The sequence below is a fragment of the Paenibacillus sp. S33 genome (genome assembly GCF_053615415.1).
Genome location: NZ_JBSIEZ010000001.1, coordinates 3,836,613 through 3,894,283, shown reverse-complemented (window position 1 = coordinate 3,894,283; position 57,671 = coordinate 3,836,613). Strand labels below are relative to the sequence as shown.

Annotated in this window: 51 protein-coding genes and 3 pseudogenes (2 of these 54 cut by a window edge); 48 read left to right on the top strand and 6 right to left on the bottom strand. The window is 44.5% G+C overall.

Annotated elements, in window-relative coordinates:
• The 24 genes from modA to ACWGXJ_RS17605 form a co-directional block, all read left to right on the top strand.
• On the top strand, positions 1-724 hold the 3' portion of the coding sequence (modA, locus tag ACWGXJ_RS17720) for a molybdate ABC transporter substrate-binding protein (RefSeq protein WP_452567282.1). It extends 128 nt beyond the left edge of the window; 724 of the gene's 852 nt are visible here — the last part of the coding sequence; its start codon lies beyond the left edge, outside the window; its stop codon occupies positions 722-724.
• On the top strand, positions 721-1,398 hold the full coding sequence (modB, locus tag ACWGXJ_RS17715; protein WP_028542273.1) for a molybdate ABC transporter permease subunit: 678 nt from the start codon (positions 721-723) through the stop codon (positions 1,396-1,398). The genes modA and modB overlap by 4 nt, the downstream gene beginning before the upstream one ends.
• Positions 1,399-1,596: 198 nt before the next feature.
• Complete coding sequence (locus ACWGXJ_RS17710; protein WP_452567281.1) at positions 1,597-5,271, top strand: nitrate reductase subunit alpha; 3,675 nt, start codon at positions 1,597-1,599, stop codon at positions 5,269-5,271.
• Positions 5,261-6,838 carry a nitrate reductase subunit beta gene (gene narH / locus ACWGXJ_RS17705; RefSeq protein ID WP_028542275.1) on the top strand — a complete coding sequence of 526 codons (1,578 nt, stop codon included), beginning with the start codon at positions 5,261-5,263 and terminating at the stop codon, positions 6,836-6,838. Before ACWGXJ_RS17710 ends, narH begins: the two co-directional genes overlap by 11 nt.
• Positions 6,831-7,397 carry a nitrate reductase molybdenum cofactor assembly chaperone gene (gene narJ, locus ACWGXJ_RS17700; RefSeq protein WP_039274409.1) on the top strand — a complete coding sequence of 189 codons (567 nt, stop codon included), beginning with the start codon at positions 6,831-6,833 and terminating at the stop codon, positions 7,395-7,397. Before narH ends, narJ begins: the two co-directional genes overlap by 8 nt.
• Entirely contained in the window at positions 7,397-8,080 is a 684-nt protein-coding gene (gene narI, locus ACWGXJ_RS17695; protein WP_081330765.1) for a respiratory nitrate reductase subunit gamma, read from the top strand. Before narJ ends, narI begins: the two co-directional genes overlap by 1 nt.
• A 45-nt stretch (positions 8,081-8,125) precedes the next feature.
• Positions 8,126-8,578: a GAF domain-containing protein gene (locus ACWGXJ_RS17690; protein WP_029515512.1), complete on the top strand. Its 453-nt coding sequence runs from the start codon at positions 8,126-8,128 to the stop codon at positions 8,576-8,578.
• Positions 8,579-9,643, top strand: coding sequence for a PAS domain-containing sensor histidine kinase (locus ACWGXJ_RS17685; protein ID WP_039274412.1), 1,065 nt, complete (start codon positions 8,579-8,581; stop codon positions 9,641-9,643).
• A 7-nt stretch (positions 9,644-9,650) separates the two neighbouring features.
• A complete protein-coding gene (locus ACWGXJ_RS17680) occupies positions 9,651-10,298 on the top strand; it encodes a response regulator transcription factor (protein WP_023989699.1) in 648 nt (215 codons plus the stop codon).
• A gap of 22 nt (positions 10,299-10,320) precedes the next feature.
• Complete coding sequence (locus ACWGXJ_RS17675) at positions 10,321-10,851, top strand: hemerythrin domain-containing protein (protein WP_452567280.1); 531 nt, start codon at positions 10,321-10,323, stop codon at positions 10,849-10,851.
• Positions 10,852-11,016: 165 nt separating this feature from the next.
• Positions 11,017-12,171 carry a nitrate/nitrite transporter gene (locus ACWGXJ_RS17670; protein ID WP_452567279.1) on the top strand — a complete coding sequence of 385 codons (1,155 nt, stop codon included), beginning with the start codon at positions 11,017-11,019 and terminating at the stop codon, positions 12,169-12,171.
• Positions 12,164-13,183 (top strand): ThiF family adenylyltransferase, encoded by a 1,020-nt coding sequence (locus ACWGXJ_RS17665; RefSeq protein ID WP_452567278.1) that lies wholly within the window; start codon positions 12,164-12,166, stop codon positions 13,181-13,183. Before ACWGXJ_RS17670 ends, ACWGXJ_RS17665 begins: the two co-directional genes overlap by 8 nt.
• Positions 13,184-13,269: 86 nt before the next feature.
• Positions 13,270-13,713, top strand: coding sequence for a molybdenum cofactor biosynthesis protein MoaE (locus tag ACWGXJ_RS17660; RefSeq protein WP_039274531.1), 444 nt, complete (start codon positions 13,270-13,272; stop codon positions 13,711-13,713).
• Entirely contained in the window at positions 13,706-13,939 is a 234-nt protein-coding gene (locus ACWGXJ_RS17655) for a MoaD/ThiS family protein (protein WP_452567277.1), read from the top strand. Before ACWGXJ_RS17660 ends, ACWGXJ_RS17655 begins: the two co-directional genes overlap by 8 nt.
• A 37-nt stretch (positions 13,940-13,976) precedes the next feature.
• A complete protein-coding gene (moaA, locus tag ACWGXJ_RS17650) occupies positions 13,977-14,993 on the top strand; it encodes a GTP 3',8-cyclase MoaA (protein WP_452567276.1) in 1,017 nt (338 codons plus the stop codon).
• A 585-nt stretch (positions 14,994-15,578) separates the two neighbouring features.
• Positions 15,579-16,412, top strand: a complete 834-nt coding sequence (gene licT / locus ACWGXJ_RS17645; protein ID WP_069290091.1) for a BglG family transcription antiterminator LicT — start codon at positions 15,579-15,581, stop codon at positions 16,410-16,412.
• Between the two features lie 106 nt (positions 16,413-16,518).
• Entirely contained in the window at positions 16,519-18,432 is a 1,914-nt protein-coding gene (locus tag ACWGXJ_RS17640; RefSeq protein ID WP_452567275.1) for a beta-glucoside-specific PTS transporter subunit IIABC, read from the top strand.
• Positions 18,433-18,463: 31 nt separating this feature from the next.
• Positions 18,464-19,921: a glycoside hydrolase family 1 protein gene (locus ACWGXJ_RS17635; protein WP_452567274.1), complete on the top strand. Its 1,458-nt coding sequence runs from the start codon at positions 18,464-18,466 to the stop codon at positions 19,919-19,921.
• Between the two features lie 279 nt (positions 19,922-20,200).
• On the top strand, positions 20,201-21,037 hold the full coding sequence (locus tag ACWGXJ_RS17630; protein WP_452567273.1) for a methyl-accepting chemotaxis protein: 837 nt from the start codon (positions 20,201-20,203) through the stop codon (positions 21,035-21,037).
• Between the two features lie 215 nt (positions 21,038-21,252).
• Positions 21,253-21,501, top strand: a complete 249-nt coding sequence (locus ACWGXJ_RS17625) for a hypothetical protein (RefSeq protein WP_452567272.1) — start codon at positions 21,253-21,255, stop codon at positions 21,499-21,501.
• A gap of 86 nt (positions 21,502-21,587) precedes the next feature.
• Positions 21,588-22,394: an alpha/beta fold hydrolase gene (locus ACWGXJ_RS17620; RefSeq protein ID WP_452567271.1), complete on the top strand. Its 807-nt coding sequence runs from the start codon at positions 21,588-21,590 to the stop codon at positions 22,392-22,394.
• A 24-nt stretch (positions 22,395-22,418) separates the two neighbouring features.
• Positions 22,419-23,402 (top strand): sensor domain-containing diguanylate cyclase, encoded by a 984-nt coding sequence (locus tag ACWGXJ_RS17615; RefSeq protein WP_452567270.1) that lies wholly within the window; start codon positions 22,419-22,421, stop codon positions 23,400-23,402.
• Positions 23,403-23,519: 117 nt separating this feature from the next.
• Entirely contained in the window at positions 23,520-23,915 is a 396-nt protein-coding gene (locus ACWGXJ_RS17610) for a hypothetical protein (protein WP_440722732.1), read from the top strand.
• Between the two features lie 130 nt (positions 23,916-24,045).
• Complete coding sequence (locus ACWGXJ_RS17605; protein WP_069290087.1) at positions 24,046-25,008, top strand: helix-turn-helix domain-containing protein; 963 nt, start codon at positions 24,046-24,048, stop codon at positions 25,006-25,008.
• A gap of 88 nt (positions 25,009-25,096) precedes the next feature.
• On the opposite strand, the gene ACWGXJ_RS17600 is transcribed toward ACWGXJ_RS17605, so the two are convergent.
• Positions 25,097-26,674 carry an S-layer homology domain-containing protein gene (locus ACWGXJ_RS17600; RefSeq protein WP_452567269.1) on the bottom strand — a complete coding sequence of 526 codons (1,578 nt, stop codon included), beginning with the start codon at positions 26,672-26,674 and terminating at the stop codon, positions 25,097-25,099.
• A 307-nt stretch (positions 26,675-26,981) separates the two neighbouring features.
• Positions 26,982-28,718 (bottom strand): methyl-accepting chemotaxis protein, encoded by a 1,737-nt coding sequence (locus tag ACWGXJ_RS17595; RefSeq protein ID WP_452567922.1) that lies wholly within the window; start codon positions 28,716-28,718, stop codon positions 26,982-26,984.
• Positions 28,719-29,123: 405 nt separating this feature from the next.
• Between ACWGXJ_RS17595 and ACWGXJ_RS17590 the strand changes: the two genes are divergently transcribed.
• Both ACWGXJ_RS17590 and ACWGXJ_RS17585 read left to right on the top strand, forming a co-directional pair.
• On the top strand, positions 29,124-30,326 hold the full coding sequence (locus ACWGXJ_RS17590) for an MFS transporter (RefSeq protein ID WP_452567268.1): 1,203 nt from the start codon (positions 29,124-29,126) through the stop codon (positions 30,324-30,326).
• 171 nt (positions 30,327-30,497) lie between these two features.
• Entirely contained in the window at positions 30,498-30,659 is a 162-nt protein-coding gene (locus ACWGXJ_RS17585; protein ID WP_348623227.1) for a hypothetical protein, read from the top strand.
• On the opposite strand, the gene ACWGXJ_RS17580 is transcribed toward ACWGXJ_RS17585, so the two are convergent.
• Positions 30,637-31,638: a hypothetical protein gene (locus ACWGXJ_RS17580; RefSeq protein WP_452567267.1), complete on the bottom strand. Its 1,002-nt coding sequence runs from the start codon at positions 31,636-31,638 to the stop codon at positions 30,637-30,639. The genes ACWGXJ_RS17585 and ACWGXJ_RS17580 overlap by 23 nt on opposite strands.
• Positions 31,639-31,948: 310 nt before the next feature.
• Between ACWGXJ_RS17580 and ACWGXJ_RS17575 the strand changes: the two genes are divergently transcribed.
• The 13 genes and pseudogenes from ACWGXJ_RS17575 (at position 31,949) to ACWGXJ_RS17515 (ending at position 43,897) form a co-directional block, all read left to right on the top strand.
• Positions 31,949-32,959 (top strand): ABC transporter permease, encoded by a 1,011-nt coding sequence (locus ACWGXJ_RS17575; RefSeq protein WP_452567266.1) that lies wholly within the window; start codon positions 31,949-31,951, stop codon positions 32,957-32,959.
• Between the two features lie 36 nt (positions 32,960-32,995).
• On the top strand, positions 32,996-33,904 hold the full coding sequence (locus ACWGXJ_RS17570; protein ID WP_061829644.1) for an ABC transporter permease: 909 nt from the start codon (positions 32,996-32,998) through the stop codon (positions 33,902-33,904).
• A gap of 35 nt (positions 33,905-33,939) precedes the next feature.
• A complete protein-coding gene (locus ACWGXJ_RS17565) occupies positions 33,940-35,532 on the top strand; it encodes an ABC transporter substrate-binding protein (protein ID WP_452567265.1) in 1,593 nt (530 codons plus the stop codon).
• A gap of 134 nt (positions 35,533-35,666) precedes the next feature.
• Positions 35,667-36,938 carry a M20 family metallopeptidase gene (locus tag ACWGXJ_RS17560; protein WP_452567921.1) on the top strand — a complete coding sequence of 424 codons (1,272 nt, stop codon included), beginning with the start codon at positions 35,667-35,669 and terminating at the stop codon, positions 36,936-36,938.
• 13 nt (positions 36,939-36,951) lie between these two features.
• Positions 36,952-37,887: a DUF1177 domain-containing protein gene (locus ACWGXJ_RS17555; RefSeq protein ID WP_254350393.1), complete on the top strand. Its 936-nt coding sequence runs from the start codon at positions 36,952-36,954 to the stop codon at positions 37,885-37,887.
• Between the two features lie 63 nt (positions 37,888-37,950).
• On the top strand, positions 37,951-38,940 hold the full coding sequence (locus ACWGXJ_RS17550; RefSeq protein WP_452567264.1) for an ABC transporter ATP-binding protein: 990 nt from the start codon (positions 37,951-37,953) through the stop codon (positions 38,938-38,940).
• Positions 38,924-39,925 carry an ABC transporter ATP-binding protein gene (locus ACWGXJ_RS17545; RefSeq protein WP_250260797.1) on the top strand — a complete coding sequence of 334 codons (1,002 nt, stop codon included), beginning with the start codon at positions 38,924-38,926 and terminating at the stop codon, positions 39,923-39,925. The genes ACWGXJ_RS17550 and ACWGXJ_RS17545 overlap by 17 nt, the downstream gene beginning before the upstream one ends.
• Positions 39,926-40,106: 181 nt before the next feature.
• Positions 40,107-40,418, top strand: a complete 312-nt coding sequence (locus tag ACWGXJ_RS17540; RefSeq protein WP_452567920.1) for an Hsp20/alpha crystallin family protein — start codon at positions 40,107-40,109, stop codon at positions 40,416-40,418.
• Between the two features lie 258 nt (positions 40,419-40,676).
• Positions 40,677-41,683, top strand: a pseudogene (locus tag ACWGXJ_RS17535) (phosphotransferase enzyme family protein).
• 84 nt (positions 41,684-41,767) lie between these two features.
• Positions 41,768-42,103: a hypothetical protein gene (locus tag ACWGXJ_RS17530; RefSeq protein ID WP_452567263.1), complete on the top strand. Its 336-nt coding sequence runs from the start codon at positions 41,768-41,770 to the stop codon at positions 42,101-42,103.
• Positions 42,090-42,608 (top strand): hypothetical protein, encoded by a 519-nt coding sequence (locus ACWGXJ_RS17525; RefSeq protein ID WP_452567262.1) that lies wholly within the window; start codon positions 42,090-42,092, stop codon positions 42,606-42,608. The genes ACWGXJ_RS17530 and ACWGXJ_RS17525 overlap by 14 nt, the downstream gene beginning before the upstream one ends.
• Positions 42,609-42,644: 36 nt before the next feature.
• On the top strand, positions 42,645-43,304 hold the full coding sequence (locus tag ACWGXJ_RS17520; RefSeq protein WP_452567261.1) for a DUF2625 domain-containing protein: 660 nt from the start codon (positions 42,645-42,647) through the stop codon (positions 43,302-43,304).
• Between the two features lie 56 nt (positions 43,305-43,360).
• Positions 43,361-43,897, top strand: a complete 537-nt coding sequence (locus ACWGXJ_RS17515) for an SMI1/KNR4 family protein (RefSeq protein WP_190297689.1) — start codon at positions 43,361-43,363, stop codon at positions 43,895-43,897.
• Between the two features lie 78 nt (positions 43,898-43,975).
• On the opposite strand, the gene ACWGXJ_RS17510 is transcribed toward ACWGXJ_RS17515, so the two are convergent.
• Entirely contained in the window at positions 43,976-44,560 is a 585-nt protein-coding gene (locus tag ACWGXJ_RS17510; protein WP_446675734.1) for an RBBP9/YdeN family alpha/beta hydrolase, read from the bottom strand.
• Between the two features lie 286 nt (positions 44,561-44,846).
• Here ACWGXJ_RS17510 and ACWGXJ_RS17505 point away from each other — a divergent pair, with 286 nt between their 5' ends.
• Positions 44,847-46,592 carry a methyl-accepting chemotaxis protein gene (locus ACWGXJ_RS17505; RefSeq protein ID WP_452567260.1) on the top strand — a complete coding sequence of 582 codons (1,746 nt, stop codon included), beginning with the start codon at positions 44,847-44,849 and terminating at the stop codon, positions 46,590-46,592.
• Between the two features lie 113 nt (positions 46,593-46,705).
• Here the strand turns inward: ACWGXJ_RS17505 and ACWGXJ_RS17500 are convergent.
• Together ACWGXJ_RS17500 and ACWGXJ_RS17495 are read right to left on the bottom strand one after the other, a co-directional pair.
• A pseudogene (locus ACWGXJ_RS17500) lies at positions 46,706-47,276 on the bottom strand (DUF1697 domain-containing protein).
• Positions 47,277-47,310: 34 nt separating this feature from the next.
• The gene (locus ACWGXJ_RS17495) at positions 47,311-47,961 is read right to left on the bottom strand and encodes a hypothetical protein (protein WP_440722716.1); all 651 of its coding nucleotides are present in this window, start codon (positions 47,959-47,961) and stop codon (positions 47,311-47,313) included.
• A gap of 212 nt (positions 47,962-48,173) precedes the next feature.
• On the opposite strand from ACWGXJ_RS17495, the gene ACWGXJ_RS17490 reads away from it, so the two are divergent.
• The 8 genes and pseudogenes from ACWGXJ_RS17490 to ACWGXJ_RS17455 form a co-directional block, all read left to right on the top strand.
• Positions 48,174-49,169: a hypothetical protein gene (locus ACWGXJ_RS17490; protein WP_452567259.1), complete on the top strand. Its 996-nt coding sequence runs from the start codon at positions 48,174-48,176 to the stop codon at positions 49,167-49,169.
• Between the two features lie 321 nt (positions 49,170-49,490).
• Positions 49,491-50,429, top strand: a complete 939-nt coding sequence (locus ACWGXJ_RS17485) for an ADP-ribosylglycohydrolase family protein (protein ID WP_322174572.1) — start codon at positions 49,491-49,493, stop codon at positions 50,427-50,429.
• Between the two features lie 233 nt (positions 50,430-50,662).
• Complete coding sequence (locus ACWGXJ_RS17480; RefSeq protein WP_452567258.1) at positions 50,663-53,050, top strand: polyprenyl synthetase family protein; 2,388 nt, start codon at positions 50,663-50,665, stop codon at positions 53,048-53,050.
• Positions 53,051-53,277: 227 nt separating this feature from the next.
• Positions 53,278-53,817 (top strand): CueP family metal-binding protein, encoded by a 540-nt coding sequence (locus ACWGXJ_RS17475; protein WP_452567257.1) that lies wholly within the window; start codon positions 53,278-53,280, stop codon positions 53,815-53,817.
• Between the two features lie 282 nt (positions 53,818-54,099).
• Positions 54,100-56,163: a methyl-accepting chemotaxis protein gene (locus ACWGXJ_RS17470; protein ID WP_452567256.1), complete on the top strand. Its 2,064-nt coding sequence runs from the start codon at positions 54,100-54,102 to the stop codon at positions 56,161-56,163.
• 218 nt (positions 56,164-56,381) lie between these two features.
• Positions 56,382-56,540 (top strand): hypothetical protein, encoded by a 159-nt coding sequence (locus ACWGXJ_RS17465; protein ID WP_452567255.1) that lies wholly within the window; start codon positions 56,382-56,384, stop codon positions 56,538-56,540.
• A pseudogene (locus ACWGXJ_RS17460) lies at positions 56,495-57,313 on the top strand (tyrosine-type recombinase/integrase). The gene ACWGXJ_RS17465 and the pseudogene ACWGXJ_RS17460 overlap by 46 nt, the downstream one beginning before the upstream one ends.
• 151 nt (positions 57,314-57,464) lie before the next feature.
• Positions 57,465-57,671, top strand: partial view of a GNAT family N-acetyltransferase gene (locus ACWGXJ_RS17455; RefSeq protein ID WP_452567254.1) — the 5' portion only. The gene runs 261 nt beyond the window's last position; only the first 207 of its 468 coding nucleotides appear in the window; its start codon is at positions 57,465-57,467; its stop codon lies beyond the right edge, outside the window.

The window sequence follows — 57,671 nt, the reverse complement described above, 5'->3', positions numbered from 1 at the left end:
CAGCCAGACATCTTCGAAAACGGCTGAAACTATTGAGCTTACCATATCCGCAGCAGCAAGTTTAACGGATGCGCTCAAAGAAATTCAGCATTCATACGAATCAACCCATACAGGCATTAAATTGAATTTTAACTTCGGCGGCTCTGGTGCGTTGGAAAAACAAATTGAGCAAGGAGCGCCGTCGGATTTGTTTCTGTCCGCTTCGACCAAAAACATGAAGTCCCTTGTTGATCAGCAGTTAATAGATACGAAAAAACAAAAAACGTGGCTGACGAACGAATTGGTCGCGGTTAGCCCTGCAGATGGGACGATGAACATCGCGAGTGTAACCGATTTAACAAAAAAAGAAGTGAAGAAAGTTGCAATCGGAATTCCTGAAAGTGTTCCAGCGGGTAACTACGCACAGGAAGCGCTGACGAAAGCGAAGCTTTGGGACACGTTACAGAGCAAGCTGGTTCAAGCGAAAGACGTTAGACAAGTGCTGCAATATGTGGAAACTGGGAATGCAGATGTCGGATTTGTATATAAAACAGATGCATTGACTTCACAAAAGGCAAAAATCGCCTTTGAGGTGAATCCCAAAACCTATTCACCTGTTGAGTATCCAATCGGGATTGTCAAAGCTACAAAGCACATTCAAGAAGCCGAAGACTTTTATGCATACTTACAATCGCAAGAATCTCTGAATATTATGGATAAGTATGGATTTACCATACCGAAGTGAGCATGCAAGATATAGATTGGAATGAATATTGGCCTCCTATCCGATTATCGTTGCAGGTTGCACTGTTATCCAGCGTTCTCGTAATCATATTAGGCTTGCTTGTGGCATGGTCAATGTCGCGGTTGGGATTATTTAAAGGGAAAACGGTTGTTGAAACCGTGCTTATGCTGCCCTTGGTACTCCCACCGACGGTTGTTGGTTTTTTACTGCTCATATTACTTGGACGAAAAAGCGGGTTCGGACGGTTTGTGGAGCAATGGTTTGGCGAGCCTATTATATTCTCGTGGTGGGCAGGGGTTATAGCAGCGGTGGTAGTAGCTTTTCCTCTAGTCTATCGGACGCTGAGAATGGGATTGTCTTCTGTTGACCGGGACTTGGAAAACGCGGGACGTTCGATGGGTGCAAGTGAATGGCAGGTTTTTCGATACATCACCTTCCCTTTAATTTTCCCTTCTTTTAAAGCTGCCTTCATACTCGGTTTTGCCCGCGGCCTGGGCGAATTTGGTGCTACGCTGATGATTGCCGGAAATATTCCGGGTAAAACACAAACGATTCCGACGGCCATTTATATTGCAGTGGATGCTGGTCATCTTCCTATGGCGTGGGCGTGGACATGCTCTATCATACTCATTTCTTTTATCATGCTCCTGTTAACGGGTCAAAAGAACAATTAATTACTTCATACAAGCTTCCCTTTAGCAGGGGGAGGCTTTTTTGTATCTTTCCATAGAACGAGGGATTTCCTGTAGCGCTATAGGACATTCCCTAATGGGAACAGAGATGAATGAATTACATAATGAGAGTAAGCGAATGAGTCTTCCCTTGGAACTTGCGTTGGGATGATTCTTTCTAAAAAGGAGTGTTGGTCATCGATGAAAAAGAAATACAACCTCAACTTTTTTAAACCGATCGAAAGCTATTCGGGAAATTGGTCAATCCTTGAGGAAAAAAATAGAGAATGGGAAAACGTGTATCGTCAGCGTTGGTCTCATGACAAAGTGGTTCGGACGACTCACGGAGTGAACTGCACCGGTTCCTGTAGTTGGAAGGTTTTTGTCAAAAACGGCATCATTACCTGGGAAAATCAACAGATCGATTATCCTTCCTGCGGTGTAGATATGCCAGAATTTGAACCGCGGGGATGCCCGCGTGGGGCTACATTTTCCTGGTATGAATACAGTCCATTACGCGTTAAATATCCCTATATGCGCGGTAAGCTGTTGCGGCTTTGGCAGGCGGCTATCCAGGAGCATGCCAATCCGGTGGAAGCATGGGCAAGTATTGTGGAAGATCCGGAGAAAGCCAAGCTCTACAAATCAGCTCGCGGAAAAGGCGGTCATGTCCGTGTCACTTGGGACGATGTCCTGCGTCTGATCTCGGCACAACTCATCTATACCATTCGTAAATACGGTCCTGACCGGATTGCGGGCTTTACGCCAATCCCGGCGATGTCAATGATAAGCTACGCTTCAGGAGCTCGATTCATTTCGCTACTGGGTGGGCAGATGTTGAGTTTTTATGACTGGTATGCCGACCTTCCTCCTTCATCTCCTCAAATTTGGGGTGAGCAGACGGATGTACCGGAATCTTCTGATTGGTACAATGCGGGTTACCTGATTATGTGGGGATCGAACGTACCGCTTACCCGGACGCCAGACGCTCATTTTATGACGGAAGTACGATATAAGGGAACAAAAGTCGTATCAGTGGCTCCCGACTTGGCGGAGAATGTGAAGTTCGCTGACAACTGGCTTGCCCCAAATCCGGGTACAGATGCTGCCGTAGCCCAGGCTATGACGCATGTTATTTTGGATGAGTTTTACAAAGATCGCCAAGAACCGATGTTCATTAACTATGCCAAACAATATACGGATATGCCGTTTATGATTCTGCTTGATCCACACGAGGGAGCCTGGAAAGGTGGACGTTTTCTACGGGCGAGTGACCTGGGGGATGCTTCGCCGCATGCGGACTGGAAGCCGGTCATATATGACGAAGCGGCGGGGGAAATGCTGGTCCCGAACGGTACGATGGGACAGCGCTGGGAGCAGGATAAGAAATGGAACCTGATTCTGGAACGGGAAGATGGAACAAAGGTTGAGCCCGCGCTCACTGTGGAAGGTCATGGCGAGCAATGGGAAGAAATCGTATTCCCTTACTTTGATAACGCCGGTAATGGAACGTTCAAACGTGTAATTCCGGCCAAAAAAGTACGCTTGGCAGATGGCTCGGAACGTTACGTAGCAACTGTGTACGATTTGATGATGAGCCAGTATGGTGTCGCACGCAATGACAGCCCTCATAACGCCAAAAATTATTACGACGAAGCTTCGCATTATACCCCTGCCTGGCAGGAGAAGGTCACAGGTGTGAAGGCGTCTGTTGTGGTACAGATTGCTCGGGAATTTGCCCAAAATGCTATCGATACTAAAGGTCGCTCCATGATTATTATGGGTGCGGGTATCAACCACTGGTTCAATAGTGACACGATCTATCGGTCCATCTTGAATCTTGTCGTGTTGACTGCTTCCCAAGGTGTAAACGGTGGAGGCTGGGCGCATTATGTGGGTCAAGAAAAGCTCCGCCCAATCGAAGGCTGGTCAACGATTGCTTTTGCAAAAGACTGGCAAGGGGCGGCTCGGCAGCAAAATGCTACATCGTTTTTCTACTTTGCAACAGAGCAGTGGCGTTACGAAGAAAGTGGAACAGACACCTTGAAGTCACCGATTGGCGGGGATGTCAGTTACAGACATCCAGCAGACTACAACGTGCTCGCAGCACGTCTGGGTTGGCTGCCTTCTTATCCACAGTTTAATAAAAACAGTCTGCTGTTCGCCGAAGAGGCTGCACAATTAGGCAAGAAGTCCAACGAGGACATCATCAATCATTCTGTGGAAGAGATTAAATCACGTAAGACACGCTTCGCTGTAGAAGATCCTGGGGCAGCCGAGAACTTCCCGCGTTCACTCTTTGTTTGGCGGTCAAATCTGATTTCCAGTTCGGCGAAGGGACAAGAGTATTTCATGAAACATTTACTCGGAGCATCTGATGCCCTGCTTGCCCGGCCGAACGAAGAACAGAAACCTGAGGAAATTGTCTGGAGAGAAGATGTAGAAGGAAAACTTGATTTGATGGTTGCACTTGATTTCCGGATGACAACAACTCCATTGTACGCGGACATCGTGCTTCCTGCGGCAACCTGGTACGAAAAAACAGACTTGTCGTCAACAGACATGCATCCTTTCGTGCATCCGTTTAATCCGGCTGTTAACCCTCTGTGGGAATCCCGCGCGGACTGGGATATTTACCGCCAGCTTTCGGAAGTCTTTTCGGATATGGCAAAAGAGTACCTGCCAGGCATATATAAAGACCTTGTGACTGCGCCGCTCGCACACGATAGTATAGGCGAAATTTCACAGCCGATGGGTCTTGTAAAGGATTGGACGAAGGGCGAGATTGAAGCGACTCCGGGTAAAACCATGCCGAATTTCAGCATCATCGAACGCGATTATACTAAAATTCACGATAAATTTATCTCACTCGGTCCGAATTTGACTAGTGGGAAAGCAGGTGCGCATGGCGTCAGCTTCTCCGTAGCGGACGAATATGAGGAAATGAAAAAGTTGAACGGAGTTTATTACGATGAATCCATTAAAGACGGGCTGCCCAAAATCCAGACAGCTCGCCAAGTAGCCAATGCAATTCTTCACCTTTCATCCGCGACTAATGGACGGGTGTCGCAAAAGGCTTATGAGCAGGCAGAAGAACTTCACGGTGTGGAACTCAAAGATATCTCGGCCGATCGGGCAGCGGAAAGGATCACTTTCCAAAGTATAACGGCGCAGCCACGGGAAGTTATACCGACACCAGTATTCACTGGATCGAACAAGAAGGGACGCCGCTATTCACCATTTACAACGAATATTGAACGTCTCGTTCCGTTTCGTACTTTGACGGGAAGACAGCATTTCTATATTGATCATGAGATTTTCCAACAATTTGGGGAATCATTGCCGATCTACAAACCGACGCTGCCGCCGATGGTGTTCGGCCCTCGCGATCGGGAAATAAAAGGCGGGCAAGATTCACTCGTGCTCCGTTATCTGACACCGCACGGTAAATGGAATATTCACTCTACCTACCAGGATAACCAGCACATGCTTACACTGTTTCGCGGAGGTCCTACGGTGTGGATCAACAACGAAGACGCAGAGGCACATGATCTTGCCGACAATGACTGGGTAGAGGTATACAACCGTAACGGCGTCGTAACCGCCCGGACTGTTGTCAGCCACCGGATGCCAAGAGGAACGATGTTCATGTACCATGCTCAGGATAAGCACATTCAAGTGCCAGGCTCCGAAATCACGGATACACGCGGCGGTAGTCATAACGCACCTACAAGAATTCATCTCAAACCAACCCAGATGGTCGGTGGATATGCTCAGCTTAGTTATGGATTCAACTATTATGGTCCGATCGGCAACCAGCGTGATGTGTACGTTGCGGTACGTAAAATGAAGGAGGTTAACTGGCTTGAAGATTAAAGCTCAAATTGCCATGGTCATGAACCTGGATAAGTGTATTGGCTGTCATACGTGCAGCGTGACATGTAAAACAACCTGGACGAACCGCAAAGGTGCGGAATATATGTGGTTTAACAATGTGGAAACCAAACCGGGTATCGGTTATCCGAAGCGCTGGGAAGATCAGGAATTATATAAAGGGGGCTGGCAGCTCCGCAAAGGGAAACTAGAACTGAAGTCAGGCAACAAGCTGTCCAAGATAGCACTGGGTAAGATTTTTTACAATCCAGACATGCCGGAAATGAAAGATTATTATGAGCCCTGGACTTATAATTACGAGCAACTGACCAACGCTGGCGAACAGAAGCATTCACCTGTGGCACGCGCGCATTCTGCGGTAACGGGTGAAAAAATGGATTTGGAATGGGGTCCAAACTGGGAAGATGATCTGGCGGGTGCGCATGTAACGGGTCCGCTTGATCCCAATATTCAGAAAATCGAAGAAGAGATTAAATTTAACTTTGAGAAGTCTTTCATGGTTTATCTCCCACGGCTTTGCGAACATTGCCTAAATCCAAGCTGTGTCGCGTCATGTCCTTCGGGCGCCATGTACAAGCGGGACGAGGACGGAATCGTGCTCGTGGATCAGGAAGCCTGCCGTGGATGGCGGTATTGCATGACGGGCTGCCCATACAAAAAAGTGTACTTTAACTGGCAGACGAACAAAGCGGAAAAATGTACCTTCTGTTTCCCACGTGTGGAAGCTGGTCTGCCGACAGTCTGCTCCGAGACATGTACAGGACGAATTCGCTACCTCGGCGTTATGCTGTATGACGCGGATCGAGTGCTTGAGGCCGCTTCTACGCAGGATGAGAAAGAGCTTTATAAAGCGCAATGCGACCTGTTCATGGATCCAAGTGATCCGGCAGTGATTGCTCAAGCGAGAAAAGACGGTATCTCGGAGGACTGGATTGAAGCAGCGCAGAACTCGCCGGTCTACAAGCTTGCTATTGAGCACAAGCTGGCATTCCCGCTTCATCCGGAATACCGCACATTACCTATGGTCTGGTATGTGCCACCACTCAGTCCGATCATGAATTACTTTGAAGGGAAAGACTCAATTGAGAATCCCGATATGATCTTTCCGGCTATCGAAGAGATGCGCACCCCTATTCAGTACCTTGCCAATATGCTGACAGCGGGCGACACGCAAACTGTGAAGGAATCCTTGCAGCGAATGGCTATGATGCGCTCCTATATGCGTGCCCAATCCACAGGACAATCTTTCGATGAAAGCCGTCTTGAGCGCATCGGCATGACACCGCGGCAGACTGAGCAGATGTATCGACTTCTGGCGATTGCCAAGTATGAGGATCGTTTCGTCATTCCGACATCACATAAAGAAGGATATTCGAATCCGTACCGGGCTCAAGGATCTGCTGGTTACGGCGATACCATGGGAAACATGGGTTCTGGCTCTGGATGTGACGGCTGTAGTATGGCAAGTTCGATGGGGATGGAAGAGCCTTTGAAAACGGGCAAAGAAATGTATGAAGAAAACTTCTACGGGGGTATTTGGCGTGATTAATGTAGCGAAGTTGTATGAATGCAAGCCATCATTCGGGTTTTTCGCTCAGCAACTCATGTACCCGGAAAAGCTGGATTTTCATCCAGCTTTTCTGGAAGCATCGTTTGATCCGAACCATCCGGCATATACGTATGCGAACACCTACTGGTCCCTTATGCAAGAGTTCAGTATGGAAGAGATTCAGGAAATGTATACGGAAACCTTTGATTTTCAAAAGAATTGTGCACTATATATGACTTACTTTAAATTCGAAGATGCAAAAGAACGGGGACAAATGTTGGTCAAGTTAAAGGTGCTATATGAGATGTACGGTCTTGAAATGCCAGATGGAGAGCTGCCAGATTACCTTCCGCTCATGTGTGAATTTCTGTATGCCGCCGAATGGGCGCAAGATCCGAAGACGACAGAAAACTTCCGCATGCCAATCGCGATCCTGGAAGACGGCACATATCATTTGCTTAAAGCACTGGAAAAAATGGAAAGCCCGTATTTTCATCTGGTGAAGGGACTGCGCGAAACGCTTAAAGCTTGCGTAGAACAGGAGGCGGCCGCGCAATGATGATGCTAGAGCAGTTTTTATGGGTCATTTTCCCTTATATGTGCGTGGTCGTCTTTATTGTAGGCCATATTTTCCGCTACAGAAACGACCAGTTCAATTGGACAGCGAAATCAAGTGAGTTTATTGAAAAAAAACAATTGATGATCGGAAGCCTCTTGTTCCACCTGGGTATCATCCCGGTTATTATGGGGCATGTGTCCGGTCTGGGCATACCGAAAACCTGGATGCATGCACTGGGTGTAAATGATCATCTGTATCATATTGGGGCAGTTTATATTGGTGGTATATTCGGAGCCATGACGTTCCTCGGTATGTTGATTCTCACCTCTCGCCGTTTTACAATACGCAATGTGCGCCGTTTAAGTACAGCGTCTGATTTGATCGTAAACGTATTGCTTTTGGCCATTGTATGCATGGGGATGTTTGCGACTCTCGTAACGAATGCGGTACAGCCAGAATTCGATTATCGAGAGACGATCTCAATCTGGTTCCGCGGTTTATTCATATTCCGTGTCGACCCGACACTGATGAGAGACGTACCGATGTCCTTCAAGCTTCATATCCTTATGGCCTTTGCGATTTTTGCATTCTGGCCGTTTACCCGGCTTGTACATGTGTGGAGTGTTCCGTTGAATTATGTGCGCAGAAGTTATATCCTTTACAGAAGACATAAATCGAATTAGGAAAGCGGGCTCTGCCTTCTTTCCTAATTCTATTAGGAGAGAGCGATGAATAATAGGATGGATTATCAAAGGGAGCTTGAGCGAATACGCGAACATTTCGGTTATGATTTCATGGCGCTTGCTCTGGTTGAACCGGCCGAATATCAATACGTAATTAAATGGAAAAATGCAGCCGGTAATTTAAATGATCGCTTTAAGCGAATTGTACTGCAATCCGGAAAGGGCATAGCAGGAGTCGTGTTCAAAACTGGGAAATCCGTTTTCATTCCATCTGTTCATCAATATGTGGGGGCAGACAACCTGTTTAACTACCCGATCGTTCAATCCGAGAAGCTCAAGAGTCTCGGGGCTGTTCCCCTATGGAATGATGCTCGCGTCGCGGGCGTACTGCTTGGTGGATTTCGGGAAGAACTGCTGATGACCGCAGCCATGATGCGTGATTTGGAAGCTTTGGCGCATAGGGGATTTGGAGAGTTGAACGGGAAGGAAGTGATGTAATTGACATTATCTGTAGGGACTGGCTCTTTGAATGCGCTAATGGTGAAGTTGTTTGAGAACAGTACAGAAGCCATTTTCTTTTTTGATGGGCAAGGGAACACCCTAGCTATGAACCCGGCAGCGGAGGAGATTGTGAGCGATGACGTCCTCATTCAACTCTATGAAGGGAAGGAAAAAGCTTTGTGTGGAACATGCAGGGGCTATACAAGCGAAACGGAGCCCCGTACCTGCCTTGATTGTTATTTCAATATGCCAGAATCCAAGGATTTCGCTTCTTTTCAGGTTTATCTGGAAACAAAGAGCAACGGAATGATCCCCTATGCCGCTTCTTTTCACACCATTGATTCTGAACATGGAACAAGGGTGTTGATGTTGAGGGACTTGACTCCGCAATTTCAGACGCAGGAAAAATTGTATCAAAACAAAATGATGAAGCATGTCATTGAAGCGCAGGAAAATGAGCGTAAACGGCTTTCCAGGGAACTGCACGACAGCGTCGCCCAGGAATTGATGAGTGCGGTTGTTGAGCTGCGGGTGTTAAAATACATGACGAATGATGAACAGCTCATCAAAAACATGAAGCAGACTGAAGCATCCATGACGCGATTGCTGGATGATATCCGCAACCTGTCTGTGGAACTACGCCCCGCCACACTTGATGATTTTGGGCTTGAAGCGGCATTTCGTTCCCACTTTAAGAGGGTTGAACAAAGCTTTGGTCTTGTCGTTGAATTTGTGTCGGATCTTCCCCAAAAGCGATATGGAAGTGAAAAGGAAACGGTCATTTACCGTGTCTGCCAGGAGGCTGTTCTCAATGCCTTGAAGTATGCCCAGGTAGATATGGTTAAAGTTTCTTTGTCTGAGCACGATCATACGCTTCGTTTGACTGTAGAGGACGATGGGGTTGGCTTTGAAAAGGGGAGCAATCCTATTGGAACGGGACTTGGTTTATATGGCATGCAGGAGAGAGCAGAACTGGTAGGTGGAAGTTTTGGCGTTCTTTCAAATGTTGGTCAAGGAACCAAAGTATTTTTAAAAATTCCGATTGGACATGAGGAGGAGTAAAGACGTGATCAAAATTGTGTTAGCGGATGACCATGCAATTGTACGGAGCGGATTTTCCATGATTTTGAACTTCCAATCGGATATGGAGGTTGTCGGAACGGCTGCAGACGGCATTGAAGCGTATACAATGGTAGCTAAATATCGTCCAGATATTCTGATCATGGACCTCAGCATGCCCCCAGGCGAGAGTGGATTGATCGCCACAGGCAAGATTAAAGAAGACCACCCTGATACTAAAATTCTGATTCTGACCATGCATGACGATGAAGAATATCTTTTTCATATTTTGAAGAATGGTGCTTCAGGGTATGTTTTGAAAAATGCTCCAGATGAGGAGCTATTACTTGCCATACGAACCATTCATGGGGGTGGGACTTATATCCATCCTAAAATGGCTACTTCTCTCGTTCGTGAGTTCATCAAAAAAGATACAACGTCACAATCAGAAGATCCTTATGAGATCCTGTCCAAGCGGGAACTGGAGATTCTGCCTCTGGTCGCAAAAGGTTACGGTAACAAGGAAGTTGCGGAAAAGCTGTTCATCTCTGTCAAGACGGTGGAAGCGAACAAAGCGAAGATCATGGAAAAATTGAATTTAAGAAGCCGGCCTGAACTGGTCCAATATGCATTAAAGAAAAAAATGCTGGATTTTTAGCCGATGAATGGAGGAAATCCGCGTGCTGGAAAATGAGAAACTGCGCTTTTCCAAACCTGCCATGCGTATTCTTGAAAATGAGCATCGCTATCTAACCTATCTGATGGATGAATGGCATGCCATTGTATTGTGGTTTGAGCAGCACAGAATACTAGATTTGGAAGAAGGCCGCAAGCAACTGGAAAAACTGAGAACGCAGATTATCGATTTTAGGGTACCCCTCAAGAAACATACCGAAAAGGAAGAAGAACACTTCTTTTCTATGCTAGGAACCTACATTGGTTTTGAGCAGGGACCGCTCGTCGGTATACAGGAGGAGCACCGTGAAATAGAGGGCTATATCGATCATTTTCTTTATCAAACGGAGGGCGATCTGAGTTTGCTCACGCTTGATGAGATTCAGGAGGCGACCAAGAACGCGGGAGAGGCGTTCGAAGTCCTGACTGTACATTTTATAAAAGAAGAAACCGTACTTTTTCCTATGGCAGAGCAACAGATCAATCGGAATGATCTGACCAAGTTATGTGACAAATTAAATACGCTTATCTCTTGAATTGACCAAGCCGCTTCCTATAGAAGCGGCTTTTTATATTTTCAGGGAGTCCCCTGTCAGGTAAAGGGGAGTCCCCTATATTCGAATGGATCGGCTAGCGGCTACAATGGGGACAGAAAATTCAAATAATAATTCGACAGAAAAAACGTTGAAAAGGTGAGTTAAATGATTAGAAAAATGCAGTTGCCGCTACAAACATTGAACTTGATTCTTGGATTCATGGTATGGGTTATCATTTCTTCGCTTATGCCGTTCATTACGGAGGATATTGCTATTCCACCCGGAAAATTGGCCATGGTTACGGCGATTCCGGTCGTGCTTGGATCGATTCTGCGCATTCCGCTTGGTTATTATGCCAACATCTTCGGAGCAAGAATCGTTTTTCTCGTTAGCTTTATTTTGCTTTTGTTTCCCGTCTACTATATCAGTGAAGCTTCTACGATGATGGATTTAATTATCGGTGGCTTGTTCCTTGGGATTGGAGGAGCTGTGTTCTCGGTTGGGGTGACTTCGCTACCGAAGTATTATTCAAAGGAAAAACATGGGTTTGTAAATGGAATGTATGGTATAGGGAATTTGGGAACAGCCGTCACTACCTTCTCGGCCCCTATTGTGGCTACACAAATTGGCTGGGCCCTTACAGTGAAGCTGTATCTCATTCTGCTGCTTGTTTTTATCGTTTTGAATTTCTTCTTAGGGGATCGTCATGAAGCTAAAGTAAAGACGCCTATTATGGAACAGATCAAAGGGGTTTACAAAAATGAAAAGCTTTGGTTTTTCTCGCTCTTTTATTTTATTACATTTGGCTCATTTGTAGCGTTTACGGTGTACTTGCCGAATTTCCTGGTATCGAATTTTGAGCTGGCTAAAGTGGATGCAGGGATGCGTACAGCAGGCTTTATTGCGATTGCCACATTCTTCCGTCCCATCGGTGGCTGGCTGGCGGATCGGTTTCAGCCCCTGTTCCTGCTGGTAGGCACGTTCACAGTTTATACGGTCGCTGCGATTCTTTTGGCTTTTTCACCAGGGATTACCCTGTATACAGTAGGCTGCTTGGCGATCGCTGTAAGTGCTGGAGTGGGGAACGGCGTCATTTTCAAGCTAGTTCCATTTTATTTTAATAAACAAGCAGGTATAGTTAACGGAATTGTATCCATGATGGGCGGTCTCGGTGGCTTTTTCCCTCCGATCCTGTTATCGACGATTCATGCCGCTACTGGCCAATATTCCATTGGATTCATGCTCCTCTCCCAAGTGGCGCTGGCTAGCCTGATCCTCGTCATATGGCTGTATTATCAAGGGACAAAATCTAATGAATGAACGTTATTCCAGACAGATCTTATTTAGACCCATTGGTGGCGAAGGGCAGCGTAATCTATCCGCTGCTGTCGTCACCATTATCGGTTGCGGGGCACTGGGTTCCGCCATTGCCGAAACATTGGTAAGAGCGGGCGTTGGGGAGCTTCATCTTGTTGACAGGGATTATGTAGAGATGTCGAATCTGCAACGTCAGCAGTTGTTTACAGAGCAGGATGCCGCGGAAATGCTGCCCAAGGTTATGGCAGCTGAAAAAAGGCTGAAAGCCATACGAGAAGACGTGCGGTTGCACACATATCTCGATAACTTGGATGCCGAGCTTGTTCAAGAACTTGCCAGCAAAAGTATATTGCTGATGGATGCTACGGACAATTTCGAAACTCGTCTGCTTATCAACGATGCTGCACTGAAGACAGGAATTCCATGGATTTACGGAGCCTGTGTTGGAAGCACAGGCGTTGTTTTTCCATTCGTGCCGGGAGAGTCTGCTTGTTTACGCTGCCTTCTGCCATCGTTGCCTGCGATCAATCAGACCTGCGATACGGCTGGAATCATCTCACCCGCAGTCCAGGTGACAGCTGCCCTCCAATGTGCAGAAGCCATGAAGTGGCTGAGCGGCAGGCGTGATAAGATGCGCCGCAAGGTTCATCTTTTTGATCTATGGGAGAATACGCAGATGGACATAGGGATTTCCCGCATCCGTAACCAAGATTGTCCAACCTGTGGAGAGCATCCTACGTTTCCTGCACTGACAGCATCACGTCGCTCGGCGTATACGGCTCTGTGCGGACGGAACGTGGTACAGGTTCTTCCAGACCCACAACGTCCGATCACGCTCGATGATGCAGAGAAAATGGGCAGGCTTATAGCAGATCGTGTAAAAAGAACCCCTTATTTCGTTGAATTTTATGCTTTTAAGCATCGAATGATTTTATTCAAAAACGGAAGGCTTCTCATACACGGTGTACGGAGTGTTGCCAACGGTCAAAAACTATATCATCAGCTGTTCGGTTAAATGAGATGTAGATATAAAAAGCAGAAACATTTAAAAGAGTCTGTCACCGGAAAGTGGTTTTGTCCGGTGGCTGGAAGGTGGAAAAGATGAGTGTATTTGAAATCGTAACGGAGCCCATTATCCCGCAGGCTTATGCGGATTATGTCCTAAGGCCGGAAGCAGGAGCGGTGACTATTTTTACAGGGCACGTACGAGAATGGACTCAAGGCGTACGAACCTTATACCTTGCTTATGAGGCCTATGTCCCCATGGCCCAAAAAAAACTCACAGAGATTGGTCGCGAAATCGAACAGAAATGGGAAGGGACGCGAGTGGCAATCGCGCACCGCATTGGCGAGCTTCAAATCGGTGATATCGCCGTTGTCATTGCCGTTTCTTCACCTCACCGTTCGGATGCGTATGAGGCAAATGAATACGCGATCGAACGAATTAAAGAAATAGTTCCTATTTGGAAACGAGAGATTTGGGAAGATGGAACGCAGTGGGTCGGAGGTCAAAAGAAAAAGCCGGGGGAGATCAGTCATGATTAAGCTGTACTACTTTGCGGGACTCCGTGAGGTGACGGGAAAAATAGAAGAATTGGCAGATTTGGCGGGCCAAACGGTAGGCGATTTATCCAATTGGATAACAGATCAATATCCAGATATGCCAATCCAGTCTGTACGAATTGCGATAAACGAAGAGTATGCGTTGTCTACGGATGTATTACAGGATGGAGACATTGCAGCCTTCATTCCCCCAGTCAGCGGCGGCTAATGATAACGATGCTAAACAACTAGAAAGGAGGGGGCGTATGAATTTTCATCCACTGAAAGACAAGTTGCAGCGGCCCATTCGTGATTTGCGGATATCGGTTACAGACCGCTGCAATTTCCGCTGTTCCTATTGCATGCCTAAAGAAATTTTCGGTGACGATTACGCCTTTCTTCCCCAAAATGAATGTCTGTCGTTTGAAGAGATTCACCGGCTGACGAAGCTCTTTGTATCCCTGGGCGTAAAAAAGATCCGACTCACGGGCGGAGAACCATTAATGCGCAGGAATCTACCCGACCTGGTCTCCCAAATCCTGTCCATTGACGGAGTGGAAGATGTCGGCTTGACCACCAACGGTGTGCTGCTAGGACAGCAGGCTAAGCCTCTCTATGACGCAGGGCTACGACGGCTTAATGTCAGTCTGGACGCTCTCGACCCCGAGCTATTTGGGCGGTTGAATGGCCGGGGGATTAAGCCTGATGTTATTTTGAAGCAGATCGGATATGCAAGAGAAATCGGCTTTGAAATCAAGATCAATATGGTAGTTCAAAAAGGCGTTAATGACTCGGAGATTTTGCCGATGGCTGCTTATTTTAAGGAGCAGGGAATAACCCTTCGCTTTATCGAGTTTATGGATGTAGGTAATGACAACGGATGGAGCTTCAAAAAGGTACTAACCAAAAAAGAAATCGTTGAACGACTTAAGAATGCGTACGAGCTGGAGCCGATGGATCGGGATTACTTAGGAGAAGTGGCAAAGCGTTATCGTTATAAAGACAGCAACGCACAGATTGGTTTTATTACTTCAGTTTCTGAATCGTTTTGTTCGTCTTGTACACGTGCCCGCTTATCGTGCGATGGCAGGTTTTATACATGTTTGTTTGCTTCAGGCGGATTTGATTTACGCCAGATGCTTCGCAACGGGGCGAATGACCAGGAATTGCTCGATGTGATTACTTCAGTATGGGAACAACGCACAGATCGGTATTCCGATGAACGTACGGAGCAGACAGCCAACAACAAAAAAAAGATTAACATGTCCTACATTGGCGGCTGACATTTTATACCATGATCGTGTGCTGTATTTGATGTGGTTGCTCCGGAAAAGAAAGCGCAAACATTTTTGTTGGCAAAACTTAAATTCGATGTTATTATGATTTTGGGATTGTTACTGAAAAGGCAAAACCCGAGGCATGGAATTCAATTTCCATGTGTTGGGTTTTGCCTTTTCTTTTTAGAATACGAGCTTTACGATATCCTGCATGATATGAATATCTGCCCAGCCATAACGCAGAAAGGTGAGTGATATAAAGCCTTACAAGTGCTGAACAACAAAGATGATGACGTCGACCAACGAATCGACATCCGAAAAATGATGTCATGGGACGTGGTTAACCGACTATATCCATTTTCAGAACGGAATATCAGATCGGTTTGGGAGCACTCAAGATCAATGATGGAAAACGTAAGGCTTTTGTCTCTTATTATGAATGCGTTTTCATAACATAAAGTTGTAAATCAATACATTTGAATTTGTTTACGACGAAGATTTGATCGGCTATTACCGTCTTGTGACCTATCTGAAATTTCGCCCAGCATCTAAATCCTTTTTTAAATTTGATGGGATAAGGGGGGCAGTTAGATGATCATAACGAAGATATTTAATAACAACGCCATAATAGCCAAAGATCAAAAAAGAGATGAATTTGTTGTTATGGGTCGTGGTATTGCATTCAAAAAGAGTGCAGGCGAACAAGTAGAAGAGCATCTAATTGAAAAGGTCTTTGTGCTTAAACATAAAGATGCTTCAGAGAAATTCAAGTTATTGTTAGAGGATGTTCCATCAGAATATGTTTCGTTATGCTATGACATCATCGAATATGGAAAAAGCATATTAGAAGCACAATTGAGCGATTATATATATGTTTCGCTTACGGATCACATGAACAATGCATTTAAAATGTTTGATGAAGGGTTTAAAAATGCAAATCCGTTAATTTGGGAGATTAAAAAATTTTATCCCAAAGAATTTGCGGTTGGCTTAAAAGCACTGGAGTTTATTGAAGAAGAAACAGACAAACGATTGTCAGAAGATGAAGCAGGTAATATTGCTCTTCATTTAATCAACGCTCAAGTAAACAGCTCCTACAACAAGGTAGCAGACGTTGCTCAGCAAACTCAAAAAATACACGACATCTTGAATATTATTAAATACTCTTATAATACCACCATAGATGAACACTCGATCAGTTATGAGCGATTTATTACACATTTAAGATTCTTCTTTCAGCGATTAAATAAAAAAGAAAAAGTAGAACTGGAAGACGATTTTTTGTGGAGGCAAGTGAAAGCAAAGTACAAAAAGGCCTATGGGTGCATGCTGAAGATTGAGAAATACTTGGATACGGTATTGTCAGATGAGGAGAAGCTGTATATAACGATTCATATTCAGCGTGTGACCCAAAGACAAAATTGAATAACCCTTGGATTGTTACTGGTAATGCAGGCGAAACCAACCTAGATCGAATTTGATCTATTTGGTTTCGCCTTTTTTTATAAATACAAATAAAGGGGAAGTTACAATGAAGTATGAGACATTAGCAAAAGACATCATCAGAAATGTCGGCGGCAAAGAAAATGTGAATAGTCTAACTCATTGTATTACACGCTTGCGCTTCAAACTAAAAGATGAAAGTAAAGCCAATACAGAGGTTTTGAAAAATATGGATGGTGTTGTCACTGTGGTAAAGAGTGGCGGGCAATACCAGGTTGTTATAGGTAACCATGTACCTGAGGTTTATGCTGATGTTACTGCTATAGGCGGTTTTCAGACAGGAGATTCAGAAGAAGCCTCAGGTGAAAAAGCGAGTTTGTTCAATAGATTCATTGATACCATTTCAGGTGTATTTACACCCACGTTGGGTGTCTTAAGTGCCACGGGTATGATTAAGGGCTTCACTGCCTTATTTGTAGCTTTAGGCTGGCTGACCACTACATCGGGTACCTATCAAATTCTCAATGCTTTAGGTGATTGTTTGTTTTACTTCTTTCCTATTTTCCTGGGGTATACGTCAGCTAAAAAGTTCAATGCCAACATTTTTATAGGTATGGCTATAGGTGCATCGCTTGTATATCCGACATTTAGCACGATAACAGCTTCGGGCAAGCCACTATACACTCTATTTAGCGGGACTATATTTGAGTCACCAGTATATATCACCTTCTTAGGTATTCCGGTCATTTTGATGAGTTACGCGTCAACTGTTCTTCCGATTATCATATCCACCTATGTAGGCTCAAAAATAGAAAACTTCTTTAAAAAGGTAATCCCTAGCGTAGTGAGAACATTTTTGGTTCCGTTTTTCACATTGTTAGTTATTGTACCCTTAGCATTGATTGTGATTGGACCTCTCTCGACCTGGGCAGGTCAACTGCTTGGGGCAGCAACCCTCTTTGTGTATAACTTAAGTCCAATTATTGAAGGCATAATCATGGGCGCTTTCTGGCAAGTGTTTGTTATCTTTGGATTACACTGGGGACTTGTTCCTATCGCTATGAACAACTTAGCAGTACTTAAATTCGATCCCATTCTTGCGGCTACGCTGGGAGCTTCCTTTGCTCAGACAGGCGTCGTACTGGCGATTTTGTTTAAAACCAAAAATGTAAAACTGAGATCACTTTCCATTCCAGCTGTCATCTCCGGGATTTTTGGTGTGACAGAACCAGCGATTTACGGGATTACATTACCACGTAAGAAACCATTTATTTTAAGCTGTATAGCATCTGCAGTAGGCGGCGGTATTATAGGAATGATGGGAACTAAAGGCTACATCATTGGTGGATTGGGTATTTTCGCTATCCCGAGCTATATCAGTCCGGCAGGAATAGACAACGGATTTTATGGGGCTGTTATCGGTATCCTGGTAAGCTTTGTATTAGGTTTCTTGCTTATGTTCTTTGGCGGATTTAAAGATGATGAAGTGAAAGAAGCAAAAAAGGAAGACAGCGCACCAGGAGCAGCCAAAGGAGAAGTTTTAGTAAAACAAGAGACGGTGATGAGTCCATTAAAAGGTGAAGTGAAGTCTTTATCTGAAGTAACAGATGAAGCCTTTTCGACAGGTGCTCTGGGTAAAGGGATTGCCATTGAACCTTCTGAAGGTAAGGTCGTTTCACCTGTAGATGGTGTATTAACATCATTATTTTCGTCAGGTCATGCGATTGGAATTACAAGTGACCACGGTGTTGAGGTCCTCATCCATGTAGGCAAAGATACGGTCAAATTAAAAGGCAAACATTTTTATCCTAAAGTGAAACAGGGAGATGCTGTTAAAAAAGGCCAGCTGCTTATGGAGTTTGATATGGAAGCTATAAAAGAGGCTGGTTATGTTTTGACCACACCTGTTATCGTTGCCAATACTACGAATTACCTGGATGTCATTGAAACAGAGAAGAAGGCGATTGAGTATCAAGAGGATTTATTGACCGTCGTAGTCTGATCTTAATTAAATGTTGAGGAGGAATTAAACAATGAAAAATACAACTAAATTGGAATTTCCACAAGGATTTTTATGGGGAGGTGCAACGGCTGCCAACCAATTTGAAGGTGGATATAATGAAGAAGGTAAAGGCTTAAGCACTGCTGATGTGATTACGGCTGGAACACATACGACCTCCCGAAGAATTACACCTATACTGGAAGAAGGAGTGAACTATCCGAGTCACGAAGCTATTGATTTTTTCCACCGCTATCAAGAGGATATCCGCTTATTTGCGGAAATGGGATTCAAGGTCTTTAGAATGTCCATTGCGTGGTCAAGAATATTTCCTAACGGAGATGATGCAGAGCCGAATGAGCAAGGCTTGCAGTTCTATGATCGTGTATTCGCAGAATTGAAAAAGTATAATATTGAGCCTTTGGTTACGATCTCACATTATGAAGCACCGTTTCATTTGACCCAAAAATATAATGGTTGGTCAGATCGCAGAGTCGTAGATTTTTATGTGAGATATTGTGAAGTGCTTTTTAATAGATACAAAGATGTCGTAAAATACTGGTTAACTTTTAATGAAATCAATATTTTAACCTTGTCATTTGGCGCGTTCATGGCTGGAGCTATGATGCCGGAGGGGAATGGAGAGCTTGCCCATGCTACAGTAAAGGATGAGCAGGTTCTGTATCAGGCGTTGCATCATCAATTTATTGCCAGTGCAAAGGCTGTAAAGCTGGGCCATGAAATCAACAAGGACTTTAAAATCGGTTGTATGATTGCTTATATGTGTTCCTACCCACTTACATGTCATCCTAAGGATATTCTACTGGCTCAACAAAAGGATAACTTAAGTAATTTCCTATGCTCAGATGTTCAAGTAAGAGGAGCTTATCCGGGATTTGCCAAACGCTATTTTAGAGATCATAACATTCAGATCAAAATGCAAGAAGAGGATGAGGACATCTTAAAAGAAGGCTGCGTAGATTTCTATACCTTCAGCTATTATTCCTCTACTTGTGTCAGTGCCGATCCTAACCAGGAGAAGGTGGGAGGGAATTTATCTATGGGCTTAAAGAATCCTCATTTGAAAGCAAGTGCCTGGGATTGGCAGATCGATCCACAGGGATTGAGATGGTCCCTCAATAACATTTATAACCGATATGAAATCCCGTTAATGGTTGTTGAAAATGGCCTTGGCGCCGTAGATACAGTGGAAGAAGACGGCTCCATTCACGATGATTATCGAATTGATTATCTGAAGCAACACATTGAGCAAATGAAAGAAGCGATTGCTGATGGAGTAGACCTAATAGGGTATACGCCTTGGGGATGTATTGATCTGGTAAGCGCGGGAACCGGTGAAATGAAAAAGCGTTATGGGTTTATATACGTCGATAAGGATAATGAAGGCAAAGGGACACTTGCTAGATCCAGAAAGAAGAGCTTTTATTGGTATAAGAATGTGATCGAAACCAATGGAGAGCAGCTGGATTAAATCTTAGTACCTGTTTCATAAAATTCATACCGGTCAGCGCGTGCCCATTTTAATCGGTACGCGCTGTTTGAATTTACATTTTGACATGAAAACAATACCTTAAATGGATATGTATCCCTGCGGTAAAAATGGGTTCCCTTCAGGAAACTACGGAGATTGTTTATAGGTTTAGGAACTCAATATCATCCGTAGTATTTTAAATTCACTAAACACATGGGATGAAAATGTCGAAATAGAGGATAGGACTTATATCAAAATATAAGGAAGTGGATACATATTATGAATCAAGTAGAAGCTGTTTTGACTGCCATGCCGTTTATCAGAGAAGCTGCACGACAAGATGTTTTAATTTCCGTAATGGATAGGGGGAAATTTCTATTCTTTCAGTCGGGTAAAAGTTTAGTCTATGACTTCAAGGCAGGCGAAGCTCTTCCTGATGTACACAAGAACTTCAAAATGCTAGTAGGCGGAGAAAAGACCAGAGTGCGTTATGATGCCGAAGTTTTCGGGTTTGCTGCCGATGCTTACTTTCATCCGATTAAGAATGAACAGAATGAGATCGAGGCAGTAATGTGCATCACCTATAGTATGGATGATCAAGATCAATTGAAGAAGTTGATGAGTCAAGCAGAGGATGTTACAAGCAAGCTAGTTGAAGGGATTCAGCATGTGGCGGCTCATTCGGAGGAGCTTAGTGCGACGGCCGAGGACATTTTAAGCAATACGAAAAAGGCGGTTGAGGACTCTGGTAATGTGACTGAGGTGGCAGGCTACATCAAGGATATTTCAGAGCAGACAAACTTGCTTGGATTAAATGCAGCCATTGAAGCTGCTCGGGTGGGTGAGGCAGGAGCAGGGTTTGGAGTTGTCGCTGCAGAAATCCGCAAGATGTCTACGGGCACCAAGGAAGCAACTGGACGAATCGAGCAATCCTTGCAAGCTGTCAGACAATCCGTTTATAACATGGAACAAGAGATTACGCAGATTACTGTATCTTCCCAAGAGCAGGCCAAGCTTGTGTCGGAGTTTATGAATATTATCGATCAATTAAATGAAACCAACCAAGGTTTGAGAGGTTTAATAGAGAAAATCACGAATGATGTTGATGTAAAATAAAGAATGAAAAAGAAGTCTCGGTCTGTGAATTGTGCATTCCGTCATGGAAATGTAGATCACTGGACGAGACTTTTTTACGTTTATTTAATGAATAACTTGGAGTGGATACATATATGAATTTGAATGGGTTGAATGAACAGAGTTACACAGAACTAGAGGATTATTGGGTGCGTGTATTTCTAAATGTAGTACAAGATCAGGATAAGGAGAACTGAGTGATTCCTTATTACAACACCTCCTTTTCTAATGGTCAGAAAATCATGGATATGAACCCCATTTTTTCGGCTAAGTCAGAAATAAGTCATAAATCCATCAGAATCATTCATGAAACGGTTAATGAAGAGGATGACGTTCACCATTGGTTAGATACGAATGGGAAAAACGAATTGGTTATTATTTGTTCCTTATCACAGCAACATGTGCAAAGAGTAAAGGGGATCATTGAACGCTGGATTTATGAATGAGAGTCATTATCCATAATCGAAACTTTTCCGATATAATAGGGAAGAGAAGCTATAGAACAGATACTACCTCAGAGAGGTGATTCACAATGACCGTTGATATTCTCCAACGTAATAATGTAAAAGTAATAGGCACAGGCAGCCAGACGATTGTGTTTGCTCACGGCTTTGGATGCGACCAGGATATGTGGCGTTATATCGTCCCTAGCTTTATCGACAACTACCAAATCGTCTTGTTTGATTACGTAGGTTCCGGAGATTCTCAAATAAAGTATTATGACTCGAAAAAATACAGTGACTTGCAAGGGTATGCCCAAGATGTGCTGGATATTATGGAAGCGTTAGACTTAAGAAATACCATATTTGTCGGACACTCCGTTAGCAGCATGATCGGAATGCTCGCCTCCATCCGCAGCCCTCAATATTTTGAACGCATTGTCATGCTCGGTCCTTCTCCACGCTATGTGAATGACCTGCCTTCTTATTATGGAGGCTTCGATAAGAGTGATATTGATGAATTACTGGATATGATGCAAATGAACTTTATTGGCTGGGCTAGTTACATGGCGCCCATTGCTATGCAGAATCCTGAGCGAGGGGACTTAACCGAAGAATTGGAAAAGGCATTTTGCTCAAGAGATCCTCATATTGCACGGCAATTCGCAGAGGTTACATTTTTTTCGGATTGCCGTGTCGATCTCCAGCATGCTTCGGTTCCTACACTGATTCTCCAGTGCTCGGACGATAGCATTGCTCCGATTGAGGTAGGGAATTATTTACGTACTCATCTTAAAAACAGCAGGCTTCAACAGATGAGGGCAAAGGGGCATTATCCTCATTTAAGTCAACCAGGAGAAACGAGCGATTTAATCAAAGAATATTTAGCCAGTGTGTAATATCGTATGAAAGGCAGTCATGCAATGGATATTCAATTAGATAAAGCTCCCTGTGGATACTTTTCAATTTCGGACACTGGGATCATTCAATCGGTAAATCAAACTTTGTTGGACATGCTTCTGTATGAACGTGATCAATTGCTCGGACGACCGATTGAAATGACAATGTCTGTTACCAACAAGCTATTTTTTCATACTTATTTTTATCCCTACATCCAGTTGTACGGGCGTGTCGATGAGATGTACTTCTCGTTTCGGACAAGTGATCGACAGGATGTGCCTGTACTTCTAAACGGGGTACGTCAGGAGCGCAACGGAGAAGCTGTTATTGATTGTGTAGTGCTAATGATGCGTAAGCGAATTGAACATGAAAAAGATATACTACAGACCAAAACCAAGCTTCAGGAATTATATCAGGCTACGAATGAAGCGAACCAGAAGCTTGAACGGTTGCACGAAGAATATGAAGTTAAACAGCAGGAGCTAGTAAGGATCAATCTCCAGCTAGAAACGATGGCGTCAACTGACCCGTTAACCGGTCTTAGAAATCGAAGATATTTTCAAGATCAGTTACTGGCTAGCCTAGCCTCCTTTCAAGAGACTGGAATACCTTTTTCGCTGCTGCTCATTGATATTGATCATTTCAAAAGCATTAACGACACTTACGGTCATCCGGTGGGCGACCTGGTGCTCACTAATCTGGCAGAAATACTCCAATCCATGTCACGGGAGATAGATATTGTCGCTCGTTATGGTGGCGAGGAGTTCGTTATTATTCTTCCGGGCAACGATCAAGAGGAAGCCATTCGTACGGCAGAAAGATATCGATCAAAGGCCGCCTCAAGGGATTGGGGAGAATACAGCATTACTGTGAGTATTGGTGTGGCAACGGTTACGCAAGAGGATACGGAACAAACAATTGTTCATCAAGCGGATTTGGCTCTGTATGCTTCCAAAAGTGGCGGGAGAAATCGGGTCACTCATTCAGCAAATCTTGTAAAGAGATAGTATAGAGGCTTAATAAAGGGAATTATGAGCTGACGCGCCTTAGAGCTAATTAGCCTAGCCTGCCTCTTACGGCGGGCTTTTTATTATAAAAAGAATGAGTGATGTGGAGGGATATACATGGGGGAAGCGTACAAGCTGGACTGTGATACCTGTGCTTATACTAAGAACATATTTGTGGGGTTTGGTTTATTATATATGCGTTTGGAATCCATTGCTTCGTTTGTACAGGATACTGTCCTTAAACGACGTATTGGGGAATTCATAGGCAACCCTTCGACGAGATATGATGCTTATGACGCGATGTATGTGTGTCCGGTCTGTCAGGCCATCCGCAATGAACTGTTTATTGAGATGAATTCGGACTCATCACAGTATAAAATTTCTTATGCTTGTCCTAGATGCGCGAGTGTTATGGAGCAGGAACACATTGAAAACAATGTGCCTGTTCATTTGAGTTGCCCAGCATGTGAGAAAGGGAAATTGAAAGCAACGTTTTATATGGATTGGGATTAATAGATTCCCCGAATATCACTACAGTATACTCCAATAGGTCTGGTCAAACCATTCAAATTCGGCTACTATTATTGATAACGATTCTCATTTGGAGCATCGGAATGAATGAAAACATTTGAGGTGGACGCTTGTGAATTCAAACTCGTTATCATTAATATATCAGCATTATTTGGAAAAAACTCCGTTTAGACAGCAGAATGAGCATACGTATATGATGTTACCGGAAGCGGGTCATGGGCATATTTACCGAGTTACAACTTACAGCGGAATTGAAATTGTATATTCGCACATTCAATATCACGAGCCGTATCCGACCAATTTTTCTTCCAGGGGACAAATGATTGAACTTCAATTTGCGCTTTCCGGTCAACGTCATGTGAATGTGGCTGGTCTGGATTATACACTCCCGATGGGGCAGGGTGCTCTTATTTTTTTACAGGATTTCAAAGCATGTTTCCATCCTCCGGTTAACGAACAATACCAATCATTTGCACTTGGCATTCCGATTTCGTTGTTTAATTATGCGGCTTCACAGTTAGCGGCTCGTCGGCAGGTAGCTATTGAATTTAATCAAATTCTTAAGGGAGCTGCATTCCATCACTTTAGTTTTGAACTGGATCACAGAAGTATAGTGATGATTGAACATTTGATCAAAGACTTGAAAAGTGTGCATAAATCGCCTTTGTTAATGGAAGCAGCAGCACTTGAGATTTTAAATCGATTTATGATTCAATTATTTGATTTAACACCTATGCCCGAAGGTTTGTCTAAAGAAGATGTCAGAAAGCTGCATATGGCTCGGGAGATCCTTGAATCCAGCATGATTGATCCACCTTCGCTGATCACATTATCCCAAAAGGTTGGATTAAACGATTTTAAATTAAAAAAAGGATTCAAAGCCTGCTTTGGAACGACTGTATTTGAATATTTGCGCCAAATTCGTCTCGATTATGCGATGAAGCTGCTCCGAAGCCAAGAAAGCAATGTGACTGAAGCTGCGATGGCTGTAGGATATAGCAATGTGAGTGCATTTTCAGAGCAATTTTTCCGGGAATACGGAGTGAAGCCATCCTCCTTAAAGAAGGTATTTTAAAATTTATTTTTTGACCTTTTTTTAAAAATATCAGGTAAATAAAAAGCTGGAACCCTGTATAGAAAGGATTCCAGCTTTTATTTGGTGCTTAATTCACGATAGTTTCAGTACCCTCTGAATTGATGGTTGAAGTATGGGTACGAGACGCTTCCTCAATATTTTTAAATGCCCAGTAATCTGCGGGTACATCCTTCCATGTAGCCTGGGTCGTACCTTCCAGGGGTCCTCGTTTTAAGATAGTGTTCAAAATTGTAACGGTTTCCACTCGTGTTATATATTGATTGGGTTGGAAGCTACTGTCGTTAAAACCAGTAATCCATCCTGCCTCAGCTAGCGCTTTAATTGAATCTCTTGCCCAATGCTTTTCGATATCGGTATAAGGAGATGCTGCGGTTTGCGTTCCTTTAAGCTGCTTCCAGGATGCGAGTATTGCTGCCATTTCTGCACGGGTAATGGGTTGCTCTGGCCGAAATGTTCCATCTGCATATCCATTCATGAAGTGTTGTGTCGTGAGTGCTATAATCGAATCCTTCGCCCAATACGTGTTAGGTACATCTTTGTATGCCAATGAGCTTTCTTTTGTTTCCAACTTCATAATTCTAGCCATCATCGCGGCAGTTTCAGCTCGTGTAATTGACTGGTCCGGCCGGAATGTGCCATCCTGATAACCGGTTATATATTTTTCATGCACAACCTCTGATTGCTCTACTGGCATGATTTCCGGAGTCGGCAAATCTGTCGGTAAAACCGATGGTGATGAAGGTGTGGTTGTTTCGCTAGAAGAAATAGACTCACTACTATCTGTACTATCCTTCTTATCTTTTTTACTGCTACTGCTGCCGTTACCAGTAGTAGCACCAGTTCCGCCAGTATTACCAGTGTCTGCATCTCCATTTACAACCTGTATATACGCTTCAGATCTACTGGGGACAAATCGAGCATCCCCACTATATATAGCAGTAATCGGGTGACTTCCCACACTTAAATTGCTTGTGGTATAGGTCGCAGTGGCATATCCATTTGCAATCCCATTTGGCGTCATCGTAAGCGTATCTAATATATTCGTGCCGTCCATAAGGATGACCGTTCCGGTTAAGTCGTCCGAAGTCTGTGGGTTTGAAGTTGTCCTCACGCTAAATCTTACTTCTTGACCTTGCTTAGACGGATTCAGCGAACTCAATACTGTAGTTGCTGTAGGTCTCAGTGAAGTTGTAGGCGCAGGTGCATTTACGACCTGAATGTATGGCTCAGATGTACTGGGGACAAATCGAGCATCCCCACTATATATAGCAGTAATCGGGTGACTTCCCACGCTTAAATTGCTTGTGGTATAGGTCGCAGTGGCATATCCATTTGCAATGCCATTTGGCGTCATCGTAAGCGTATCTAATATATTCGTACCATCCATAAGAACCACGGTGCCAGTTAAATCCTTCGTAATTTGTGGGGTTGAGATGGTTTTGATGCTAAACGTTACGGATTGACCTTGTTTAGAAGGATTTGTCCAACTCGTTACCGTGGTTTCAGTAGCATACACAGCATCTGTTACACTAGGTACTGGTGAGGAGGTCGCATACACAGCACTCCCAGAAAAACTCCATGTCCAGGTCCCAAATAAGACGATAACAGCAAGATAAGATAAACAAAAAGACTTGATTTTACTCATAAACTTCCTCCATAAATTTCTGGTGTCACGATGAACAGACTAAGGATCCTCCATGATGACTAACCTGCTAATATGATTTCTTACACTACTGGATTACTATACTAAATGCTTCTGAACCAATTCTGAACAAAATCGACAAAACCATGCCCAATTAACAGATCACGATTTGCGAGCCCTTCATAATACAAATGGTCAGTTTAGCGCGACGTTTTCGGAAAAAAAAAGAGCCTTCTTACCATGAACTAATGCTAATCTCACGGTAAGAAGGCTCTTCATGAAACCATATTGGAAACTACAGTTTATTCCACTAGTATTTAAATTTGACCGTTAGATCCTGTAACTTCTGAGACATATCCGATAAGGTCGTTGCCAGGCTGGTGATCTGCTGCATTGAAGCCAACTGTTCTTCTGCAGACGCTGCAATATTCTGCGAGTTGTCCGCCGCTTGAAGCGCCAGACTTGATACATTCTCTCCGCTCGCCGAAATTTCTTGGACACTTGCGGTTATTTGCTGCGTGATGCTCGCGAGCTCTTCTGTTTGCTGTGCGATATGATTGGTGGACGTCACAATTTTGTTAAACTGCTGCTCCGTCTCACTGGCAATTTTAATACCAGAGTCGACATCCTGTTTTACGCGTTCCATGGTCTTAAGCGAATGCTCCATATCTTTGCGCATATTCTGAATCAACTCGGAAATCTGCCCGGAAGACTGGTTCGATTGTTCGGCCAGCTTTCTTACCTCTGCAGCAACGACGGAGAAACCGCGGCCTTCTTCGCCTGCACGAGCAGCCTCAATCGAAGCATTTAATGCAAGCAGGTTGGTCTGCTGTGCGATATCTGTAATGGCATGCAGCATCGTGTCGATCTGTTGAGTGCGTTCATCCAGCATTCTCATAACCGCATCGGTTTCATTGACGGAATGGTTAATCAGGTCCATTTGCTTCACCGTATGTTGTACAGCAGTACCACCAACGCTCGCCATTTCCATCGCGTCTGCAGACGAATCAGCAATGGCCAAGGAGCTCTCCGTGATCCGCTGCATACCTATTGAAATTTCTTCAAGCGAGCTGGTTGTCTTCTGGAGCATCATCTGCTGCTCCTTAGCACCGGCCGCCGATTCTTGAATCGCGATGGTGATGTGCTCGGTTGCCTGTCCAGTGTGCTCTGCTCCAAGGGTCAATTCTTTCGAGGAAGTAGCTACCTGCTTTGTGGACAGATTTACCTCACCGATCAGAAATCTAATATTTTTAATCATATGATTGAAGTCCTGTGCAAGCTCGCCGATCTCATCTTTTGAATGAATTTTGACTTCTTCGACCGTTAAATCACCGTCCGCAACTGCGTTAAGTCGCTTTGCGATCATGATGATAGGCTTCGTAAAACGTCCCGAAACAAAGCTTACGATAATTGCTCCCAGAATAACCGCAACAGTCGTAATAATCAGGACAATATAAAGGACTTTGGTCGCTCCGCTGTTAAATTCGTTAAAATATGCTCCAGAACCGATGATCCATCCCCAATAAGGATCCTTTTCAACATACGAAATTTTCGTCTCCACTTGATCTGTACCAGGTAAAGCCCATTTATAAGTGACGAATCCCCCGCCGTTTGTACCGACTTCTACAAACTCTTTTCCCACATGCACACCGTCTTCCGACACGGCATTCATTAAATTCTGGCCTTCATTTGAAGGGTTCATCATTGAAACGGCATCTTGGTTGACTGCCCACGGATAACCTGTTTTACCTACAGTATATTTAATCTTTATCGGTCTTTTGTTATTAGCATCTTTTACACCGAGCAGCTCGATGCGCAGTTTTTCCTGTGCTTCCTCCAATGTTAAATTACCGGCTTCGACTTGCCCATTGAGGAAACTAATCATACCAATTACCATTTGCACACTATTCTTAAGTGCCACTTTGCCTGATTCATTCATTTCATTCTTGGAAACAAAATAAGAACTGATTCCAATCACGAAAGTGGGTACAATTAAAATAATCAAGCACATTATGGTTAACTTTGTTCTTAACGATCTTACCTTCATTATTGATCCTATCTTTGTTTTGTTCACTGCATTTCCCCCTTAGACATCGATATACAGACTCAACCCCCAACTACGGTAGTTACAAAAGATAAAAGACTGTACATCCTATATCGTAATAACATGCCAGGAAATTAAGCCCTTTCATCTTGTCAGCGATGAAACCGTCTAAACTTCGTATCATGTTACGGCCCCCAGGTGAACTATGCGTCAAGGCCACTATAATCAACGGAACCCATTGGATCATAGAATTAAGATCATCTTATACTGTGCTGAAGGCTGGCCGTTGTTTTATATGCTAAATTAAATCCGTTTAACCGCAAATTTATCCGTATACAGGCAGTAGTTTCTTGGTATGCTCCGTATACTTCTGATTAGAGAGAATCTATACCGGAGGAGTGTGCGAGGATGAATAGAATCAAAGGGAGCATCTTTTTCAGTGTTTTTGTGGCTATGCTAGGGCTCATGCTCATTGCTCCAATTATGCCGCCCCTTATTCGTGAGCTGGGGTTAAGAGAAAGTCATTCTGGGTTAATTATATCGCTTGGCTCCATAACGATGGCCTTAATGGCTCCAATTTGGGGGAATCTGAGTGATGCAAAGGGACGCAAGCCTGTGATTTTGCTTGGATTCATAGGGATGTGTGTAAGCTGCTTGCTGTTTACGCTTACTCTTTTTGCAGGATTAAAGGGTTGGCTCAGCGGGGGAATGCTGTTAGTCCTGCTGATTGTTACACGCGGCTTGATCGGCGGGTTTATCCCGGCGGTATTGTCATCCTCCCAAGCTTACATGGGAGACGTGACCGAGGGCGAAGATCGAGGTAGTGGCATGGCCATCATTAGCGCGGCCAATGGACTTGGATTAGTATTTGGGCCCGCTATTGCAGGCGCCTTTACTTTAATAGGCTTGCTGTGGCCTCTGTATTTTGGAATCGTGATTGCGGCTGTAGCATTTGTAGTGGCCTTGCTGGCAATTCCGTCTGCCAAGCCTGTTATTCAGCAAAAGCCAGCTCGGATTAACCCTTTTCAACCTGGTCTACGAATGTATTTGTTTGCAGGTTTGGTTACGATGATTAGTATTGTGACCATCCAGGTTATAGGTGGATTTTATTTTCAAGATCAATTAGGCCTTTCATCCGAAGAAACAGCAAGAGTGGTTTCCTTTGGGCTTATGTTTTCTGGGGCAGCGATGTTGATTGTACAGATCGTTCAAATGAAATGGCTTAAATGGCAACCCAAGCCGATGATTTTGCTCGGCTCTCTGTTCCTTATTGTCGGTATGCTGCTATTTCTCATGTCAGCCAGCGTGGTCGTTTACTATTTTGCGTTCTTTATGTTTGGTATAGGTACAGGCTTGCTAATGCCTGGATTTATGGCCGGGGCTTCTCTTTCTGTCAGTAAAGAACAGCAAGGACGAGCCGCTGGTCTGGTGGCCACTGTCCAAGGCATTTCTGCGATTATTGCTCCTATTTTGACAACGACGCTATATCGGGTGGATAAATATATTCCTTTTGCTCTTATAGCAGTTCTGGTAGCTGTTATGGCCGTCATTATGTTGGGGATAAGAAAGAGAAAAGGGAATAGTGAACTGGTATCTCAGAAGGCCAAATAATTTGATGAACCCATAGGCTTTCGCGCTATATTCACGAGAAGCCTATTTTGTTTGCTGGTTTGAATGATAGTCAAAAGGTCTCAATTGTCTATTTCATATTGGTGGCGAAGATGCGGTGAAGTGGAGGAAAGGAATGTACAGGGTGCTGGAAGAAGAGGAGCGTGCTGCGGAATGGTTCGAGCTGTAGCCGAAGACAATACTGGATATACCTTTGAACCGCTGCTTCGGGGGGCGACCGAACGGCGAGCGCTGAGTCGAATGCCTCGTTCTTTGCAGAACGCGCGACAGGCCCCTCATCGCAACTGGATTACTACCTTTGCTTCTGAAGTCTGATTAATCTCTGCTCCAATTTGGTATCTCCCATAAATTTGCTGGCAGATACAGCAAGCTGATATTGATCGGTCCCCATATGGTTAGCGGCAGGTTGAAGAATCTCTTTTATCGTTTGCCATAACGAAGCGGCCTGCCGGCTTTCTGCTCCAAAATGGAAGATGATGTGGATACAGACCGTAATAATATTGCGTCCAAGTCCGTACAGAAACCATTCTTCTTCCTTAGTAATAAGCGGAATAATGGTTTCCATCGTTTCCCATGCCTCATCCAATCGTCCTGCTTCAATGAACTTCTCTGCCAGGCTAGATGCAGTAGAACAGTAGTTATGATGATTCCCTTCGGTTTTCTCTATTTCGGTCAGCTTTTTAAGAGCTTCAATTTCACCTTCTGCATGGTTGCGCCATCTCTCATGATAAACGAGTGTCTGCAAATTTTCTTTGTTCCAATTCGTCTGATCCTTGATCCACAAATCGATAAATAATGATAGATAAACATCTTCCCCGAGCTCGCTCGCGATATTGATGCAATCCTCGATATTAGCTGCATCTTTGCTGAATAAATATTTTTCCAAAATCAACTCTGGGTCAAACCCGGCATATGTATCGAAATTGGCCTCCTTGGCCTGCTGGAACAAGATTTGGTCCTGCTCACGCTCATACTTTTGTAGTAAAAAAACGGCGTAATACAGAGCATCGCCAATCCCCTGAAAACTGTTCGTTTCCCTGTCTATAATCTCATTAACGAGCAACCTTCTAACAATCGGTTCGTAATGCGGGGCATATCGATCCTCGCGATTATACAAAGCCAAAAGCACCTTCAAGCGATTGGTATAATTGGCATCACTCTTTCCATATTTCTCACTGTGCTTTTCCAAATAATCGACCTTCGAAAAATCGGCGTGATCACCTATTAGACTCTGCAGCATTTCATCATAGGGTGTCATCATCTGATCCAACAGCTTTCTGTAGTTCGTTTCCAATACTGTGATTCTCCTTTCCTGATAGACCTAATACTACAATCCATATTTACAAAAAAACAAGCGATTTCCTTTTAAAAGGGGATTGCCTGTTTTGCATTATGCTGTTTTTGATTTCTCAAACCGGATAAATACATAACATTTAAATAACATATTGAGTCACTTTAGTGCAAAAACGACAAATTTCGTCATTATTTTTAGTTATTCAGGACGTGGAAAGCGTTCTTGTTCCTTAGTACAATGATAAAAATAACAAGTGATGAAAAGAAAGGTGACAAATAGGCGAGGGATTACGGATAAGGGGGGACGGGCTGTGGCCGTATACACACTACGTAGATTGGTACAAATGACTCCAGCACTGCTTGGTATTGTCGTCATTACATTCATGATCTCAAGAGTGCTTCCAGGTGATCCTGCTGTGATGCTTGCGGGGGAACAGGCTACACCCGAGACGATTGAAAATATTCGCAGCAGTATGGGACTGGATCAACCGAAGTACATTCAATTCTTTCATTATGTAGTGGGATTGTTCCATGGTGATCTGGGTCAGGCTTATCACACCGGACAGTCAGTGGCAAGCGACTTTGCTACCCGGTTTCCAGCAACCATCGAGTTGGCGCTGGCAAGCTTGGTTATTGCGATTCTGGTGGCAATCCCGATCGGTATTCTGGCGGCAACCCGTAAAGAATCGATTGTTGATCACATTTCACGCGTGTTTTCCTTGATCGGTGCATGTATGCCCATTTTCTGGATTGGCCTGTTATTCATTTATATTTTCTATGCTAAATGGGGCATCGCTCCTGCGCCCATGGGTCGAATTAGCGGTGACATCAATCCGCCGACGCACGTTACGGGACTTTATGTACTGGATAGTCTGATGACCGGTGATTTTGTAGCTTTAAAAAGCAGTTTATCCCATTTGGTTCTGCCAGCTGTCTGTCTCAGCACAGGCACTATGGCGATTGTGGCACGGATGATGCGCTCCAGCATGCTGGAAGTCATCGGTCAGGATTTTGTTCGCACAGCCAGAGCCAAAGGTCTGCGCGAAGGAATTGTCATTTATAAGCATGCACTCATTAACGCTTTTATTCCAACGCTTACCGTACTTGGTTTGCAGGTCGGTTACCTGATTGGTGGAGCGGTTATTACCGAAACCATTTTTACCTGGCCAGGAGTGGGCAGTTATGTGACGGACTCCATTTTGGCGGCTGATTACGCACCGATTCAAGCATTTACCCTCGTAAGTGCGCTGATTTATAGCTTTATCAATCTTGGAGTCGACTTGGTTTACGGATTGATTGACCCACGTATCCGGTACGAGTGATAACAATGAAGCACAAAAGTAGGGGGAGGTACTCGGATGAGCACTGCAAGTGATTTGGTGGCAAAAGCGGCTGTACCTCAGCCCAATGCAGCCGCTATACCGAAACGTAAGACCTTTTGGCGATTACTGTTTGGCAATAAACTCGCTTTAATCGGATTCATTTTTATCGTTGGCTGGACGCTCATTGCCATCCTCTCATCATGGATTGTTCCACATGATCCTTATGTAACCGACCCGGCGAACAAGCTGCTGCCGCCAAGTGTAGAACATTGGTTTGGGACCGATAATTACGGACGCGACATTCTCAGCCGTGTTATTTACGGAGCCAGAATCAGCATATGGACCGGAATGATCGCCGTGTCGATCTCATTTATCATCGGCGTACCGCTTGGAGCCATCGCAGGTTTCTATGGCGGTCGAATGGGCAGCATTATTATGCGCTGCATGGATATTCTGTTGGCTTTTCCATCGCTGGTACTCGCCATGGCTATTGCTGCAGCGATGGGACCAGGACTGATGAGTGCACTTATCGCCGTGGGTATTGTAGGCATACCCGAATTCGCCAGGCTGATTCACGGACAAACCATCTCTCTCCGGGAAAAGGAGTTTGTTGAGGCCAGCCGGGCGATTGGTGTAACGAACGGAACGATTCTGTTTCGCCACATCTTGCCTAATGCACTTGCCCCACTGCTTGTGAATGCAACGCTTGGAATGGGCTTCGCCATCCTCACCTCAGCCAGTCTCAGCTTCCTGGGACTCGGTGTGAAACCCCCGATTGCCGAGTGGGGCGCAATGATTTCAGAAGGGCGAGCGTATATCATTTCCGGTGAGTGGTGGATCGTAACCTTCCCGGGTCTTGGAATTGCGACAGCTATTTTGGGCTTCAATTTGCTTGGAGACGGTTTGCGGGATGTTCTTGATCCAAGACTGCGCTCTAGCAAATAAAAATAAATAGATCATTAAAGGGGAGAACGTAAGCCATGTTGAAAAAAAGTCTTTCTCTAATTGTCGTCTTGTCTACGTTGCTATGGACGGCAGGTTGTGCGAGCAATGCTAACAGCCCGTCCGCTTCATCTGGAGAGAAGGGCGCAGATGCCCCATCCCCACCAAAGACGATTACACTTGCTTACTCGGAGGGAGGGTCAACCATGGACCCTGCTGAAGCAAGTGATCTTACATCGGACACCCTTGTGCTTGCGCTCTATGATCAGCTTGTGACCTACGGCAAAAAGTCTACGGATAGCGGCGAAGTGGCAGATACGGAAGCCATTAAGCCCATGCTGGCTGAAAAATGGGATGTGTCCGCGGATAACATGACTTATACGCTCCATCTGCGTAAAGACGTTAAATTCCAAAGCGGCAACCCGCTAACCGCCAATTCCGTGTTGTATTCCTTTGAACGGCTTAAAAATTCCGATTCCGGTAGCTTTCTGTATGGTATGAGCTCCATTAAAACCGCTACAGCGCCAGATGAGCACACCGTTGTCGTTACATTGTCCCAACCCAATCATATGTTTCTACAAATCCTGTCATTGTACAACTTCTCCATTGTGGATGATGTGCTTGTCAAAGAAAATGGCGATGGTGACTATTTGAAAACACATGCGGCAGGTTCAGGTCCGTTCAAGCTTGAAAAATGGGACCCTGCGACAGAAGCTGTCTTTAATGCTAATGCTAGCTACTGGCAAGGGGTGCCAAATCTGAGCAAAGTAACGATGAAGTTTACCAAGGAAGCTTCCAACCGTGTACTTTTGCTGGATAAAGGCGATGTGGACATGGCGATTGAGATTCCTGCAAAGGATGTTTCGAAGCTGGAAACCAACGCCGATCTAAAGGTTCAATCCAATGCAAGTAACCGGATTCTGTATTTCGCCATGAATAACAAAGTCAAACCTTTTAATGATCCAAAAGTGCGTCAAGCGATTGCTTATGCCATTCCTTACGACCAATTAATCGACGATGTCATGTACGGTCAAGCGAAACAAATGAAGAGTTCTGTAGCGAGTAACACGCCTGGCTACACCGATGCGGGTTACAACTATAAGCACGACCTGGACAAAGCAAAACAGCTGCTTGCAGAAGCGGGTTATCCTAATGGGTTTAATTTTGACCTGACACTGGGCTCCGGCTTCCAGGACTGGGCAGATGATGCCGTATTGATTCAAGCTGAACTTGCCAAGATTGGCGTAAAGATGAATGTTGTCAATGTTGCTCGTGCACAGTTCCTTGAACAGCAACGAGAAGGCAACCTGACAGCATACATTTCCAAATGGACTTCCTTCGTCAACGACCCTGGTTATCATCTCGGGTTTCTGATGTACAGCGGCGGTTCATCGAATTATATGCATTACGCTAATGCAGAAGTGGATAAGCTTTGGGAACAAGCAGGCAAAGAGCAAGATGAAAATAAACGTAAAGAGCTGTATGGCAAAGCACAAGAACTTATAAATCTAGATTCGCCATGGGCGTACCTGTATGAGTACAATCGCGTTGTTGGCATGAGCAAAGATGTCACTGGATATGTCTACTACCCAGATGAGGTTATCCGATTCTATTCATTGAATAAAGAGTAAGTTGTGATCTTACCTTATGCCTTCGGTTTTTACAGCCGAAGGCTATCATTTTACACCTGAAGGATGAAGCTGATCCCGATGGATCGTAAAAATTGTAGTTGGCTAAATGGAAAACGTGAAGGGACTGAATGGAAATGACAGATTGGAAAACGTTAGTTCTTGATGAAATAGATAAACGGCAGGACGAATTGCTTGAGCTATGCTCGCGGTTGATTCAATTTCCTTCGGAAAATCCTCCAGGTGATTCACGCGAAATTAGTCAGTTCATTATGGACTATCTTAAAGAAGCAGGTATAAAAACAACGGTGCATGAATCCGGGCCGAATATGTGGAATCTCATTTCTGATTATGGCGCTGAAACGGCGGACGGAAAAAAACTGATTTTCTGTGGGCATACAGACGTTGTGCCGGCAGGGGATCGTACTCGTTGGGATTTTGATCCGTTTTGTGGTGAAACACGTGATGGCTATCTCTTGGGTCGCGGTGCTTCGGACATGAAAGCAGGACTGGGCGGATTAATATTTACCGTTGCGCTGTTCTCCAAATTGGGCGTACCACTCGAAGGTGCGTTGTCGTTGCTTGTAGTTCCAGACGAGGAAACCGGAGGTCATCTTGGAGTACCTTGGGTGCTGGAAAGAAAACTGATTGAAGGAACAGCTGCTGTGATTGCAGAGCCTTCAGGCCCGCAAAACCCGACCATCGGGCAAAAGGGAAGCTGCTGGTTTGAATTTACTGTTGAAGGCACACCGGGTCATGGCAGTTTGCAGCCAATTGCAGGTGAAAGTGCTATTTTGAAGGCGGCAAAAGGGATCGAAGCGCTGCAACAACTGTGGAACATCAAGCCGGACATCCCGGAAGAAGTCCAAGAGATCATTGAAATTTCCAAGCGTTATGCAAGCGAACGGGAAAACCCGAGCTATGGACAAGCGTTTGATCATGTAACGGTGAACATTGGTACGATCCAGGGAGGCACGAAAGTCAATGTGGTTGCGGACCGTTGCACAGTGCAAGTGGACTCCCGTGTTCCATTTGGCGTAGACCACCGGGATGTACTGGCCAAAGCCAAAGAATTGCTTGCAAGTGTTGGCATTGACGTGGAGCCCAGACAATTCGGATTTTATGGGAATGCCAACTGGACCCCGCCCACCGAGCCGATTGTACAGGAGCTTGTGGAATCTATCGCTGAGGTCAGCGGTAAAGAGGCCTACGGCGTACTGCAATGGGCAACCAGCGACGCACGTGCATTCCGCAAATACAATATCCCGGTATTACAATACGGGCCTGCCGAACTGTCGACCATTCACAATTTTAATGAAAAAGCTCCGGTATGGCAGATCATTCAATCTGCGAAAGTATACGCCTTGACGGCGCTTAAATATCTGAAAACAACACAAAAAGAAACATAAGGGGATCTGCCGTATGATGAAACAAGTTTTTGAAGTTTATGACCTTTTGGATAGCCCGTTCGCCAGCGGGGCAGAAGTCAAAGCTTATTTGGAACAACTGGGTCAAGCGGAGATTACGGTCACCACTGTGCAAGGTGAAAAGGGCTCTACGGATTTTATTAAAATTGTCATTGCCGGTAAAACGGGTCGCATTCAGGGGGGCGATTCTCCAACCTTGGGTGTAGTAGGGCGACTTGGTGGACTAGGAGCACGACCGGAAATGATCGGATTTGTATCCGATGGTGACGGTGCAGCAGCGGCAATTTCGGCGGCGGCTAAACTTTTGAGCATGCAGTCCAAAGGAGATGTGCTTGACGGAGATGTGATCATCTGTACACATATTTGTCCAGATGCACCCACTCAGCCCCATGATCCGGTTCCATTTATGGATTCACCCGTAGATATTTTGACGATGAACAAATATGAAGTGACACCCGAAATGGAAGCGATCCTGTCCATTGATACGACCAAAGGGAATCGGGTCATTAACCATAAAGGTATTGCCATTTCCCCAACGGTACGTGAAGGCTACGTGCTACGCATTAGTGAAGATCTCGTCGATATTGTGCAGACCGTTACTGGCGAACCGTGTGTCACGTTTGCTGTAACTACACAGGACATCACACCTTATGGTAACGACCTGTATCACATCAACAGCATTTTGCAGCCAGCGGTGGCCACTTCCGCTCCAGTGGTTGGTGTAGCCATCACGGCCGCTGCTCCTGTCCCAGGCAGTGCAACGGGGGCCAGCCACGAAAGCGATATTGCGCTGGCGGCCAAATTGGCTGTAGAAACAGCCAAAGCTTATGGACGTGGGCAATGCTCTTTTCATTCGGAAAAGGAGTTTCAACATATTACTAAATTGTACGGTACCATGAAGCATCTGCAAACGATGGGTAAGTCTGAATAAGCTTATTCCCTAAGATAAAAAGAACATGAAGGTTCAATGATGGACAAGGAGGAGGAAGAGGGCATGACACAACTGCTTGAAGTAACCAACCTCCGGACGGAGTTCAAGACTGCGGCGGGCACCATCCGGGCTGTGGACGGCGTCGATCTATCGGTTGGCAAAGGCGAAACACTCGGAATCGTTGGCGAATCCGGGTGCGGCAAGAGCATTACCTCCCTTTCTATTATGCAGCTCCTCCCCAAGGGACTTGGGAAAGTAGTCGCTGGTGAAGTACGGTTTAACGGTGAAAACATGCAGGATTTTTCGGAGCGGAAAATGCGCTCGATTCGTGGCAACGAGATGGCTATGATTTTTCAGGAGCCCATGACTTCGCTAAATCCTGTGTTCAAAATCGGCAAGCAAATTGCGGAGTCTGCCCGCTACCACCACGGTGTAAGCAAACATAAAGCAAAAGATATGGCTGTGGAAATGCTGACGAAAGTGGGAATTCCACGTCCAGAAAAAGTAGCCGCTTCTTATCCGCATGAACTCTCGGGCGGTATGCGCCAACGGGTGATGATTGCGATGGCGATGGTGTGCAATCCGAAGCTGCTGATCGCCGATGAACCGACAACGGCACTCGATGTAACCATTCAAGCACAGATTCTTGACTTGATGCGTGAGCTACAGAAGTCCGAAGGAACTTCCATTCTGATGATTACTCATGACCTTGGTGTCGTTGCTGAAATGTGCGATCGGGTCGTGATTATGTACGCCGGACAAGTCGTAGAAGAAACGGATGTTAAAACACTTTTTAAAGATCCCAAGCATCCGTATACCCAAAGTTTGCTAGCCTCACTGCCACAATTGAACAGTGATCAGGAGCGTCTGGCTTCCATTCCGGGCCAGGTTCCCAACCCACTTGATATGCCAAAAGGCTGTCGCTTTGCACCACGTTGTCAGTTTGCCAAGGAAATTTGCCGTGCAGAGGCCCCGGAGCTTACAGAAGTGGAACCCGGACACAAAAGCCGCTGCTTGCTACAGCAGGAGGGATATCATGAGTACACTGCTTGAAATACGTAATTTGAAAAAGCACTATCCGATCAAAAAAGGACTTTTTTCCAAACAAGTGGGAGCAGTCAAAGCGGTGGATGGTATTAACCTGACTGTACAGCAGGGTGAAACCCTGGCAATCGTGGGAGAATCCGGCTGCGGCAAATCCACAACCGGACGGGCAATTCTCAGATTGATCGAACCGACGGATGGAGAGATTCTGTTTAATGGCACGGATATACGTAAGCTAAACACAGAGCAGCTGCGCAAATTCAGAACGGATATGCAGATGGTGTTTCAAGATCCGTTTGCTTCGCTTGATCCCAGATGGACAGTACAGCAGGTTCTGGAAGAACCGCTCATCACGCATGAAAAGCTAAGCAAAACGCAGCTCAAAGAGCGGGTGGAAGAGCTGCTCGAAGTGGTCGGATTGTCTCCTTATCACGCCCATCGTTATCCGCATGAGTTCTCGGGTGGTCAACGCCAGCGGATCGGGATCGCACGGGCACTGGCGCTTCATCCCAAATTTATCGTGTGTGACGAGCCAGTCTCGGCCCTCGATGTGTCGATTCAGGCGCAAGTGCTCAATCTGATGAAGGACCTGCAAAAACAATATGACCTGACGTATATGTTCATATCCCATGATCTGTCGGTCGTCAAATTTATCAGCGACCGCGTGGGTGTGATGTACCTGGGCAAGCTGGTCGAACTCGCACCGACCCAAGCAGTATTCAGAGAGCCGCTGCACCCGTATACAAAGGCGTTAATGTCTGCGGTACCTGTAGCTGATCCGGAAGCGGAACGTGATCGGATTGTACTTAAAGGGGATGTGCCCAGTCCAGAAAATCCGCCAAGTGGCTGTGCGTTTCATAACCGCTGCCCGGCAGCCATGGAGATATGCAGCAAAGTACAGCCCGTCTTTGCCGAAGCTGCACCGGGGCGGCAGGTAGCCTGCCACTTGTATCCAGCTTCTACGCCGGAACAAGCGATAGCAGGGCAAGCCTGAGTTGGCTGACAAAGAATATGTAGTCTCTTGTGAAGTCAAAAGGTCAAAAAAGGTCAAATTGATTGAAATCTAAAACTATTTTTGACAGATCGCTTAGGATCGGGTTATTTCAGTATTTTCAGCCTCATTTGAACTTTGAGCCGCTCCATTTGGCAGCAACTCTCAGACGTTTCGGACGGATATTCGTGAAGAAAACGACAGATATCTGGTGGAAGCTGAGCTTCCAGGCATTGCAAAAGAAGATATCGACATCGATATTGCCCATAATTATTTGACGATCCGTGCTAAACGGAATGAATATCATGAAGAGAAGGATGATACGAATAAAATGATTCGACGGGAGCGCCGTTCTGGGGAATTTGTCCGACGCTTCTATGTGGATCATGTTGATGAAGAAGGCATTAAGGCAAAACTGGATCAAGGTGTATTGAAACTTGAAATTCCTAAACGTCAGGGTGATGATCGTTCCCGCAGACAGATCCAGATTGACTAAAGGGGTATGATGTACAAGACAGGGCTGATTAATCAGTCCTGTTTTTTGTGTACGTCCTGTTTAAAAAGACTCGATCACATTGTAAGTGAGGTATTCCTCCTTCGGTTTAAATTCTTATGAATTAGAGTCGCCCTCTGCTATAAAATAGGCTATCTGCTATGCTAAAATAATGAAATTACCTGTAAAGCTATTATAACCATACTTCTCGCATGCCGGGGTCAGCCGATGCTATGGACACGAAGAAGGGAGGATACATCCTTGGAAGCAATACTAAGACGGCACTGGCCGGAGTGGAGCGGAACGCTGCAGAAACGAACCGGGGGTTGGAATAATACGACGTATTTTGTTAAGAGTGGTGGACGAAGCGGGGTGCTGCGCGTCTACGATACACACAGGGATCGGGATAAAATTGAATTTGAGCATGCGGTTTTGCAGGAGCTGAGTAAGCATTCTCTATCATTCAGAATACCCCAGCCTATTCCGACGGTCACGGGAGAGACGCTTGCTCAACTGGAGAGGGAAAGCGGTAAATATGTGTGTCTGTTCAAATACATAGAAGGCGTATCACCCCTGGAGCAGGATTCAAGCTTTGCCTATTCTTTGGGCGAGGCTACGGGCGAATTATCGGCTGTGCTTGCGACATTCAATCTTGAACTGACCCCAGTCTATCGACCGTATTATGCTTTGCAGCAATCCTATCCATTGTGTAACCGGGAAACGGTTCAAGGCTTTTGTTTACATCCGCCTGAGCCTCTAAAGGATTTACATGAAGAGCTGCGATTGATAGGAGAAGTTTATGAAGAGATTACAGATTCGCTTCATGCATTGGAAGAGTTGCCGCATCAGCTTGTACATGGAGACTTGAACGCTTCCAATTTGTTAGTAAAGGATTCGAATCATAGTCTAGTAACTGCACTGCTTGATTTTGAATTTTGTACGCTAGACGTTCGGGTCATGGAGCCGGCGGTCATCTTATCTGGATTTTTGGGACAACCGGAGGAGACGACAGCAGTTCGGGATTTTTGCCGGGGCTTCAGCCGCCAGGTTCATTTAAGCCACAACGAGATTGATGCTTTGCCTGTTTTGATGCTGCTTAGGAAGGTAGACGTATTTCTTCATTTTTGAGTCGCTTTCTGGAAGGAACGGATCAATCACACGTGTTGCAAGAGCAGGTCAAACAGATCTCTGCTGATTTGCTCCAACTGTCTACCAAAAGTAGCTGGATTCAGGAGGAGTTGATCCAAGCTGGAACAGTGTATGAATAAACGAGCTATATGCCGTGCTATGTTATAGTCTCTGGAAAAATTGAGCCTAAGTCCATTGAGATGTACTCGGAACTGGAGGAGTAGATGAATAGTTGGTTAACGAACGCGTTACGACCGTACTTCGGGCTGGAGGCGCTGGAAGAGCATTGGGACGTGGTAGAAATTAAAGATGGATACTTTATTTGTATGGACGGGGATGTCATTGGCAAGCGAATTTCTTTTACTGAGGATACCTATGGAGAAACCGATGTAGAGATTCTTACGCGTGACCGGGCATTTGTTTTGCCTAAAACGGCTCGTGGCAAAGAGAAAAAGCTGAATTACACAAGTGTTTCGAGCATCAAGGCGGAAGGCGTAACCTTTTCAGCAGGCATTCGAAGGTTTGATTTTTTAATAGGAGGAGCACATGAAGTATCTTAAAGATTGCCCGGAGCCAGGCATGGGAACCTGGTATTTTGAAATAGATTCGGATGGAACAGCCTATCGACAAATTGTCATCCAGGATGATGGCACGTATATCGCCTCTAATCGCAAGCACGAGCAGTATCATTTCTTATTAGCTGAGAAAGCGATTGATGATACAGAGCCCTATTATACGCAAATTACAAAAAAAGAGTTTGAAGAAGTCTGGTCCAATTATCTTCACACCTTCAACCAGGAATGGCATCAAATCAAAAATGCACTACCCGTTGGGACTAAGGTAAAGGGTTATATTGAAGCATTTTTCCCACACGGTACGCTTATTCATATTTTCCAGCATCATGCGGTCGGATTGTCAGACACTCGTACATATGAGGAAAAGACACCATCCGAGTGGATGTATCCTAAGCATGAGGTCACGGCAATTGTAAAAGGATACGACGAAGTGAATCAGTGGGTGATTTTAGATCAAACGCAGGTTTTCAAACATCAGTTCGCGGGTTGAAAGTGAATTTTGGAATATGCGGGAAGGGGAATGAACATGCATACTTTAACGGTTGATGAACTGGTGGATAAGGATAACCATGCATGGGAAGAGGTCACAAATATTCTGAAAGAAGGCCGGAATTCTCATCACATTGTATCGGCCGAATCGGAATCCGCTCCAGGGGACACGCTGTACCGTTTGCAGGTGAGTACGAAATCGTATTTGGGAACAGTTGCCTATGAGACAGGAGGAATCGTGTTTGATTACGGTTGGATCACCTTGCTGGGTGCAGGTGGCTCTGGAATTTTTGGTAGCTTGACCTCATGGAACGGGCTTCAAGAGCCGGAAAATGTTCCTGCGCTTGAGGGGATGCTGATTGTGGCTTATGATGCAGCAGGTGGATTTTTTGGATTGGATACAGGGAAATTCGGACGTAGCGGTCATATCTACTATTTTGCACCGGATACGTTAGAATGGGAATCCACAGAGCTGGCCTATTCCGGTTTCTTGGGCTGGTTGGCTGAGGGAGATTTAGACTTGTTCTACCAGACATTCCGCTGGAACGGTTGGCAGAAGGATATGGAGCAACTTCAGCCGGGAGAGGTATTTGCATATTATCCGCCGCTATGGACTCAGGAAGGTGGAGGGGAGACCAGCAGCAAGTCGCCTATAGACATTACAAAAACATGGCAGGCGGTACTGGATAAGGAATAGCTTGCTCGGTAGAAATAACAACTCTTAGAGGCATCGAGGTATGGAGGTTGGCTGATATGTGGAGTATTCACTTTGAACAGCAGTTTGTAAAAAGTCTGGAAGCAACGGATGAACAAATCGCAAATTTTTTGAAAACATGGAACATAAAGCTATCGGAACAAGAGATTCACGAAATCAAGCAAAGACAAGTGAATCCTTTTCCAAAGTCGTCTCCATTCTATGATCAGTATAAACCTTTAGATCCTGTGAGCTGGCATCTGCCCCAAGGGCAATTTCCTGACAGCTATATGGATTTTTTGAGATACTCTAACGGCGGGGAGTTTCAAAATGGAGAACGTTATTTTCAGTTTTTCAATACCGAAGATTTGAGAGAAATGAACCTTGCCTACGAGTTACCGGAATATATGCCGGGTGCTGTATCGTTTGCGATGGATGGGTGCGGAAACCACTATATGTTTGATATGAGAGAGGAAAAAAGAAACAATGAGTATCCCGTTCTTTTTGCTCATTCTGGTAGTTTGGGATATGACGAATGTGAACAGGTTGCCCATTCATTTATAGAGCTGTGTACGGAAAAATGGGCATTATATTGAGTTATGAACCCGCAATAATGAACCCTTCGCCGGTTCCATTTTGCGGGTTATGTAAGTTTTCAAACTAAGCCTGTCATGCTACTTATTTGCATTCATCATACCAATTAACACTTGATGTACCATCGGTAAGGTGGTAAAACCGTCACTTTGTAAAAAGTGTCCTCCATGGTCTACTTCATGGAAATCGGCTTGGATGTCTTCAGCTAGTTTCTTACTGAGTGCAAAGGGCACAATTGTGTCATCCTTTGAAGCGATAACTGAACGCGCTTTTAGCGAATCCATGATTTGCTGATAATCCAAATGGCCATTTGTAAATTCATCTAATGACGGTAGACTCGGCACTGGATCAGTAAAACCGGAAACGAAAACGAGACCACCAAGTGGTTCTGGGATACTTACTTGCTGTAGGTATCTTAATATGGATACACATCCCAAGCTATGACCAATAAAATAGGTGTCTTTATGTAGAACTTTAATATTTTGTAATAGATGCTCGATCCACTCATTAAGTTTGGGGGATTGCGAGTTGGGCATCTCCAGTATACCTACCGATACTCCATCTTCCTGTAATTTGTCTTGTAACCAAGGGAACCAATGATCGGCTGGCGAAGCTGTGTATCCGTGGATTATATATACTTGTTTTTTATTTTGTATGTTTGTCACAATACTTTCTCTCCCATCATTCAGCGTCGTTGTTTATATGTGCCCCACTTCGTGTAAGGACTCCTCTTCTAGTTTAGCAAATTCTTTAAGCCCATGAATATCTAAAATTTTGAGTTACATAGCAAATCCATATATGAAGTTGCCTACTATAATATTCTTATTTTTGCAGTACCGTTATTTTACTTATAAATTTAAGCGCTTTCTACCGATATATAGATATATATATCATCACGTTCTGTGATCTGCAGCGTGAACTATTATCCATAGACGATCTGGAGGGGTTTGGATGAGTAATAAGCTATCAGACAGGACTAAAAAAGGAAAAGGTTTTAGAGATTTAAAGGTTACGACAACGATGATCTCCATGATTGTAATCAGCTTAGTGGGTTTACTCATTGTATCGTTGGTAGGGGTTATCGGTATGTATCAAGCTAAAGAGGGTCAAGGTATTTTGTATGTGGATCGCTTTCAACACCAAACGAATATTCTTGAAGTCAAAAGTGATTTCTATAATATGCGGGCTAATTATACAAAAATACTCGACAATAAGGAGTACACAGATAAACAGTATAAGCAGGTGCAGAAAGGAAAAGATAGCGTTACAACCGGGCTAAATGAATTCTCACAAAGGAATTTGGATGCTAAGGAACAGAAATTGTACGAGGAACTACGGGGGGGGATAGACACATATTATCAGGATATTGAGCAAATCATGGCAGTCAAAAAAAATAGCGGAACGTATGACACGGAAGAGAGAGGCCGGATTAATAAATCCAGTACGGCAATTGTTACGATGTTGACTACGATTTCAGATTATAACAATGAGCAATCCGCCAACTTATATCAAAATACGCAAAATGAGATTAAAATGCGTACAATTGTTTTGATCACGGTTCTGGCAATCGTGCTGGCTATTCTTATCACCATCTCCTTTGCGGCTATTCGAAATATTCGTTTTCGGATGAGTACAATTACGAAATACTGTGGGGAGATTACCCAAGGGAATTTAACGGCAGCACTTGATCCTGCCTTGCTCAAAGGAAATAATGAGATCGCTGTCATTGCTCGTGCCATTCAACAAATGACAGATTCAACCTCAATGGTCATAACGGGGGTTATCAATGAGTCACGCCAAATTAACCAACTGAGTGACCAGACGAATCATAATATGGCCGATCTCAATGAGCGGATTAGAGATGTATCTGCCACGGTCGAACAGCTGTCAGCAGCTATGGAAGAGACTTCGGCATACACCGAAAATATGAACCATTCTGCGGAAGAAATGCAGCGGGCAGCAGAGTACATTTCGGTCAAAACTCAAGAAAGAGCTCAGTCTGCCCATGATACAAGTGTAAAAGCCGAAACATTGAAGCATGCGGCTAGTGAATCCAATAAAGCAGCCAAGGAAATTTACCGGAAGGCCAATGAAAAGATGAAGGAAGCGCTAGAACGAGCCAAGGGCGTAGACCAAATTCGTTTACTTTCTCAGTCCATCTTAGAAATTACGGCACAAACCAATTTGCTGGCTCTAAATGCATCCATTGAAGCGGCTCGTGCGGGTGAGTCAGGTCGAGGGTTTGCGGTTGTGGCTAACGAGATTCGCAAGTTGGCAGACGGCTCCAAACACGCGGTAGACCAAATTCAGAGTGTTACTCAAGAAGTTGTGCAATCGGTAGAGAATTTAACTACTAATGCCGAAGAATTACTGCACTTCCTGCAAGCCCAGGTAGGCAAGGATTATCAGCTGCTTGAGGATACAGCAGGACAATATTACAATGATGCCGTGGAGCATACGAACACGGTCAATGATTTGAACGCCACCTCTAAGCAGGTAAATGAAACCATCCAAACCATGGTAAGAGCGATTCATGAGATTGCAACAGCCAGCGAACAGTCTGCTATATCCACTCAGCACATTGCAGAGAATATGGTTTCATCGACGGAGAAATCTCTTGAAGTGGCACACCAGTCTGATCAGGTGAAGGAAAGCGCGGCCCGACTGAATGAACTGGTCGAAGGATTTAAAATTTAACGAGGCCAATACACAAAGACTAGGGAAAACATTACATCGAAGAAAAACAGTTGGGGAGCCGTAAAAAGGCTCCCTTTTGAGTTTACTCTTCTAAGATTGCTTTTGGACTACAGTCAGGAGCTCGTATCCCGTAGTTCTTCCTGTTCAGCCATTTGCATCAGCTTATAAATCTGACGAGTTGTGTTCACATTCCGCACCGTCATTTGCTGATACAGCTTGGAGCCGACTAATTTCGTTAACCCGCTTTTTGTGACTTGTTCTTTGCTGACAGAAAACAGAACGGCCCCGTTCGTATATATTACATGGGCCTATTCCCGGTTTCAAAGGTAGCTTGTCCAGAACGGAAATATCGTTAATTTCATCCCACAGGAACAATACATCACTTTTCATCTGTGTATCATTAGACCATTCATTCGGCAGTGCCTCTATAATGGTCTGAATCTCCTTCATATTACGAACGATGACGCGGATGGGTAAGCTAAAATCCTCCAGAATCGCCTGTTCCAATATGAGCGACAATTCCTCGTTGGACTGACCTTGACTAGAAAAAATAATGTTTCCAGAATTAATGTAAGTTGTCACATGCTCCATACCTGCATTTTCAAACGTTTGCTTGAGCTTCTTCATCTCGATCTTGTTATTGCCGCCAACATTGATGCCCCGCAGTAATGCGATATAGATCATAAAAAGCTCCACCTCTCTTTAACAAAAAGGATTTTTAGGAAAGGGATAGGTATTCCAATAAAAACGTAGTTTGATTTTCGCTCAACAGCGGATGCAGCAATGGTTTTACGTGCTCGATATATGCTGCTTTGGTTTCGTATGTTTCTTCATCTTTCACTTCTCCCTTAAAGGTACAGGCACCTTCAATCAGGATGGAAAGAGCAGTAAAGAAGTTAGCCAAAGAGTCAGCCACCTGCTGCGGTGCACCGCCTTCGAATGCAGCATATACAGGGGAATCGGGTGCGCTAGTATCGACAATGATTGGATCGTCATTAAAAGTGGCAATCACGACATGATGGGGCGGCCACGAAGAAGATTCTTGGACAAGCTCACCAGATGTAATCCAGCGATAGCCTAGTTGCTGGCGATACAGATGTTCTGGTGCGGCAAAAAAGAGGACAGCTGCATCCCCGATTTCAACTGCCGCATTTTTCAATTTGTGTGTTCCTGCTGCCTTAGCATCGATCATTTCATAATGGCTATACAGATATTCAAGTTCGGGGGATACAGGAATCTGGCTGTCCCAGCAATCTGAAATTTTCTCCATCCGGGGCTGGATGTCGTGGTTTTGGAACAGCCCGTAGGCATCATTATACAAGTTTTGCTGTTGTACAAAACGGGCCAGAGCTTCACTTAATTGTTTCATAGGTTTGCATTCCTTTCTAATTGTAGGCTATGACCTCCGACAATAACGTTTCATTTCTAGCCTAAAGATATCATAATATAGATATGGAGAACATATGTTTCTGTAATTGTGCCACCTTGCCAGTTCAACCAGATTAATTTTACAATATAGGAGTTCGAACATGTTTTGTGCTTAGTTTAATATGCTCAGGCTTACTTGTAAGGAGGATAAGCATGTCATTTTCTAAAATATACGATTACAAATTAAGAGCTTATTTTAATGAGCGTATTTCTGATTTAGGTCATGAATATCTATTTTATTCTTATCCCGATCAAGAGCAAAATTTAAGAATATTAACCCTGAATATAAACGAGCAGGATTATGTTTCTCTAGTGCGATGGCATGATCTGTTTGACAGGTCGCTATTTACAAAAATGGATCATGTCATTCGAAGCGAACTGGATGCTGAACGCCTGATTCGATTGCTTTCGCTCATTTTTAATGTTTTTGATATACATAAAGATGTTGCTTATAGGAGAAAAAACTTATTTTGTTTTTATTATCAATATCAAGTTTCACATCTAGCAGAGAGAGGCAATGAATTCACGTTTGCTCAGGACAGACTATTTTTCCTTCAACATCTTTTATTTGAACTGGGTTTAGGTGACGACATTTATGATCGTTTAACGATTGAAAATAATAGGATCATGTACAGAATGGAAGACGCAATACATTATGATCTGCACATTCTTATTAACATTTTGCATGAGCATATTCACAAAAGTAAGATGGATATGGATACACAAGCAGCGCTGGAAAAAATAAAATTTTTACAAGGCCAATGGGTTAACTTCATGCTGGGTAGTCATGATGTATATGATTTTCCATTCGATGATTTCAACAAGCCGTTTGTAGAAGCAACGATGTTTATACAAGCCTATAACTCTAATAAAAATAGGGTATTAGAGGTGCTGATCGACTGTATCAATGAGCATCAATCTCCAACAGAGCAGTTCATCTCCAACTTGATCTTGATGAATTACTCCTATTTTGTTCTCAAAAGTAATCCTAGCGAAATTACATATCTTAAGTTGTTTTGCAAGAAAAAACCGGGCGTTTTTATGAAAATATTAACTGCATTGCTTGAACTCAGATTTTTTGTTGATAAATCCAGCTTCACAAATGCGGGTATAAATTATTATTTATCCAGAATAAAAGGGGTTAAATGATGCTATTCCATCACGTTTCTTTACCTGATTTACCACCGTCTATCGGACGCCTTACAGCCATTCATCCACTAAAGGGCGACTCTCAGGAAAGCATAACCCTGCTGGCACTAAACACACAAGCAGAACTGTGGAGACTAGAACTTCGGTCTGGCAGCACTCGTTTACCATCACGAGGTGGGGATTTTCATTGAATTAAAACCGAATAGCCGTTGTACAGCCTTGATCTACGAATAAAAGGCGTTACCGCATTTTTGCTTCCTTCCTGGCGAGATGGGAAAATATGCGTTAGTTATTACATTTGAAAAGGGGCGTAAAACCAAAATGGCACTTATCAAGGATCGTTTTTTGGGATGTCTGGTTGGGCTGGCTGTGGGCGATGCTTTGGGAACCACTGTGGAATTCAGCAGTCCAGGTACATTTGAACCTGTAACGGATATCGTGGGCGGCGGTGTATTTGGGTTAAAGCCGGGCCAGTGGACAGACGATACGTCGATGGCGCTCTGCTTGGCCGAGAGTATGGTACGTAAAGATGGCTTTGATCCGGCAGATCAAATGCGCCGATACACCAATTGGTACCACTTGGGGTATATGAGCAGCACGGGAACGTGTTTTGATATCGGTGGTGCAACGAGAGCAGCACTGCATCGCTTCGAAGCTACCGGAGATCCGTACAGTGGGTCCATTGACCCCATGACTGCCGGCAATGGCTCTATTATGAGGCTTGCACCTGTGGCTATGGCCTATGCGAACCGTCCGGAAGAGGCGGTGAAGTACGCTGAGATGAGCTCGCGAACCACCCATGGAGCAGTCGAAAGTGTGGAGGCTTGTGCTGTGCTTGCTTCAATCCTTGTGGCAGGTCTGCGAGGAGCGGACAAAGAATCCATGTTATCGGCGGACGTCTGTTATAAGTGGCGGCAGGACGAGCCCGCTTATTCGGCAGCCATTGAAGAAATAATTCGGGGATCTTACCGGCATAAGGAGCCGCCCGAAATACAAGGAACCGGGTATGTCATTCGTTCCCTTGAGGCTGCGTTGTGGGCATTCCACCATTCGACTTCATTTGAAGAGGGGGCACTGCTGGCAGTGAATCTGGGGGATGATGCCGATACGACCGGGGCGGTGTACGGGCAAATTGCAGGAGCTTATTACGGAATAAGTGGTATCCCGAGTCGTTGGCGCGAGAAGCTGGCGATGAAGGAGACGATAGATGAACTGACTGAGGCATTATGGCAGAAGGTCGAGAAGGACCGAACACTCTAAGGAGATATCTATAAAGATCAAGCTGGGCTGCTATTCTTATGAAGCAGAACCCAGCTTTTTTTGTTCACTATTTTCATGACGATTCACCTCTTGGATTACTTCTTATATCGCCTCGACCCCATTAAATTTCGTAACCTCACAGATTTTTTTCCGTATAAAGATAAAAACATGATCCGAATTCGTTCCCTCAGGGAGAAATGCAACCATGTTTAACAAAATGAGAAGTAGAGGTAATGCATCATATGAATGAAAAATTACAAGCCAATACAGGATATCAGCTGGCTGAGCGGAAGGCGATTCAGTATTTTGCATTACTGTATGATCAGGTCATAGACAAATCTTATGTGACTACCCTGACAGAAGATATTCAAAAGTGGAAAAAAAATCATCTTCAACATTCCTCATGGTTATCCTTTTTTTCGCGGAGAAAAAGAAAACCTGATACTCGGGACTATAATAGATACATTCAATGGCTAAATTATACAGGCAAATTGGATGATTATCTGGACCGAAGTGTCTCCTATATTTATATGAGGGACCTAGGCAAAGCTCTGGATTCTCCTGACACACATACCCGGATTCAGCGTGTCATTGCAGACGTAAAAAAACACTTGATCCAATCCATCCGTGCAAACGGGGGAGACCAACCGGAATTTATGAATTTGGCCGGGGTGTATCGGTGGGCCCAGAGGGAAGGTATAGAAACCGCGATAATCTGGGTGATCAACAAACTTAGGTCCGTATCCTCCCATATTCCCAAGGAGATGGATGCCGAGCAAGCCCAGCGCAAACTGATTAAGATCATTGTCGGGGTTATTCTGCATGTGATGGAAGAAATGGACGATACAGTGTCGCCTATGGAACGTGCTCGCAGACTTGATGAAGCCATCAGGCTTGGGTACTCCTATGGTCTAACCTATCCTTTCATCGATGATCTTCTCGATTCCCAGGTTCTGAACGTTCAAGAGAAAGAACAATATTCCCGTATGATACGTGCCGCGCTTCTCAGTGGATCTGTGCCTGAGTTGGGCAATTGGACTGGAAATCATATGAAGTTGATTCAATACATACATTCGGAGCTCTCGGATGCATTTGAGTACATTAAGGAACATCAGCGGCCAGACACACAGCAAACCTTTTTCGAGCAGGCCTATGTCTTTTTTCATTCTCAAGATATTGACCGTGTTAAGGATCTAACGCGAGCTACTTATACCAATGAAGAGCTTTATATACCCGTTATTTTGAAGTCCTCTTCGTCCCGCTTGATTGTCCGTTCCGTGATTAGTGCTCCTGCGGATGAGGGCTTTGAGCAACGAACATTCTTTTATGGTATCTATAACCAGCTTGCTGATGATTTTGCGGATATGGTTGACGATATGAGAGACGGTGCGGTAACACCTTATACCTACTATTTAAAATATCATCATCAGAGACCGGATTTGATCAATCCCTTTGAATTATACTGGGCGGTTATTTCCTATTTGATCCATAACGTGTATGACTCCGATGCCATGGCTCGTGAGGTGATACTGGATCGTGCAATGAATGGACTCAAACGTTATAAAGAACGTGTAGGTATTGAAAAGTATAATGAAACGATGGAGATCTTTGCATCCGGAAATCCGGAATTTAATAATCTCATTCAGAAGATGGTACAAAAAGCGGATGATGTAGATTTCTTAGATAAGCTGCTTCGGGACCAGATGATTACCTATCTGAAAAACGATGCGAGGGAAAAGGAAGACTTTTTCAATACGGTCAAAATGGTCCGTGAGCAGATTAACAACCAATTGGAAATTATCAAGCCTCAAGGGATTCCGGCCATGAAAGAACAGCTTATTGAGGCTGCAAATTACAGTCTCGAAGGGGACGGGAAGCGGATACGGCCTATATTGACTTGGGTCATGGGCGTGAACGAATATGGATTAGATGCATCGGCAATCGTGCCTCTTCTGAGATCACTGGAGTATATGCATACCGCATCCCTGATCTTTGATGATCTTCCTTCCCAGGATAATGCGTCTACCCGTAGAGGGCGTCAGACCTTGCATCAGGTGCACAATAGCGCCACCGCGGAACTAACCGGTCTGTATCTGATCCAGAAGGCGATTGGGGAACAATCGTCACTTGACCAGTTCAATGCTGAAACGGTGCTTGCTTTGATACAATACTCGGCCCAGAAAGCAGAAGATATGTGTATGGGGCAAGCGATGGATCTGGATTCCAAAGGAAAGGCACTGACCTTGGAGCAGCTGAATATGGTGTGCTTTTACAAAACAGGAGTGGCGTTTGAGGCTTGTCTGGTTATGCCAGCCATGCTTGCACAGGTCAAGGAGTCGGAAATTGCTGCTTTGAAGAAATTTGCCTATCATATGGGGATTGCTTTTCAGATTAAAGATGATTTACTTGATGTGGAAGGAGATATGCTCTTACTCGGAAAACCTGTTGGCCAAGATTCTGATAATAACAATTCGAATTTCGTGTCCATCCTCGGTCTTGAAGGTGCCAGTAAAGAGATGTGGGAACACTATTGCCTCGCTATGGAAGCATTGGAAGAGATCCCACGTAATATTGCTTTTCTGAAGCACTTAATACATTATGTCGTGAACAGGGACCGTTAAAAACGAGTGTACCCCAATGCTCCACAAGAGTAATGGGGTATTTTTACGTTGAGACAGAAGAGCTGCTCATGCTCCTTCGCTCATCGGTAATCCTCTAATGTGATATAAATATGTCTGAGCACACAACACAGATATGTGAATATCTGGTGACTTCAGCACCCCATTTTGCCCATTATGGTGCATTCTCCCTTATAATAATACAAAATAGACGAGGAGATGAACTCCAGATGAAAAAAGGAATCTTGGTCGCTTCAGGGTTGGTTGTTGCCGCATTGGGGACGTACCTAATTGCAGGGAATATTCAGAGAGAAGAGGCGGAAAACCATGAGACGACAGATATCAAGAAATTGGTGCATGATATAAGTGCAGGCAAGGCAGCAGCCCAGTCTGCTTCCATTAATTCCAGTCAGTTGATTGTCACAGGGGACGATACTCAGACCATGAATTATGATTTGCCTGACAACGAGTTTTTTGTTTCGATTGCGCCATATGTGGAACAGACCCACCCTTGTGCAACTCATAGTCTAACGGGCTGCCAAGGCGAAATAAAAAACGGAGCGTTCAATGTGACCGTTCACGACTCCGAAGGGAATGTCATCATGGAGAATGCCGCCATGAAATCACAATCCAATGGTTTTATTGATCTATGGCTACCGAGGGATAAAACATACCGCATTAGCGTGAATCATGAAGGTAAAACGGCTGAAACTGAATTCTCTACATATGAGAAAAACGATACGTGTATCACAACGATGCAGTTGGGTTAACGACGGAGGATGAGGGTTGACTTACGGATCGCTGAAACGCTCTAAATCCGCAAAACTCTGCGTTCTCATATATAGCTTTTAGTAAAGAGGCTACGTCTGACGGAGGCTCTTTGTGCTGTCCTAATCTTTTGCTGGAGTTACCGAACAGGTTGGGAGGGAATCTATGAGGATCAGATAGCGAAACTTTAAATTGTGTATACTAAAAACCTATTAAAACAACTGCAAACTTCCGACATATTATCTAAGAGCTTTTCGCTCAATATTCCTCGGGGAGATGGCAGCATGTCACAAAATATTAAGAAGCGCGTAATCAGATCATCCAGCATCGCCAACACATTGGCCATGGTCTTGTTAGTCATTATCGTTGTCGTCTTTGCAACCTTGGGGACGTTCATGTTTGCAAGCACGCAAAGCATACTTGTCAAGCAGCAAGAGGCCATGCTCCAGACCAAGACGCAGGCCGTTGTCACTCAATTCGATGCGTTGTTTAAGGAAAAGGGATCACTTGTCAAACAAATGTCAACGAACAATCTTTTTAAGCAATATTTAGAAACCACCTCATCGGCAGAAATGGTGAAAACTTCTCCTTATGCTGCGGAAACAGTAGCGACTCTGGCAGCCATTGTAAAGGCAGAGCCATCTTTTGCCGACGCCTGGATTGCAGGAATATCTGGTAAAGGCTTCTTTCTTCAGAATGATGGTGTTGCTTCTAAACCGGATTTTGATATTCATACACGCCCATACTTCAAGCCAGCTGTTGAAGCAGACGGTTTATACTACTCAGAACCCTATAAGGATGTCAATTCGGGTAATGTGCTCATGGGCATTTTCTATCCGATTAAAGATAGCAGTAATCAATTAATCGGATTTGCTGCAGTTGATATTGCTTTCAAAGACATCCCTGCCGTTATGCAAAGCTATTCGCTTGGAAGCACAGGTTATTCGATTCTTGCATCCAAAACTGGTGATATTTTGTATCACCCCGATCAAAATAAAGTGCTGAAAGAAAAGATTAACGAAAGCACAGGTGACCTTGGGGAGATTGGAAAGAAAATGATTGCCGGCGAGTCCGGAGTACAGCTAATTAATGATAATGGGGAACCTCGTTATATTGGGTATGCAACCAGTAAAGATACGGGGTGGTCTGTAGGCTTAACCATTTCTGAAGAAGAGGTGCTCACAGAATTAAAAACCTTTACCTGGCTTACCATTGGCGGCTTTGCCGCAGCCACCATCCTGCTCGTTGTGATTTGTTATATAACGCTCCGTTATCTGTTGAGATCAATCCCGAAATTGCTTGCAAAAATCAAGCTGATTGAAAATGGAGATTTGACCGTTCAGTTTGATACGCAATCCAACAATGAAATCGGGCAAATTTCTCAAGGAATTTACAATATGGTTCAAAAAATTCAAGGCATGCTCCAAATGGTGGGTGGCTCAGCTCAAGTCTTGAATCAGTCTTCTCATGATTTGCAATCCATTTCTTCCAGAACCGCGATCACGATGAACGATACGGCGACAGCAATTAATGAGATTGCCAATGCAACGAACTACCAATCCATCGAAACGGATAACATTTTACAAAAAACCGGAGCATTATCCGGCCAAATTGACGAAATTGCCAATGATGCCAAAGCCATCGAAACGATGGTGCAAATCTCTGCTGAGCAAAGCGGACAGGGGCTTGCGGTAGTAGATCAGTTATCCAGATGGGCGGAAGAAAATCACAATTCCACACAAGCGATGTCGTCTATTATTCAGGAGATTGATCTGAGCCGTCATGAGATTTCCAGCATCGTGGATACGGTCAACCAAATTGCAACGCAGACCAACCTACTGGCGCTCAATGCTTCCATTGAAGCTGCACGTGCAGGAGAACAGGGCAAAGGGTTTGCTGTGGTTGCCGGGGAGGTTCGCAAGCTGGCTGAGCAGACTGCACTGGCGACACAGGAAATCTACAAGAAGGTACGTGTGATTGAAGAAAAAACCAGCGTATCGGTTGAGCATACAGTTCATGGTCTGAAAATTGCAGAAGAAAATGCCAGATCGGTGGAGGACACGAAGCAAGTATTCTTTAGCATTAACAAGGATTTGGAAGATTTGAAATTGCGAATGATCCAGATCAGCACCAACACCTCCAAAGTCCACAAGCACAAAGATGAGATTTTGCAGGCGTTGGAGATCATCTCTTCCACCACAGAAGAGAATTCCGCTTCAACCGAAGAGGTTAGCGCCAGCACGCAGGAACAATTGGAGAGCTTCGAACAGGTTGCTGAACTATCCAAACAATTAAATCAATTGTCCAATAAGCTTCAAGACGAATTAAAACAGTTCAAGGTCGAGTAACATGGTAGGTGGCGGCGATGCTATGGGATGATGTGACGGAGGAACTGGACAAATAAAGGTAAGACATTTTATGATAATGTAAATTGGACTTAATGGATCAATAATTTACTCTGAAAGAATCAGGGACTTAAGATAAATATCCATCTTAAGTCCCTTTTTTTGTGTAAAATTAGATTTCCAACTTTTTGAACGGCTGATATACTAAGGAGGCAAGTGAGATGAAGATAAAACTACTTTATCGGGATGAAAAAACGATCGGCGGGACGCGCAGGCTAATGCGGTTCCTTCTTCTTCGGAACGAGGTGAATGGAACCCGGATCAGCGGCAAGAAATGCGCGATGCATTGGTGGCAAGGGGCTACAGCAGCAAGACGATAAAAGCATACATATCGCAAACGGAACGCTTTTTTGCCGGATTGCAAGGGACCGAAGCAAGCATAAATGATGCGGCGGTGCAAAAATATGCGTTGGCGCTGCTCGAAAAAGGCCTTTCGCACGCTTATGTTAACCAAGCGATCAGCGCGCTGAAATTTTACTTTCGCCATGTGCTAAAGCAGCCCAAATCCGCCGCCTATGTTCGTCCGAAAAAGGAGAGTAAACTGCCAGATGTGCTGTCCCTGAATGAGGTTATGCGTCTGTTGAAAGCAGTGAAAAATCTAAAGCATAAGGCTATTCTGTACCTGACGTATACATCCGGGCTGCGGGTAAGCGAAGTGGTGAGGTTGCGTCTTGAAGACTGCGACCGTGAACGGAAAGTACTGAAAGTTCGTCAGGGAAAGGGCAGGAAGGATCGGCAAACGCTGCTATCCGAAGTGGCTTTTGCGGTGGTCGAGTAGTATATAGGGGTGGAGCAGCCAGCAGACTGGCTGTTTCCTGGGCAGAGGGAAGGCCGCCACCTGACGGAACGTTCAGCGCAGAAAGTGTTTGAAAAAGCGCTGGCTGAAGCGGACATTCGCAAACAGGTGAGTATCCATTCGCTAAGGCATTCCTTTGCGACCCACTTGCTGGAGAATGGGATTGATCTTCGCTATATTCAGGAACTGCTAGGGCATCAGAGTGTGCGAACGACGGAGCGGTATACACATGTGAGCAGGCGGGACATTGGGCGGATTCAAAGTCCGTTGGATCGGATGAGCGGGCAGGAGGATTGAAACGCAGAAAGTGCGGAAATCAGGAACAAAGTGCAGGATTCACGAAGTTCGTGAATATGACGAAGAGAACATTTTTTCTGAAGTTCGTAAATAAGACGTTAATACGAAACCACCCAAACATTTAATTCTATTCTAATAAGAGGTGAGATTATTGAATACTAATTTATTGATTCGGGATTTTATTGACGATGATTCCGGAATGGTATCAGGCATTATCAGAGAAAATTTAATAAACGTAAACATCAAAGATTATCCAGAAAAGATAATAAAGAATATGAGTAGAATCTTCACCTCAGAATATATATCTTCGATATCAAAAATCAGAAAAGTATATGTTGTAGTTGAAGGTAATAAGATA

Bases quoted from the DNA above. Each gene is read 5' to 3' on its own strand.
- ACWGXJ_RS17710 (WP_452567281.1), top strand. From the start codon at position 1,597: ATGAAAAAGAAATACAACCTCAACTTTTTTAAACCGATCGAAAGCTAT.
- narI (WP_081330765.1), top strand. From the start codon at position 7,397: ATGATGCTAGAGCAGTTTTTATGGGTCATTTTCCCTTATATGTGCGTG.
- ACWGXJ_RS17690 (WP_029515512.1), top strand. From the start codon at position 8,126: ATGAATAATAGGATGGATTATCAAAGGGAGCTTGAGCGAATACGCGAA.
- ACWGXJ_RS17670 (WP_452567279.1), top strand. From the start codon at position 11,017: ATGATTAGAAAAATGCAGTTGCCGCTACAAACATTGAACTTGATTCTT.
- ACWGXJ_RS17665 (WP_452567278.1), top strand. From the start codon at position 12,164: ATGAATGAACGTTATTCCAGACAGATCTTATTTAGACCCATTGGTGGC.
- ACWGXJ_RS17660 (WP_039274531.1), top strand. From the start codon at position 13,270: ATGAGTGTATTTGAAATCGTAACGGAGCCCATTATCCCGCAGGCTTAT.
- ACWGXJ_RS17655 (WP_452567277.1), top strand. From the start codon at position 13,706: ATGATTAAGCTGTACTACTTTGCGGGACTCCGTGAGGTGACGGGAAAA.
- moaA (WP_452567276.1), top strand. From the start codon at position 13,977: ATGAATTTTCATCCACTGAAAGACAAGTTGCAGCGGCCCATTCGTGAT.
- licT (WP_069290091.1), top strand. From the start codon at position 15,579: ATGATCATAACGAAGATATTTAATAACAACGCCATAATAGCCAAAGAT.
- ACWGXJ_RS17640 (WP_452567275.1), top strand. From the start codon at position 16,519: ATGAAGTATGAGACATTAGCAAAAGACATCATCAGAAATGTCGGCGGC.
- ACWGXJ_RS17635 (WP_452567274.1), top strand. From the start codon at position 18,464: ATGAAAAATACAACTAAATTGGAATTTCCACAAGGATTTTTATGGGGA.
- ACWGXJ_RS17630 (WP_452567273.1), top strand. From the start codon at position 20,201: ATGAATCAAGTAGAAGCTGTTTTGACTGCCATGCCGTTTATCAGAGAA.
- ACWGXJ_RS17620 (WP_452567271.1), top strand. From the start codon at position 21,588: ATGACCGTTGATATTCTCCAACGTAATAATGTAAAAGTAATAGGCACA.
- ACWGXJ_RS17615 (WP_452567270.1), top strand. From the start codon at position 22,419: ATGGATATTCAATTAGATAAAGCTCCCTGTGGATACTTTTCAATTTCG.
- ACWGXJ_RS17610 (WP_440722732.1), top strand. From the start codon at position 23,520: ATGGGGGAAGCGTACAAGCTGGACTGTGATACCTGTGCTTATACTAAG.
- ACWGXJ_RS17600 (WP_452567269.1), bottom strand. From the start codon at position 26,674: ATGAGTAAAATCAAGTCTTTTTGTTTATCTTATCTTGCTGTTATCGTC.
- ACWGXJ_RS17595 (WP_452567922.1), bottom strand. From the start codon at position 28,718: ATGAAGGTAAGATCGTTAAGAACAAAGTTAACCATAATGTGCTTGATT.
- ACWGXJ_RS17590 (WP_452567268.1), top strand. From the start codon at position 29,124: ATGAATAGAATCAAAGGGAGCATCTTTTTCAGTGTTTTTGTGGCTATG.
- ACWGXJ_RS17585 (WP_348623227.1), top strand. From the start codon at position 30,498: ATGGTTCGAGCTGTAGCCGAAGACAATACTGGATATACCTTTGAACCG.
- ACWGXJ_RS17570 (WP_061829644.1), top strand. From the start codon at position 32,996: ATGAGCACTGCAAGTGATTTGGTGGCAAAAGCGGCTGTACCTCAGCCC.
- ACWGXJ_RS17565 (WP_452567265.1), top strand. From the start codon at position 33,940: ATGTTGAAAAAAAGTCTTTCTCTAATTGTCGTCTTGTCTACGTTGCTA.
- ACWGXJ_RS17560 (WP_452567921.1), top strand. From the start codon at position 35,667: ATGACAGATTGGAAAACGTTAGTTCTTGATGAAATAGATAAACGGCAG.
- ACWGXJ_RS17555 (WP_254350393.1), top strand. From the start codon at position 36,952: ATGATGAAACAAGTTTTTGAAGTTTATGACCTTTTGGATAGCCCGTTC.
- ACWGXJ_RS17550 (WP_452567264.1), top strand. From the start codon at position 37,951: ATGACACAACTGCTTGAAGTAACCAACCTCCGGACGGAGTTCAAGACT.
- ACWGXJ_RS17545 (WP_250260797.1), top strand. From the start codon at position 38,924: ATGAGTACACTGCTTGAAATACGTAATTTGAAAAAGCACTATCCGATC.
- ACWGXJ_RS17530 (WP_452567263.1), top strand. From the start codon at position 41,768: ATGAATAGTTGGTTAACGAACGCGTTACGACCGTACTTCGGGCTGGAG.
- ACWGXJ_RS17525 (WP_452567262.1), top strand. From the start codon at position 42,090: ATGAAGTATCTTAAAGATTGCCCGGAGCCAGGCATGGGAACCTGGTAT.
- ACWGXJ_RS17520 (WP_452567261.1), top strand. From the start codon at position 42,645: ATGCATACTTTAACGGTTGATGAACTGGTGGATAAGGATAACCATGCA.
- ACWGXJ_RS17515 (WP_190297689.1), top strand. From the start codon at position 43,361: ATGTGGAGTATTCACTTTGAACAGCAGTTTGTAAAAAGTCTGGAAGCA.
- ACWGXJ_RS17505 (WP_452567260.1), top strand. From the start codon at position 44,847: ATGAGTAATAAGCTATCAGACAGGACTAAAAAAGGAAAAGGTTTTAGA.
- ACWGXJ_RS17495 (WP_440722716.1), bottom strand. From the start codon at position 47,961: ATGAAACAATTAAGTGAAGCTCTGGCCCGTTTTGTACAACAGCAAAAC.
- ACWGXJ_RS17490 (WP_452567259.1), top strand. From the start codon at position 48,174: ATGTCATTTTCTAAAATATACGATTACAAATTAAGAGCTTATTTTAAT.
- ACWGXJ_RS17485 (WP_322174572.1), top strand. From the start codon at position 49,491: ATGGCACTTATCAAGGATCGTTTTTTGGGATGTCTGGTTGGGCTGGCT.
- ACWGXJ_RS17480 (WP_452567258.1), top strand. From the start codon at position 50,663: ATGCATCATATGAATGAAAAATTACAAGCCAATACAGGATATCAGCTG.
- ACWGXJ_RS17475 (WP_452567257.1), top strand. From the start codon at position 53,278: ATGAAAAAAGGAATCTTGGTCGCTTCAGGGTTGGTTGTTGCCGCATTG.
- ACWGXJ_RS17470 (WP_452567256.1), top strand. From the start codon at position 54,100: ATGTCACAAAATATTAAGAAGCGCGTAATCAGATCATCCAGCATCGCC.
- ACWGXJ_RS17465 (WP_452567255.1), top strand. From the start codon at position 56,382: ATGAAGATAAAACTACTTTATCGGGATGAAAAAACGATCGGCGGGACG.